50 protein-coding genes and 2 pseudogenes (1 of these 52 only partly in view) are annotated in these 56,196 nt (G+C 63.7%); 26 read left to right on the top strand and 26 right to left on the bottom strand.

Annotated elements, in window-relative coordinates:
• Positions 1 to 819, bottom strand: the 5' portion of a protein-coding gene (locus ACNFCI_RS16460; RefSeq protein ID WP_368829587.1) for a GlxA family transcriptional regulator. Its footprint begins 171 nt before the window's first position; the window shows 819 of its 990 coding nt (coding positions 1–819); its start codon is at positions 817 to 819; its stop codon lies beyond the left edge, outside the window.
• A gap of 103 nt (positions 820 to 922) precedes the next feature.
• Between ACNFCI_RS16460 and ACNFCI_RS16455 the strand changes: the two genes are divergently transcribed.
• Positions 923 to 1,534 (top strand): LysE family translocator, encoded by a 612-nt coding sequence (locus ACNFCI_RS16455; RefSeq protein WP_368829586.1) that lies wholly within the window; start codon positions 923 to 925, stop codon positions 1,532 to 1,534.
• A gap of 170 nt (positions 1,535 to 1,704) precedes the next feature.
• The gene (locus ACNFCI_RS16450; protein WP_416768061.1) at positions 1,705 to 3,051 is read left to right on the top strand and encodes a hypothetical protein; all 1,347 of its coding nucleotides are present in this window, start codon (positions 1,705 to 1,707) and stop codon (positions 3,049 to 3,051) included.
• Here ACNFCI_RS16450 and ACNFCI_RS16445 read toward each other — a convergent pair.
• Complete coding sequence (locus tag ACNFCI_RS16445) at positions 3,016 to 4,401, bottom strand: MATE family efflux transporter (RefSeq protein WP_368829584.1); 1,386 nt, start codon at positions 4,399 to 4,401, stop codon at positions 3,016 to 3,018. The genes ACNFCI_RS16450 and ACNFCI_RS16445 overlap by 36 nt on opposite strands.
• Before the next feature lie 102 nt (positions 4,402 to 4,503).
• On the opposite strand from ACNFCI_RS16445, the gene ACNFCI_RS16440 reads away from it, so the two are divergent.
• The 4 genes from ACNFCI_RS16440 (at position 4,504) to ACNFCI_RS16425 (ending at position 10,674) form a co-directional block, all read left to right on the top strand.
• Positions 4,504 to 5,097: a TetR/AcrR family transcriptional regulator gene (locus ACNFCI_RS16440; protein WP_084856927.1), complete on the top strand. Its 594-nt coding sequence runs from the start codon at positions 4,504 to 4,506 to the stop codon at positions 5,095 to 5,097.
• A gap of 201 nt (positions 5,098 to 5,298) precedes the next feature.
• The gene (locus tag ACNFCI_RS16435) at positions 5,299 to 7,716 is read left to right on the top strand and encodes a glucose/quinate/shikimate family membrane-bound PQQ-dependent dehydrogenase (RefSeq protein WP_368829583.1); all 2,418 of its coding nucleotides are present in this window, start codon (positions 5,299 to 5,301) and stop codon (positions 7,714 to 7,716) included.
• A gap of 122 nt (positions 7,717 to 7,838) precedes the next feature.
• A complete protein-coding gene (locus tag ACNFCI_RS16430; protein WP_368829582.1) occupies positions 7,839 to 9,110 on the top strand; it encodes a carbohydrate porin in 1,272 nt (423 codons plus the stop codon).
• 190 nt (positions 9,111 to 9,300) lie between these two features.
• The gene (locus ACNFCI_RS16425; protein WP_143515205.1) at positions 9,301 to 10,674 is read left to right on the top strand and encodes an APC family permease; all 1,374 of its coding nucleotides are present in this window, start codon (positions 9,301 to 9,303) and stop codon (positions 10,672 to 10,674) included.
• 70 nt (positions 10,675 to 10,744) lie between these two features.
• Here the strand turns inward: ACNFCI_RS16425 and argE are convergent, their stop codons facing one another.
• Positions 10,745 to 11,905: an acetylornithine deacetylase gene (argE, locus tag ACNFCI_RS16420; protein WP_368829581.1), complete on the bottom strand. Its 1,161-nt coding sequence runs from the start codon at positions 11,903 to 11,905 to the stop codon at positions 10,745 to 10,747.
• Positions 11,898 to 12,572: a DUF1028 domain-containing protein gene (locus ACNFCI_RS16415; protein WP_084856919.1), complete on the bottom strand. Its 675-nt coding sequence runs from the start codon at positions 12,570 to 12,572 to the stop codon at positions 11,898 to 11,900. Before ACNFCI_RS16415 ends, argE begins: the two co-directional genes overlap by 8 nt.
• Positions 12,573 to 12,871: 299 nt before the next feature.
• Between ACNFCI_RS16415 and ACNFCI_RS16410 the strand changes: the two are divergent.
• Both ACNFCI_RS16410 and ACNFCI_RS16405 read left to right on the top strand, forming a co-directional pair.
• Positions 12,872 to 14,228 (top strand): annotated as a pseudogene (locus tag ACNFCI_RS16410) (flavin-containing monooxygenase).
• On the top strand, positions 14,228 to 14,644 hold the full coding sequence (locus ACNFCI_RS16405; RefSeq protein ID WP_368829579.1) for a RidA family protein: 417 nt from the start codon (positions 14,228 to 14,230) through the stop codon (positions 14,642 to 14,644). The pseudogene ACNFCI_RS16410 and the gene ACNFCI_RS16405 overlap by 1 nt, the downstream one beginning before the upstream one ends.
• An 81-nt stretch (positions 14,645 to 14,725) precedes the next feature.
• On the opposite strand, the gene ACNFCI_RS16400 is transcribed toward ACNFCI_RS16405, so the two are convergent.
• Positions 14,726 to 15,631 carry a LysR family transcriptional regulator gene (locus tag ACNFCI_RS16400; RefSeq protein ID WP_084856998.1) on the bottom strand — a complete coding sequence of 302 codons (906 nt, stop codon included), beginning with the start codon at positions 15,629 to 15,631 and terminating at the stop codon, positions 14,726 to 14,728.
• A gap of 235 nt (positions 15,632 to 15,866) precedes the next feature.
• Positions 15,867 to 16,382, bottom strand: coding sequence for a superoxide dismutase [Cu-Zn] SodC (gene sodC, locus ACNFCI_RS16395; RefSeq protein WP_368829578.1), 516 nt, complete (start codon positions 16,380 to 16,382; stop codon positions 15,867 to 15,869).
• A 178-nt stretch (positions 16,383 to 16,560) separates the two neighbouring features.
• On the opposite strand from sodC, the pseudogene ACNFCI_RS16390 reads away from it, so the two are divergent.
• A pseudogene (locus ACNFCI_RS16390) lies at positions 16,561 to 16,824 on the top strand (short chain dehydrogenase); the annotation flags it as partial.
• A gap of 65 nt (positions 16,825 to 16,889) precedes the next feature.
• On the opposite strand, the gene ureG reads toward ACNFCI_RS16390, so the two are convergent.
• Genes ureG through ACNFCI_RS16350 form a run of 8 tightly spaced genes read right to left on the bottom strand, consistent with a single transcriptional unit; the run spans position 16,890 to position 22,419 of the window.
• The gene (ureG, locus tag ACNFCI_RS16385) at positions 16,890 to 17,513 is read right to left on the bottom strand and encodes an urease accessory protein UreG (RefSeq protein WP_368829577.1); all 624 of its coding nucleotides are present in this window, start codon (positions 17,511 to 17,513) and stop codon (positions 16,890 to 16,892) included.
• A gap of 11 nt (positions 17,514 to 17,524) precedes the next feature.
• Positions 17,525 to 18,199, bottom strand: a complete 675-nt coding sequence (locus tag ACNFCI_RS16380; RefSeq protein ID WP_368829576.1) for an urease accessory protein UreF — start codon at positions 18,197 to 18,199, stop codon at positions 17,525 to 17,527.
• Positions 18,199 to 18,744, bottom strand: coding sequence for a HupE/UreJ family protein (locus ACNFCI_RS16375; protein WP_368829575.1), 546 nt, complete (start codon positions 18,742 to 18,744; stop codon positions 18,199 to 18,201). Before ACNFCI_RS16375 ends, ACNFCI_RS16380 begins: the two co-directional genes overlap by 1 nt.
• A 16-nt stretch (positions 18,745 to 18,760) precedes the next feature.
• Positions 18,761 to 19,234 (bottom strand): urease accessory protein UreE, encoded by a 474-nt coding sequence (gene ureE, locus ACNFCI_RS16370; protein WP_368829574.1) that lies wholly within the window; start codon positions 19,232 to 19,234, stop codon positions 18,761 to 18,763.
• Between the two features lie 10 nt (positions 19,235 to 19,244).
• Complete coding sequence (ureC, locus tag ACNFCI_RS16365; RefSeq protein ID WP_368829573.1) at positions 19,245 to 20,948, bottom strand: urease subunit alpha; 1,704 nt, start codon at positions 20,946 to 20,948, stop codon at positions 19,245 to 19,247.
• Positions 20,945 to 21,262 carry an urease subunit beta gene (locus ACNFCI_RS16360; protein ID WP_368829572.1) on the bottom strand — a complete coding sequence of 106 codons (318 nt, stop codon included), beginning with the start codon at positions 21,260 to 21,262 and terminating at the stop codon, positions 20,945 to 20,947. Before ACNFCI_RS16360 ends, ureC begins: the two co-directional genes overlap by 4 nt.
• 10 nt (positions 21,263 to 21,272) lie before the next feature.
• Positions 21,273 to 21,575 carry an urease subunit gamma gene (locus tag ACNFCI_RS16355; RefSeq protein WP_084856901.1) on the bottom strand — a complete coding sequence of 101 codons (303 nt, stop codon included), beginning with the start codon at positions 21,573 to 21,575 and terminating at the stop codon, positions 21,273 to 21,275.
• Positions 21,576 to 21,585: 10 nt separating this feature from the next.
• Positions 21,586 to 22,419: an urease accessory protein UreD gene (locus ACNFCI_RS16350; protein WP_368829571.1), complete on the bottom strand. Its 834-nt coding sequence runs from the start codon at positions 22,417 to 22,419 to the stop codon at positions 21,586 to 21,588.
• Positions 22,420 to 22,731: 312 nt separating this feature from the next.
• Between ACNFCI_RS16350 and ACNFCI_RS16345 the strand changes: the two genes are divergently transcribed.
• From ACNFCI_RS16345 to ACNFCI_RS16335, 3 genes are all read left to right on the top strand, one after another.
• Positions 22,732 to 23,751 carry a branched-chain amino acid aminotransferase gene (locus ACNFCI_RS16345; protein ID WP_084856899.1) on the top strand — a complete coding sequence of 340 codons (1,020 nt, stop codon included), beginning with the start codon at positions 22,732 to 22,734 and terminating at the stop codon, positions 23,749 to 23,751.
• Positions 23,752 to 23,907: 156 nt separating this feature from the next.
• On the top strand, positions 23,908 to 24,588 hold the full coding sequence (locus tag ACNFCI_RS16340; protein ID WP_084856898.1) for a response regulator transcription factor: 681 nt from the start codon (positions 23,908 to 23,910) through the stop codon (positions 24,586 to 24,588).
• Positions 24,566 to 25,957 (top strand): sensor histidine kinase, encoded by a 1,392-nt coding sequence (locus ACNFCI_RS16335; RefSeq protein ID WP_084856896.1) that lies wholly within the window; start codon positions 24,566 to 24,568, stop codon positions 25,955 to 25,957. The genes ACNFCI_RS16340 and ACNFCI_RS16335 overlap by 23 nt, the downstream gene beginning before the upstream one ends.
• A gap of 137 nt (positions 25,958 to 26,094) precedes the next feature.
• Here ACNFCI_RS16335 and cysS read toward each other — a convergent pair whose 3' ends face one another.
• Both cysS and ACNFCI_RS16325 read right to left on the bottom strand, forming a co-directional pair.
• Positions 26,095 to 27,477 (bottom strand): cysteine--tRNA ligase, encoded by a 1,383-nt coding sequence (cysS, locus tag ACNFCI_RS16330; RefSeq protein WP_084856894.1) that lies wholly within the window; start codon positions 27,475 to 27,477, stop codon positions 26,095 to 26,097.
• Positions 27,478 to 27,486: 9 nt separating this feature from the next.
• Positions 27,487 to 29,190 (bottom strand): glutamine--tRNA ligase/YqeY domain fusion protein, encoded by a 1,704-nt coding sequence (locus ACNFCI_RS16325; protein WP_084856893.1) that lies wholly within the window; start codon positions 29,188 to 29,190, stop codon positions 27,487 to 27,489.
• A gap of 249 nt (positions 29,191 to 29,439) precedes the next feature.
• Between ACNFCI_RS16325 and ACNFCI_RS16320 the strand changes: the two genes are divergently transcribed.
• Positions 29,440 to 29,940 (top strand): peptidylprolyl isomerase, encoded by a 501-nt coding sequence (locus tag ACNFCI_RS16320; protein WP_084856891.1) that lies wholly within the window; start codon positions 29,440 to 29,442, stop codon positions 29,938 to 29,940.
• Positions 29,937 to 30,659, top strand: coding sequence for a UDP-2,3-diacylglucosamine diphosphatase (locus ACNFCI_RS16315; protein ID WP_084856889.1), 723 nt, complete (start codon positions 29,937 to 29,939; stop codon positions 30,657 to 30,659). Before ACNFCI_RS16320 ends, ACNFCI_RS16315 begins: the two co-directional genes overlap by 4 nt.
• 135 nt (positions 30,660 to 30,794) lie before the next feature.
• Here the strand turns inward: ACNFCI_RS16315 and ACNFCI_RS16310 are convergent, their stop codons facing one another.
• The gene (locus ACNFCI_RS16310) at positions 30,795 to 33,089 is read right to left on the bottom strand and encodes an acylase (protein ID WP_416768063.1); all 2,295 of its coding nucleotides are present in this window, start codon (positions 33,087 to 33,089) and stop codon (positions 30,795 to 30,797) included.
• 218 nt (positions 33,090 to 33,307) lie between these two features.
• Between ACNFCI_RS16310 and ACNFCI_RS16305 the strand changes: the two genes are divergently transcribed.
• Entirely contained in the window at positions 33,308 to 33,682 is a 375-nt protein-coding gene (locus ACNFCI_RS16305; protein ID WP_084856886.1) for a fe2+ zn2+ uptake regulation protein, read from the top strand.
• A gap of 36 nt (positions 33,683 to 33,718) precedes the next feature.
• Here ACNFCI_RS16305 and ACNFCI_RS16300 read toward each other — a convergent pair whose 3' ends face one another.
• Positions 33,719 to 33,913 carry a hypothetical protein gene (locus ACNFCI_RS16300; RefSeq protein ID WP_084856884.1) on the bottom strand — a complete coding sequence of 65 codons (195 nt, stop codon included), beginning with the start codon at positions 33,911 to 33,913 and terminating at the stop codon, positions 33,719 to 33,721.
• Between the two features lie 146 nt (positions 33,914 to 34,059).
• Between ACNFCI_RS16300 and ACNFCI_RS16295 the strand changes: the two genes are divergently transcribed.
• The 4 genes from ACNFCI_RS16295 to ACNFCI_RS16280 all read left to right on the top strand — a co-directional run bounded on the left by ACNFCI_RS16295 (position 34,060) and on the right by ACNFCI_RS16280 (position 36,492).
• Entirely contained in the window at positions 34,060 to 34,521 is a 462-nt protein-coding gene (locus tag ACNFCI_RS16295) for a hypothetical protein (RefSeq protein WP_084856882.1), read from the top strand.
• 284 nt (positions 34,522 to 34,805) lie between these two features.
• On the top strand, positions 34,806 to 35,186 hold the full coding sequence (locus ACNFCI_RS16290; RefSeq protein ID WP_084856880.1) for a Mor transcription activator family protein: 381 nt from the start codon (positions 34,806 to 34,808) through the stop codon (positions 35,184 to 35,186).
• A 38-nt stretch (positions 35,187 to 35,224) separates the two neighbouring features.
• Positions 35,225 to 35,851, top strand: coding sequence for a DUF2589 domain-containing protein (locus tag ACNFCI_RS16285; RefSeq protein ID WP_084856878.1), 627 nt, complete (start codon positions 35,225 to 35,227; stop codon positions 35,849 to 35,851).
• 104 nt (positions 35,852 to 35,955) lie between these two features.
• Positions 35,956 to 36,492, top strand: a complete 537-nt coding sequence (locus ACNFCI_RS16280; RefSeq protein ID WP_084856995.1) for a DUF2589 domain-containing protein — start codon at positions 35,956 to 35,958, stop codon at positions 36,490 to 36,492.
• A 3-nt stretch (positions 36,493 to 36,495) separates the two neighbouring features.
• On the opposite strand, the gene ACNFCI_RS16275 is transcribed toward ACNFCI_RS16280, so the two are convergent.
• The 3 genes from ACNFCI_RS16275 to ACNFCI_RS16265 are packed head-to-tail and all read right to left on the bottom strand — an operon-like array spanning position 36,496 to position 42,612.
• Positions 36,496 to 40,170, bottom strand: coding sequence for a translocation/assembly module TamB domain-containing protein (locus tag ACNFCI_RS16275; RefSeq protein ID WP_368829569.1), 3,675 nt, complete (start codon positions 40,168 to 40,170; stop codon positions 36,496 to 36,498).
• The gene (locus ACNFCI_RS16270) at positions 40,167 to 41,909 is read right to left on the bottom strand and encodes an autotransporter assembly complex protein TamA (protein WP_084856994.1); all 1,743 of its coding nucleotides are present in this window, start codon (positions 41,907 to 41,909) and stop codon (positions 40,167 to 40,169) included. Before ACNFCI_RS16270 ends, ACNFCI_RS16275 begins: the two co-directional genes overlap by 4 nt.
• A gap of 52 nt (positions 41,910 to 41,961) precedes the next feature.
• Entirely contained in the window at positions 41,962 to 42,612 is a 651-nt protein-coding gene (locus tag ACNFCI_RS16265; RefSeq protein ID WP_084856874.1) for a GNAT family N-acetyltransferase, read from the bottom strand.
• Positions 42,613 to 42,768: 156 nt separating this feature from the next.
• On the opposite strand from ACNFCI_RS16265, the gene xthA reads away from it, so the two are divergent.
• A complete protein-coding gene (gene xthA / locus ACNFCI_RS16260) occupies positions 42,769 to 43,581 on the top strand; it encodes an exodeoxyribonuclease III (protein WP_416768060.1) in 813 nt (270 codons plus the stop codon).
• A 47-nt stretch (positions 43,582 to 43,628) separates the two neighbouring features.
• Here the strand turns inward: xthA and ACNFCI_RS16255 are convergent, their stop codons facing one another.
• From ACNFCI_RS16255 to ACNFCI_RS16235, 5 genes are read right to left on the bottom strand one after another with little or no spacing between them, the layout of a single operon-like run.
• Entirely contained in the window at positions 43,629 to 44,006 is a 378-nt protein-coding gene (locus ACNFCI_RS16255; protein WP_084856871.1) for a response regulator, read from the bottom strand.
• Positions 44,007 to 44,050: 44 nt separating this feature from the next.
• Entirely contained in the window at positions 44,051 to 45,277 is a 1,227-nt protein-coding gene (locus ACNFCI_RS16250) for a hybrid sensor histidine kinase/response regulator (RefSeq protein WP_084856869.1), read from the bottom strand.
• On the bottom strand, positions 45,271 to 45,846 hold the full coding sequence (locus ACNFCI_RS16245; RefSeq protein ID WP_084856867.1) for a chemotaxis protein CheB: 576 nt from the start codon (positions 45,844 to 45,846) through the stop codon (positions 45,271 to 45,273). Before ACNFCI_RS16245 ends, ACNFCI_RS16250 begins: the two co-directional genes overlap by 7 nt.
• Positions 45,843 to 46,664: a CheR family methyltransferase gene (locus ACNFCI_RS16240; protein ID WP_084856865.1), complete on the bottom strand. Its 822-nt coding sequence runs from the start codon at positions 46,662 to 46,664 to the stop codon at positions 45,843 to 45,845. Before ACNFCI_RS16240 ends, ACNFCI_RS16245 begins: the two co-directional genes overlap by 4 nt.
• Complete coding sequence (locus ACNFCI_RS16235; protein WP_324812142.1) at positions 46,661 to 50,110, bottom strand: response regulator; 3,450 nt, start codon at positions 50,108 to 50,110, stop codon at positions 46,661 to 46,663. The genes ACNFCI_RS16240 and ACNFCI_RS16235 overlap by 4 nt, the downstream gene beginning before the upstream one ends.
• 224 nt (positions 50,111 to 50,334) lie before the next feature.
• On the opposite strand from ACNFCI_RS16235, the gene ACNFCI_RS16230 reads away from it, so the two are divergent.
• The 6 genes from ACNFCI_RS16230 to ACNFCI_RS16205 all read left to right on the top strand — a co-directional run bounded on the left by ACNFCI_RS16230 (position 50,335) and on the right by ACNFCI_RS16205 (position 56,057).
• Positions 50,335 to 50,685: a response regulator gene (locus tag ACNFCI_RS16230; protein WP_084856862.1), complete on the top strand. Its 351-nt coding sequence runs from the start codon at positions 50,335 to 50,337 to the stop codon at positions 50,683 to 50,685.
• 186 nt (positions 50,686 to 50,871) lie between these two features.
• Entirely contained in the window at positions 50,872 to 52,038 is a 1,167-nt protein-coding gene (locus ACNFCI_RS16225; RefSeq protein ID WP_084856860.1) for a DUF1624 domain-containing protein, read from the top strand.
• 20 nt (positions 52,039 to 52,058) lie between these two features.
• Positions 52,059 to 53,429, top strand: a complete 1,371-nt coding sequence (locus tag ACNFCI_RS16220; RefSeq protein ID WP_416768059.1) for an OprD family porin — start codon at positions 52,059 to 52,061, stop codon at positions 53,427 to 53,429.
• A 44-nt stretch (positions 53,430 to 53,473) separates the two neighbouring features.
• A complete protein-coding gene (locus ACNFCI_RS16215; protein ID WP_084856857.1) occupies positions 53,474 to 53,953 on the top strand; it encodes a hypothetical protein in 480 nt (159 codons plus the stop codon).
• An 89-nt stretch (positions 53,954 to 54,042) separates the two neighbouring features.
• Complete coding sequence (locus ACNFCI_RS16210; protein WP_084856855.1) at positions 54,043 to 55,623, top strand: sensor domain-containing diguanylate cyclase; 1,581 nt, start codon at positions 54,043 to 54,045, stop codon at positions 55,621 to 55,623.
• 89 nt (positions 55,624 to 55,712) lie between these two features.
• Positions 55,713 to 56,057 (top strand): hypothetical protein, encoded by a 345-nt coding sequence (locus tag ACNFCI_RS16205; RefSeq protein ID WP_084856854.1) that lies wholly within the window; start codon positions 55,713 to 55,715, stop codon positions 56,055 to 56,057.
• Positions 56,058 to 56,196: the final 139 nt, after the last annotated feature.

The raw sequence follows: 56,196 nt of genomic DNA, 5'->3' as shown, positions 1-56,196 counted from the left end.
GCGCAGCTCCTGCCACCAGGCCTTGGCGCTCATCCCGTGGCTGGCCTGGAACTGGCGGTCCAACTGGCGGCGGCTGATGCCAAGCTCGGCCGCCAATTGCTCGATCGACAGCGAGGTGCCCAAGTGATGGCGCATCAGCGCAGTGGCACGCTGGACCTGACGCCCCTGCTGCCCTGCCCCGGCGTCCAGCGAACGCAAGGCATGACGGCTGTCTCGGGTCTCGTCCACCAGCATGTCAGCCAGGCCCTTGAGTGCACGGGCTCGCCCGCAGGCCCGTGACAGCAGCTCCACGGCCAGGTCGATGGCTGCGGTCCCGCCGGCACAGCTGATACGTGCACCATCGAAACAGTACAGCTGTTCGCGTTGCACCTGCAGGTGGGGGAACGCTGCGCGAAATTCAGCTTCGTGCCGCCAATGCACCACGACTTTGTGGCCATCGAGCAGGCCGCAGGCGGCCAGGAGAAACGCTGCGTTATCGACGCAAACCAGCTTCACTCCAGCTCGCACAGCACGTTTGAGCAGTGCCCGGTAAGACGGCGCCAGGGCAGCCGTTGCAGCGGCACTGCGCCCGCCGAACAGCACCAGGTAATCGTAGCCCTTGAACGCCACCTGCTGCGCGATCACGTCCACCTGTACCACTGCACCGCTGCTTGAGGACACGGGCTGCGCGTCCAGGCCCAACAATGCCCAACTGCAATAACGCTGGCGGCTGTAATCCTCATCGTCGGCGCTGAAACGCAACTTGTCGAGGAAGGCGCCGAACGGCAGCAAGGCGAATTCCGGCAGGGGAAGGATCAACAGTCGGATATCGGGTGTCATTGAAAAACACGTCCAGAAAACACCATGGAATGTCCTAATATTACCCTTCAAACGACGCTTCGTGCTCTAGACTGGCGCCCGTCCCTACCCTAAGGCGCTGCTCATGGCATTGGATACCTGGCTTCTCTATCTGCTGGCCAGCATAGGCCTGTCGTTGACCCCCGGTCCGAACAGCCTGCTGGCCCTGACCCATGGCGCGCTCTATGGCGCCCGCCGCACGTTGTTCACCATCGTAGGTGGCGTGTTCGGCTTCGGCGCCCTGATCGCCCTGGCCATGTTCGGCCTGAGCGCCTTGCTGCACACCTCGGCCTCGTTGCTGCAGGTGCTCAAGTGGGTTGGCGGGGCCTATCTGCTATGGCTGGGCATCCAACTCTGGCGCAGCCCGGCCATGCGTCTGGAACTTGCCGTCGGCAGCCCACGCGTGGGCAATGGTGGCTTGTTCCGCCAGGGTTTCCTCTGCGCCGTGGCCAACCCCAAGGTACTGCTGTTCTACGGCGCCTTCCTGCCGCAATTCATCGACCCGCAACGCGGGCTGGCGATTCAGTTCTTGATCATGGCCGCAACGTTCGTCAGCGTGGAGTTTCTCGTCGAGTACCTGCTGGCGCGCCTGGCCCTGGGCGTACGCCCCTGGCTGACCAAGGGCGGGCGCGGCTTCAACCGCTGCTGCGGGACATTGTTCGCATTGATCGGCGTGGCCTTGCCGTTGGGGCGCTGACGCCGAACGGCACGCGGGGCAGCCCATTATCGGTTTTGAGCTACAGGGCTTTCAGCCAAGTAGCCCAAGAATGTCAGCTAATGGCTGTATCGTTGGTAGGGCATGCGGCCGACACTCGTCTTCTACGCGGTTGACCTCCAACCGGCTCCAGAAACCGACGAGACCTCACGATGCGCCCTCTGGCCTATATCCTCGGCGCGCTGGCCTTGAGTAGCCAGGTACACGCCACCAGCACCCCACCCCTTTCCGACACCCAGCCAGCATTTGCCGAAGCGCCTGTGGGCGACTTGAGCCAACGGGGCGCCAAGGCCGCCCGCGAACTGAACGCCTGGTTCGCTGCAACACCCGACGATTGCGGCGGCCCCGACAAACCCGCGCACCTGTGCAGCGGCCTGATGCTCCGTGCGACCGACACCAACCCGAACTTCCTGCCTTGGGATCCAAGCCCCGGAGCCATCGCGCTGGGTGGCGTGTCCTTCTCCTGGCTAAGGCGCGACCATACGTTCGCCAGGACCTGGGAAAACTGGAACGGTTTCATTTTCTATCCCGGCCATGCCACGCCACCCGATAGGCTCGACAGCATCAAGGTGCTCTGCTCGTTCCCGATCAATGCCGATACGTGGCAACGCCCTGACCTGCAAGGCTGCGGCCCGATGCCGGACGCCCCCGAACTGACCGACACCTGCCAGAACCTCAACATCCACAGCGCGTCGGGCTGGTTGACCAAATATTCAAAGACTGCGACCACCAACAAGGTTTGCGGCTGGGACATTCGCGAAGGGCGAGAGGCGACCGCCGCCTGGTTCAAGGCGTCGATCGACGCGCATCAGGGCCTTACGGGCCTTTCCTGGGAAACCTTCGACGAATTGATGCTTTCCAGCTGGCGAACCGGCGACGGCGCCCAACTGCCGCTGCATTCATTTTTCTATCCAGCGCGAAGCCTGGAATCCAGAGCCAAGGCACGCATCGACCAGACGCGCTATTTCGAACAATACGGGCAGACACTGCCGCTCATACGCCTGGCCTTTCCACAGGACCGACACGCAACCACCGTAATCAGCTTCCTCGAGGCGGACCAGGCGGTGGGCCTGTCGGCACCTCGCCTGGAAGTGGATTTCGAAGACATCCCCCCTGGATCACCTGCGGACCTGGTTTCAGGCGGTATGGGTTTCGCCGCCACCGCCTCCGAGCTGATCGAGATCCAGGATTCGAACCTTGGCAACCCGCTGATTACGGGTAACTACCTGGTCGTAGACAATCTGCTGGATTTCCCCGTGGACCCGAACGGTAATCATACCGGTACGCGAACGGTCGAATTTTCCTGGGGTTGCAACAGCTATTGCAGCGTCACCGAGCTCACCAGCGGTCGTGAGACGGTGCTGGTGGAGGCTGAAGCGGTGGGGCCTATGCGCTTCGGGCGCCACACCGTGTCGGTGACGGCCCCTGAAGTGATTCGCCTGACGAGCAGCATGGAGGACGGTTCACGCATTGTGCTGGACAACCTGACCATCGACTGACCGTGAGGCAGCCTGTGACTGTAGGCGGTAGAAGCGCCACGGCAGCAAAACCGCAGCCACCGCCAGGCCACAGGCAAAGCCGACCCACACACCGACAGCGCCCAACGGCGAATGAAACGCCAGGCCAAAGCTCAACGGCAACGCCAGCAGCCAGTAGCTGACCAGCGTTACCCCCACCGGCCAGCGGTAATCCTGCAAGCCGCGCAAGGCGCCCAAGGCGGTGGATTGCAGACCATCGGCCACCTGCATGGCGGCCACGACCACGAACATCGGCACGGCGATAGCGATGACCTGCGGGTCATCGCTCATGGCCTCGGCGATACGCCGGCCGAACAACGCCAGCAGCAGGGTGCTGGCAACCATCCAGGCTGTCACGCTGGTGAACGTGGCGCTGCCGATGGCGTTGATCCGCGCATTTTCACCGCGCCCCTGAGCCTGGCTGATACGGATGCTCACCGCAGCGGCCATGCCCAGAGGCAGCATGTACAACAACGAGCCGATCGACTGCACGATCTGGTTGGCAGCCAACGCCGCGGAGCCCAACCATCCCAGCATCCAGGCGGCGATCACCACCGCACCGGCTTCGGCCAGGTAACCCAGGCCCAGTGGCCAGCCCTCGTTCAACAATGTGCGCCAGGCCAACTGCTTTCCGCGTGCCGGGCACCGATAGACCGCCAACGACGGCGCCAGCCACCAGTAGGTGAATGCCAGCAGCACTGCCAGGGATTCGGCCAATACGCTGGCAATGCCGGCGCCCAGCAACCCCAGCGCCGGCAAGCCGAAATGGCCATGGATCAAGGCATAGCTCAGGGGAACGTTGAACACCACGGCGCTCATCACGATCACCACTGCCACCCAGGGCCGACCAATGGCTTCCAGTACGTCCTTGAACACCACCGCCAGGCAGAACGGGATCAGGAACACAGCCATTGCCTGCCAATAAGGCGTGAGCAACTGCTCATCCGGCAACGGTACGCCCGCCCATTGCAACACCGGCAGGAGGGCGAGCATGGCCAGGCAGCCCAGGATACCTGCCAGTAACCCGTAGCCCAGGCCGGCGCGCAACGTTCGCGCCACGGCAGCGGTGTCACCGGCACCGAAGGCATGCCCCACGCGCACGCTGAGGGTGGCGAGCATCCCGTACAAGCCAGCATGGAAGATCAAGCCGGTACTGGCGGCGAGCGATACACAGGCCAGCACCACCGTCCCGAGCGAAGCGAGCATCAGCGTATCGGTCAGGCTGATCAGCTCACTGGCAGAAAGGCCAAGCACCAAAGGAAGGGCCAGACGCAACAGGGCGGGGAGCTCATCCAGCCAAGTGGTGTTTCGGCGCTGAAGCGTTGCAGACATGACACGAACCTCTATTTACATACGCTACGTATGCTAATAGTTGTTAATTACATACGCAACGTATGTTAATTTCAGCGCATCGTATTCAGCCGGACGCTATCCATGCCCGTTACCCGCCGCAGCCGCGCTGCCATGAGCGCAGAGACCACAGAACGATTGATCGCCGTCGCGCGCCGCCAGTTCGCGGAGAAAGGCTTTGCAGCAGTGGTCATGGACGACTTGTGTGCCGAAGCCGACCTGACCCGTGGCGCCCTGCACCACCACTTCGGCGGCAAGGCCGGCCTGTTCACGGCGGTGGTGACCGCATTGCTCGATGAGATCAACCTGGCCCTGGATGAACGCTTCGCCACCCACAGCGATCCCTGGGACGGTTACCTCGACACCTGTCTGTATTACTACGACCTGCTCCACGACCCCGCCCTGCGCCGCATCCTCCTGCAAGATGCCCCGGCAGTGCTCGGCCCACGGTTGCGCGAACTGGAAGAGCAAAGCTATATAGGGCCAATGGTCGAAGGGCTGGCGCAGCTGCAACGAGCCGGCGTGCTGCGGGACTTCGACCCGGTCGCCATGGCGCACCTGATCAATGGTGCCATGGGTGAGAGTGGCATGTGGGTGGTCGCCCAGGACGACCCCCAAGCGGCGGCAGAACAGGTCAAAGGGGCTTTGAAGTGCCTGATGGAGGGGTTGCGCCGCTGATTTCCAGCCAATGCGACCATTGTTCAAAACCATGAATTAGCGCCAGCTTTCCAGCGAAAATCTATTTTTTCATCGCCTGTTCGTGACAAAACCGGGTCATATCCCCTGCGACAATTCGCCTCGAAAAATTATGTACTAACTTGTTAATTATCTTTTGAAAGGCCTAAACTGCGCACCGTCCCACCTGCGAGAACACTGGCAATGTCACAATCACCTCGCGCCCCTGGCGCTTCAACTTTCCTCCTGGTCGGCCTGGGCGTGGTCATCGCCCTGCTCGGCCTCCTCCTGGCCGCTGGCGGCGTCAAACTGGCGGGGCTGGGAGGCTCTTGGTACTTCCTGGTCGGCGGCTTGGCCATGGCTATTTCCGGCGTGCTCATCGCACGGCGCAAGCCGGCAGGCGCCTGGCTGTTCGCTGCATTCTTGATCGGTACGGCTATCTGGGCCGTGCTCGATGCGGGCCTGGTGTTCTGGCCGCTGTTCTCGCGGCTGTTCATGTTCGCAGCCATCGGCCTGGTGGTTGCGCTGGTGTACCCGGTACTGATGCGCGCCAATGGTGGCAAGGCCGGTCCAGGCGCATACCGCGTGGCGGCGGTACTGGCCGTTGCGTTGGCGGTTGCTGCCGGCAACATGTTCGTCGCCCACCCAAGCGTTGCCCCGACCGGCAAGGGCCCGGGCCTGACTCCCGTCGAGCCGGCCAAGGCGCAGAAAGACTGGGCCCACTATGGCAACACCGAAGGCGGCAGCCGTTTCGCCGCGCTGGACCAGATCAACCGCGACAATGTCGACAAGCTGCAGGTCGCCTGGACCTACCGCACAGGCGATGTGGCGCTGAGCGACGGCAACGGCGCCGAAGACCAACTGACACCGCTGCAGGTGGGTGACAAGGTGTTCGTCTGCACCCCGCACAACAACCTCATCGCATTGGATGCCGACACCGGCAAGGAAATCTGGAAGCACGCGATCAATGCCCAGTCCAAAGTCTGGCAGCGTTGCCGCGGCATGGCCTACTTCGACGCCACCGCACCGATCGCCCAGCCCACCCAACCCGACAGCTCGCCAATTGCCACCGCTCATGTACCGGCCGGCGCGAACTGCCAGCGCCGGCTGCTGACCAATACCATCGATGGCCGGTTGATCGCGGTCGACGCCGACAGCGGCGAATTCTGCGAAGGTTTCGGCGACAATGGTCAGGTCGACCTGAAGGCGGGCCTGGGCGATGTCCCGGACTCGTACTACCAGCTCTCCTCCGCCCCGCTGATGGCGGGCACCACCGTGGTGGTCGGCGGTCGTGTGGCCGACAACGTCCAGACCGATATGCCAGGCGGTGTCATCCGTGGTTTCGATGTGATCACCGGGCAAATGCGCTGGGCCTTCGACCCCGGCAACCCGCAGCAGCGTAACGCGCCGCAAGGCGACGCCACCTACGTGCGCAGCACGCCCAACAGCTGGGCGCCGATGTCCTACGACCCCTCGATGAATACCGTCTTCCTGCCGATGGGCAGTTCTTCCACCGACATCTATGGTGTCGAGCGCAGCCGGTTGGACCACACCTACGGCGCTTCGGTACTGGCCCTGGACGCCAGCACAGGCGATCAGAAATGGGTGTTCCAGACCGTGCACAACGACCTGTGGGACTTCGACCTGCCGATGCAGCCGAGCCTGATCGACTTCACCCGGGACGATGGCAAGACCGTCCCGGCCGTGGTAATCGGCACCAAGGCCGGCCAGATCTACGTACTGGACCGCGCCACCGGTGCGCCGCTGACCCAGGTCGACGAAGTACCGGTCAAGCCAGGCAACATCCCCAACGAGCCGTATTCGCCGACCCAACCGAAGTCTGTCGGCATGCCACAGATCGGCGCACAGACCCTCACCGAGTCGGATATGTGGGGTGCCACCCCCTATGACCAGCTGCTGTGCCGCATCGACTTCAAGCAGATGCGCTATGACGGCTTGTACACTGCGCCGGGCACCGATCTGTCGCTGAGCTTCCCCGGCTCGCTGGGCGGCATGAACTGGGGCAGCATTTCCACCGATCCGGTGCATGGCTTCATCTTCGTCAACGACATGCGCCTGGGTCTGTGGATCCAGATGATCCCGTCGCAGAACAAAGGCCAGGCCGCCTCCGGGGGTGAAGCGCTGAACACCGGCATGGGCGCCGTGCCGCTCAAGGGTACCCCTTACGCGGTGAACAAGAACCGCTTCCTGTCGGTGGCCGGTATCCCTTGCCAGGCGCCGCCGTTCGGCACCCTTACTGCCATCGACATGAAGACCCGTCAGGTGGCCTGGCAGGTACCGGTGGGCACCGTCGAAGACACCGGCCCCCTCGGTATCCGCATGCACCTGCCGATCAAGATCGGCCTGCCGACCCTCGGCGGCACCCTGTCCACCCAAGGCGGCCTGGTGTTCATCGCCGGCACCCAGGACTTCTACCTGCGCGCCTACGACAGCAGCAACGGCAACGAGATCTGGAAGGCTCGCCTGCCCGTGGGCAGCCAGGGCGGCCCGATGACCTACGTCTCGCCCAAGACCGGCAAGCAATACGTGGTGGTTACGGCAGGCGGTGCGCGGCAGTCCACCGACCGTGGCGACTATGTGATGGCCTACGCCTTGCCATAGATCACCGCCCCAATCGCCGGCAAGCCGGCTCCCACAACGTCTGTGCGCCACCTGTAACAGTGGAATCTGTGGGAGCCGGTTTGCCGGCGATTGGCCTCATACTGACAACCCGAGATTTTGCAATGCCACCCGTTTTTCGCGTCACCCCCACTGCCCTGTTCTTGACCCTGGCCAGTACCACCGCCCTGGCCAGCAGCGACCTGACGACCCGCAACACCTTGACCGGTGACTGGGGCGGCCTGCGCCACCAGCTCGAAGAAGACGGCATCAGGTTCACCGGCGACTACAGCGGCGAAACCGCCTACAACGCCCATGGCGGCCTGCACCGTTCCGCGCGCTACTCACAGAACCTCAAGCTCGGCGTGCAGTTCGATCTCTCCAGGCTCTACGGCCTGGACAACGGCGGCAAGGTCCAGCTGACCCTCAACGATCGCCGCGGCAACAGCGCCTCCGAAGACCTCGTGGGCAACCGCCTGCCGATCCAGGAAAACTACGGCGGCCTGTATACCCGCCTGACCGAACTGAGCTACGAGCGCACGCTGTTCACCCCGGCCCTGAACGTCAAGCTCGGCTACATGGCCATGGGCAACGACCTGGGCGGGTTGGACAGCGGCATCCTGTGCAACTTCATGAACGCAGGCTTCTGTGGCCACCCGCTGAACATGTCCGGTGGCAGCGGTTGGACCAACTACCCCAACGCCCATCTGGGCGTGCGGGTGAAGTACGACCTGTCGCCCGCCTGGCAATTGCGCGTGGCGGCGTTCAATGTCGACCCCGAAAGCAACGGTGATTCCAGCCGCGCCTGGCACCTGGGGCCGCGGCACACCACCGGGACCGTGGTGCCAGTGGAGCTGGTGTACAAGCTGCAGGGCGAATTGCCCGGCGAGTACAAGCTCGGCTACTACTACGACAGCTCCGACGTGAAGCGCATCGGCAGCGACAAGGAAGTATCCGGTCGCGGCGGCCACTACCTGCTGGTCGACCAGGCCGTGTGGAACGACCCCACATCGCCTGGGCGCACCCTGCATGCCTTTGGCCAGTACTCAGCCTCGAGCAAGGCCGCGTCGCCGTTCACCAAGTGGTATGGCGCGGGCGTGGTGCTGTACAAGCCGTTCGAGGGTCGCCCGCGCGACACCCTGGCCCTGGGTTATGGTCGCGCGGTGCCCAACCCGCGTAGCCGCGATGTGCTACAGGATGCGGCGCTCGCCACCGGGCAGGGCTTCCCCGACCTCGACAGTGCCGAGCAACTGATCGAGCTGAGCTATGGCTATCAGGCCACGCCGTGGCTGAACCTGCGGCCGGATGTGCAGTACATCATCGAGCCGGGGGCCTTCTCCGGGCAAGATATCGACAATGCGCTGGTCGTGGGGCTGCAGGTCAAGGCGACGTTCTGAACCGTGCCTTGTGCCGCTTTGCGACCATCGCGGCACAAGGCTGCGCCTAGAGGGGCATCGCCAGGCCTACCCAACTTTTTCCTACCTACCGAACATATTTTTAATAATTTTCCGTTCCCGTCCCCTGCTCCAGTATTCGCCGCAACTACAACAACAAAGAGCGGTGAACACGATGAGTACGAGTGCGTCCATGCCTGCCACCGCGCAGGCGAATCAAGCCGGCTTTCGCCGGGTATTGGGGTTAGGTTCGTTGTTGGCCGTGGCCATCGGCCTGGTGGTGTCACAGGGTGTGATGGTGATGATGTTGCAAGGGGTCGGTGCCGCAGGCCTTGGCTTCATCGTGCCGCTGGGCCTGGCCTATTTGCTGGCGCTGAGCTATGCCTGCTCGTTCTCCGAGCTGGCCTTGCTCATACCCCGCGCCGGCAGCCTCTCCAGCTACACCGAAGTCGCCCTGGGCCACTTCCCGGCCATCCTGGCGACCTTTTCCGGCTATGTGGTGGTGGCCATGTTCGCCCTGTCGGCCGAACTGCTGCTGCTCGACCTGATCGTCGGCAAGGTCTACCCGGGCGTCTTCCCGCAATTCTCGGTGGCCTTCGCCGTGCTTGGCCTGTTCACCGTGCTCAACCTCATGGGCATCGACATCTTCGCCAAGCTGCAGAACGCCATGGCGGTGGTGATGGTCATCGTGCTGCTGATCCTTGGCATCGCGGCCATCCATGAAGGCCATGACGCCGGCGCTACCCATGCGCTGCAGCAAGGCGATTGGAACCCCATGGGCGCTGGCGTGCTGGCATTGACGGCCATGGCCGTGTGGGGCTTCGTCGGCGCCGAGTTCGTCTGTTCGCTGGTAGAGGAAACCCGCAAGCCGGAGCGCAATATCCCGCGTTCGATGATGATCGGCCTGACCGTGATTTTCGCCACCATCGCCCTGTATGGCCTGGGTGCGCTGTTCCTGGTGCCACGCCAGGCACTGTCTGCCGATGCCCTGCCGCATTACCTGTTCGCCACCACCGTGTTCGGCAAGACCGGCGAAGTGTTCCTGGTGATCGCGGCGGTCACTGCCACCTGCAGTACCCTCAACACCTCGCTGGCAGCCATTCCGCGGATGCTCTACGGCATGGCTTGCAACGGCCAGGCGTTCCCGCAGTTCAAGCGGCTCAGCGTCCGCGCCAATACGCCCTGGGTAGCGGTGCTGTTCGTCGCGGCCATCACCGGCCTGCCGATCCTGGTGATGGGTCAGAATGCCGCCGCCATCAACCTGCTGCTGCTTTCCGCTGCTCTGGCCTGGTTGCTGGCGTACATCATCGTGCACCTGGATGTCATTGCCCTGCGCCAGCGCTACCCGCATTTGGCGCGTCCGTTCCGCACGCCGTTCTATCCACTGCCGCAAGTGTTCGGCATCGGCGGGATGCTGTATGCGATCTGGTATGCCTCGCCGAGCCCCGAGATGAGCGGCAGGATCTTTGGCGTTGCCGGGGTGGTGCTGGCGGTCGTTTCGCTGATCGCGGTGGTGTGGATCAAGGGGGTGATGAAGAAGCCGCTGTTCAAGCCTGAGGCGATGTAAACCTGGCCGGCTTTTGTTGGCTGAACTGACGCTATCGCGGGGCAAGCCCGCGATAGCGTCAGTACAAGCCTCAGCCAACGCTCAAGAGCTCCACCAACCGCAACAACATTGCATCGCACCCACGCAACTGCTCGAGACTGATGAACTCATCTGGCTTGTGCCCTTGGTCCATGCTGCCCGGCCCACATACCACGGTCGGGATACCCGCCTGATCGAACAGCCCGCCTTCGGTGCCGAACGCCACGGTGCCGAACGCATCCGAACCACTGAGCAGCGCCACCAGTTGCGCCGCCTCGCTGTCGGCCGGCGTTGCCAATCCTGGGTAGGCACTGAGCGGTTGCCAGCGGATGTCGCTGTCGGCGCTCACCGCACGCATACGCGGCAACAACTCGGCATGGGCATAGGCCTGCAGCTGGTCGACCACGGTCTGGGCCTCGAAACCGGGCAAGGCGCGCACCTCGAAGTCGAACGCGCAGTCGGCCGGGACGATGTTCAACGCCCTGCCCCCCTTGATCACACCGGTCTGTACCGTAGAGAACGGCGGATCGAAGCGTTCATCGTGGTGCTCGGGTCGAGCCAGGCTGTCAGCGATCTGGCCCAGCTTACCGATCAACTGCGCAGCGTATTCGATGGCATTTACACCATAGGGTGCATAGGCCGAATGACAGGCTGCGCCCTGTACCTGGCAGCGCATGGCCAACTTGCCCTTGTGCCCGAGCACCGGCCTGAGTTCGGTGGGCTCACCGATCAGGCACAGCCGTGGCTTGTGTGCACGTTGCTCGAGGGCGGCGAGCATGGAGCGCACGCCCAGGCAGCCGACCTCTTCGTCGTAGGAAAACGCCAGGTGCACCGGCAGTTTCAATGGCTGGGCGAGGAATGCAGGTACCGCCGCGAGCACCGATGCGATAAAGCCTTTCATGTCGGCGGTGCCACGCCCGTAGAGACGTCCATCGCGCTCGGTCAAGGTGAACGGTTCGACCGTCCAGGCCTGCCCATCCACCGGTACCACGTCGGTATGCCCGGACAGCACCACACCGCCGCGGTCCTGAGGGCCGATGGTGGCGAACAGGTTGGCCTTGCTGCCTTCGTCGTTGAGAAACAGCTCGCACGCCACCCCCAACCCGGCCAGGTAATCGCCAATGAAGTCGATCAGCTCCAGGTTGGAGTCGCGGCTGACGGTGGCAAAACCCACCAGCCGCGCCAGCAGGTCGCGGCTGCTTGACTCACTCATCGCCCGGCACCCCATAGCTGGGCGCAGCGGTGGGGTCCAGCGCACGGGTCACGTAATCCTGCATCTGTGGACGATAGGCTTGCCACAGTTTGCCCAAGGCGCCGATGGGATCGTCGTCGGCCCAGTCGACCCGCAGGTCGACCAGCGGCCAGGTCAGGTCACCGGCAATCTTCATCGCGGCCGAATGCACCGGCCCCGCTTCGCCACCGGCAGCCATTGCGGCGTGCATGGCCACCAGCAAACGATCGCCCAGGTGCCCCGCAGCGTGCTCGAAAGCCTCGACCATCGCCGCGATCACATGGATAGAGGACAACAAGTTACCCGCTGCCGCACATTGTTGGCCGGCCACCGCGTTGTGCACACCCAGCGCCTCCCTGCCGGTGAACAGGGCCACCTGGCCCTGGCTGTCGATCACCGTCACCTGGCGGTACTCGCTCCAGCCATTGGCCCTGAGCACCTGTTCCAGGGCTGTGCTCGGCGCCTGCCCGTGCTCCAGAGCGTCCAGGACTTGAGGGCCCAAGGCCGGCAACGTGATGTTTTGCGTGGCCACCGCGCCAACGCCAGCGCGCACCCAGGGGCAACGAGCCCCCACGGCGATGCTCGACGAGCTGATGGCGATACCGAGCTGTCCGGTTTCCGGGCAGCGGCCGATGATGGAAAAGGTCATGTTCCAAGGCTCCTGAGGGTCTGTTCGATGCCCGCCAAACAACAACTTTTCGCGCGGGTAAATGCATTTTGGGCAAAAGCCAACGGCCCACGAAACCAACTTTTTCCTAGGACTTGGCAAGCAAAAAACTACGTCAACAAAACAGAGGAAATGCGCTCCCCCAAAGTCTCTGAACACACCTTGAAGCCCCGCAGGTCAAGGCCTTCGTTAATTTATGGGCAAGCATTAGCTAAATAATATTTTCGCGTTCCAAGCGGCGTCCCTAGTCTGGCCCCAGGCAAAGGCGGTACCCCACCGACCTGAATAAAACCGCCTTCGAAGAAGGGCTTTGACATGACATTGAACACTCTTGAAATCGACACCCTCGTGGTCGGCGCCGGCCAGGCCGGCGTGGCCATGAGCGAACACCTGAGCAAACTCGGCGTGCCGCACCTGGTGCTCGAACGCAAGCGCATCGCCGAAGCCTGGCGCACCGGGCGCTGGGACTCGCTGGTGGCCAACGGCCCGGTCTGGCACGACCGCTTCCCAGGCCTGGAATTCGACCTGGACCCGGACGCCTTCGCCGGCAAGGACCAGGTCGCCGATTATTTCGAGACCTATGTCCGCACGTACAACCTGCCCGTGCGCACCGGCGTCGACGTGAAGCGCGTGGTACGCAACACCGATCGCCCGGGCTTCACCATCGAAACCAGTGAAGGGGTGGTCCGCGCCAACCGCGTGGTAGCTGCCACCGGGCCGTTCCAACGCCCGGTGATCCCAGCCATCGCGCCGAAGGACGAACGCCTGCACCAGATCCACTCCGCCGCCTACTACAACCCCGCGCAACTGCCCGAGGGCGCCGTGCTGGTGGTTGGCGCGGGCTCTTCCGGGGTGCAGATCGCCGAAGAGCTGATGCGCGCTGGGCGCCAGGTGTATTTGTCGGTGGGTGCCCATGACCGGCCACCGCGCAGCTACCGCAACCGCGATTTCTGCTGGTGGCTGGGTGTGCTCGGCGAATGGGACGCCGAGATCGCCAAGCCCGGCCGTGAACATGTGACCATCGCCGTCAGCGGTGCCCGCGGCGGCCATACCGTGGACTTCCGCGCCCTGGCCCACCAGGGCATGACTCTGGTCGGCCTGACCCAGTCGTTCGACAACGGCGTGGTGCGCTTCCAGGCGGATCTGGCCGACAACATCCGTCGCGGCGACGAAAACTACCTGGCCTTGTTGGACGCGGCCGATGCCTACGTCGAGCGCAACGGCCTGGACCTGCCGGCGGAGCCCGAGGCCCGCAAGCGCCTGCCAGACCCCGACTGCATCACCAACCCGCTGCGTGACCTGGACCTGGCCAAGGCAGGCGTGCGCACCGTCATCTGGGCCACCGGCTATGGCGTGGACTTCAGCTGGCTGCAGGTCGACACCTTCGATGCCAACGGCAAGCCACAGCACCAACGCGGGGTGTCCCGTGAACCTGGCGTGTACTTCCTCGGCCTGCCCTGGCTGTCACGTCGCGGCTCGTCGTTCATCTGGGGTGTGTGGCACGACGCCAAGCATGTGGCCGGCCACATCGCCACCCAACGTACCTACCAGGCCTACCGCGATCGCCGGCAGCGCGAAGCGGATGCCGTACAGACGCCTTCCTCGATCAAGAAAGTCAGCACCTTCGGAGCACTCTGATGCCTACCCATACCCGTATCCGCATGTTCAACACCAAGGCGACCTACCCCAACCAGACGCTGGACAACGACCTCTGCCAGGCGGTACGCGCCGGCAACACCGTCTATGTACGGGGGCAGGTCGGCACCGACTTCGAAGGCCGCCTGGTGGGCCTGGGCGACCCCCGTGCCCAGGCCCACCAGGCGATGAAGAACGTCAAGCAGTTGCTCGAGGAAGCGGGTTCGGACTTGTCGCACATCGTCAAGACCACCACCTACATCACCGACCCACGCTTTCGTGAGCCGGTGTACCAGGAAGTCGGCAAGTGGCTCAAGGGCGTGTTCCCGATCTCCACCGGGTTGGTGGTGGCGGGGTTGGCACAGGCTGAATGGTTGATGGAAATCGATGTGATCGCCGTGATACCTGATCAGGTGTGATGCGACAAGGGCCGCCCTGCGGCCCAATCGCGGGGCAAGCCCGGTACAAGGATGTAGGCCCGGGCTTGTCCCGCGATGTTTTTATAGCTGCTCCAACTGCTCCCGGCAGAACTCCACGAACAACTGCGCCGGCTTGGTCAGTTGCACGCGCTTCAGCCGCGCCGCCGCGAGCCCCGACAATGCCACCGGCTCGGCGATATCCACGGTCACCAAGCGCTGGCCGTCGTAGGTGTAGGGCGAATGCGGCCGGGTCACCAACAGCGAAAAACCGAACCCCTGCCCCACCATCCCCCGCACCATCTCGATCGACGGCGAGCTGAAGACGATGTTCGGCGTCAGGCCCATCTCGTTGAACAGGCTGACGAAATAGGTTCGGCTCGGCGCCACGTCGAGCAGGATCATCGGCTCCGGACACAAGTCACGCAGGGACACCTGGGCCTGGCCGGCGAAGCGGTGTTTCTCCGGCAGCAATACGTAGGGCTTCTGCGGCGCCATCAGTGGCTCGGCCTCGATGGTGCCATCGAGGTCGTGGTCGTAGAGCAATGCCAGGTCGAAGGTACCGGCAGTCAGCCCTTGGATCAGGTCCTGCTGCTCACCATCGCGCAAACGGATATCCACGCCTGGGTAGCGCTCGCGAAAGCCGGCGATCAACCTGGGTAGGTACAACGGCGCCACGGTCTCGAAACACCCGATGTCGATCTGCCCGGCCACGGTGTCGTTGTCGGCCAAGGCGTTCTGCTCGAATTCATGGGTCATCTGCAGCAGGGCCTTGGTCTTGGCATAGAAGCGCTTGCCGCTGGGTGTCAACGACACGCCCTGGGCATGGTGACGGATGAACAATTGCACACCGAAGCTTTCCTCCAGGCTCTTGATGGCCGTGGAGATGGACGGCTGGGCGATGTACAGCTGGCGTGACGCCTCGGCGACACTGCCCGCTTCCACGGTGGTGACGAAGTACTTGAGTTGACGCAAGGTGTAGGAAGCCACAGGCACCTCTCTGGCGCCGTGGGCGGCGCGCGGGATTTTTCCTGCCACCATACCTTAGCGCCGGGCTGTCCGGCGCTAAGGTGGCCAAGGATTTGCCTATGGCTTGAGCATATTTTCCATGGAGCCTGTAGGAGCGGGCTTGCCCCGCGATTGGCCGGCCCGGTTACCGTGCTTGCATGGCAAGGACGTCGCCCTTGATCGCGGGACAAGCCCGCTCCTACAGACCCTCCAGCCCCTACTGAACGACCCCGCAGGCAACCCGGGCGCCACCGCCGCCCAGCTTCTCGGGGTGATCGCTGTGGTTGTCGCCACCGGCATGCACCATCAGGGCATGGCCCTTGAAATCCTCGGCTTTGAGTCGGGGCGCCAATACCGGCGTCATGGCCTTGCCGTCGGCGCCGACATACAGCGCCGGCAGGTCGCCGCGGTGGCCGCTGTCGTCATAGGGGCCTTTGTGCGCATTGGTCGCATCCGGGTCCCAATGCCCGCCTGCGGCACCGGCCGGCACCGGCTTGCCGTTTTCCTCGGCAGGGTCGCACGAGGGGCGCTGGTGCAAATGGAAACCGTGCACACCGGGTGGCAAGTCCTTGAGGTCCGGAGTGAGCAAGGTGCCGTACTTGCCCTGTTCGAGGGTGACCGTGCCGATCGGCTTGCCCGGGCCATCCGGGCCAGCCAGTTTCAATTCCACCGTCTGGGCGGCCTGGGCGAGGCCGGCGCTGGCCAGCAATGCGGCCATTACCACTGCTTTCATGACATTTCTCCATGGCGAGGGAAATCGGGCTTCATACATGCCCACCTATCAGGTGGGACTGCGCAGGCTGCCAGCGATTCCATCGCGCCACAGTCAGAAACACTTCCGTCCTTTGTAAGGAACCTCTGTGCAGGAGGTGTTTTCTACCCAATACCTACCACCCTCGGAGGTTCATCGAATGCTCGATCCCAAAACCGGCATGCAACCCGGCGAACGCTATACAGTGGATAACGAAGAGCGCACCTGGCAGTTCACCGGCTTCTTCCTCGACGGCAAGTACTACCTCGGCCCCGACCTGCAGACCGCCCTCGGTTGGCTTGAGGGCACGCGGTTCTATTACGACGATGTCGACCCCGACGGTCAGCCCATCTTCCCGGATCGCCTGGCCGGGACCATCGAGGATCTGGTACTGACCCTGGCCGACGGGACGACCCTCAAGCTCGAAGGCTCGCTACAAGGCCACCCGACGGATGCACGCAAAGGGCTTTGACGTACACCCGAGGGCACTCAGTGCCTGACGCCCAGCATCCCACGTTCGACGATGAAATCGATCACCGTCTGCACCCCTTCGCCCTGCTTGAGGTTGCTGAAGGTCCAGGGCCGCTCCGGCCGCATACGTCGGGTGTCACTGGCCATGACCTCGAGCGAAGCGCCGACATAGGGGGCCAGGTCCGTTTTGTTGATCACCAGGAAATCCGATTTGGTGATGCCAGGCCCACCCTTGCGCGGGATCTTCTCGCCCTCGGCCACATCGATCACATAGATGGTCAGGTCTGCCAGCTCCGGGCTGAACGTCGCACTCAGGTTGTCGCCGCCGCTCTCCACGAAGATCACCTCGAGGTTGCCGAATTTGCGCGCCAGCGCTTCCACGGCAGCGAGGTTCATCGAGGCATCTTCGCGAATGGCGGTATGCGGGCAGCCGCCGGTCTCCACACCGACGATGCGCTCGGGCTCCAGGGCGCCGGCCTCGGTGAGGATGCGCTGGTCCTCCTTGGTGTAGATGTCGTTGGTCACCACGGCGATCTGGTAGCGATCGCGCATGGCCTTGCACAGGGCTTCGAGCAGTGCAGTCTTGCCGGAGCCGACGGGGCCGCCGACACCGACACGCAGGGGTTGTTGGTAATGTTGCATCAAGGCAGTCCTCAGGATCGGAACAAACGGGTGTATTGGGTTTCGTGGCGTGACGAGGCGATCGCCAGCAGCGGCAGGCCGCCGCCGAGCTGCTCGTCATCAAGGGCCAGGGCGTCTTCGAGTACGGCAGGTAGCGCCTCGCCCAGGTCTCGCAGGAGCGTCTGGGCGGCTTGCTGGCCGAACGGCACCAGCTTGACGCCCGCCATCACCGCCCCTTCCAGCCAGGCATAGCCATGGCCCAGGGCCAACTGGCGCAGTGGGATCGACCAATGCGCGCCAAGCCAGGCCATGCCGCCCAACTGACAGCGCTCAAGGCCTGCACGCCAGGCCGGTGCCTGGCCCAGTTGCCAACCGTCGAGCATGCGCGCCAACGCGCTGCCACGCTGCTGCTCTTCCAGCCGCAGCTCGGCGGTTTCCCGATTGGCCAGCAGGAAGCGGCTCCAGTGGTCGAAGCATTCGGCATCATCGTCCAGGCAAGCCTGGTAGAGCCGCGCCAGCACCGGCCAATCGAGAAAACCGAGGGTGTCGTGCAACTGCTCGCGTTGCCAAGCGGCGAAGCTCGCGACATCGTGCACCCAGCCGGCCTCCACAGCCCATTCCAGGCCTTGGGAATAGGTGAAGCCGCCCACCGGCAGGCCGGGGCTCGCCAGTTGCAGCAGGCGCAACAGCGCCATATCGTTCTTCATCAGCCGGCCAGCACCAAGGCCGCACCAGCCAGCAGGCCGCCACCGAACGCTTTCTGCAGCCGTTGATGGCGGCGCAACAGGCACCCCACCGCGAAACCTGCCAGCAACAGCAAGCCGCTGACCGTGACGAAGCCGGCACTGAACAGCCAGAAAGCGCTTGGCGTCGCTTCCACGCCATGGGCCCAGCCATGGAACAGGGCGAACAACGGCATGGCGAGCGCCAACATCAACTGGCGGCTGGGCAGCAACACGGCGCCGGCGGCCACCAACAGGGACACGGCGATCATCGTCTCCATGCCCACCACATCACCGAAGAAATGCCCGCACACAGCGCCCGTGAACATCGCCGCCAGGGTGGCCAGCGGCAAGCTCAGGCTGCGCCGGGTCAAGGCCGCCAGTACGCCGGTGCCCAGTAGCATGAGCAGGTGATCGAGACCGGTCAGCGGATGCAGCAGGCCATCTTGCAGGGGATTGCCGTCATGGCCTGGGTGGGCGACCGCCGGTAGCGCCACCAGCAGAAGAACCAGGGTGAAAATCTTTTTCATTGAAAACGCCTTGAGGTCAGGAATGGGCAGGCAAGCGCACGAAACGATGCCCGTGGGTATGGGGAGTACTTTGGTAGGCGCCCGCTTCAGGTTCGAACGGCGCCTCTTCAGTGATCACGGCCAGGCCCAGGCCGTACAGCATGTCGTCCAGCACCGGGTCGTGCTGGTAGCGCAACAGGCCCGGCTCGATCTGCAGCGGCACGTGGCGATTGCCCAGGTGATACGCAGCACGGGCCAGCAGCAACGGGTCGACGCAACGCACCGTGGATACCTGCTCGGGGGCCGCCACGACCCTCACCACCTGCGAACCTTGAGCATCGGCGAGCAGTTCGCCGCCACGCACCAGGTGGCCGCGCTCGAGCATCAGCCCGGCTTCGCGCCCATCGTCCAGGGTTACGCGCAAACGGCTCTTGATGCGCCGGTCCACATCCAGGGTTACGGTGCCGGTCACCGTGTCGGCTTCGGCGATCCGGCGGGTCAGGACAATCATGGGCACTCCTTCAGAACAGGAAATAACGTTGGGCCAGTGGCAGCTCGCGGGCCGGCTCACATACCAGCAGTTCACCATCGGCCCGTACCTGATAGGTCTGGGCATCGACTTCGATGTGCGGTTGCAGGCTGTTGTGGACCATGTCGGCCTTGCGCACCCGCCGGCAGCCGTGGGCCACGCCGATCAGGCTGCACAGGCCCAGCTCGTCGGCCAGCCCACGGTCCATCGCCAGCTGTGGCAGGAAGGTCATGCGCGTGGCATGCCGCGCTGCGCCCAGGGCACCGAACATGGGCCGGTAATGCACCGGCTGCGGGGTCGGGATCGAACCGTTGATGTCCCCCATCGGCGCCGTGGCGATCATCCCGCCCTTGATGACCAGGGCCGGCTTGACCGCGAAGAACGCTGGCGACCACAGCACAAGGTCCGCCAGCTTGCCCACTTCCACCGAGCCCACTTCATGGGCGATGCCGTGGGTCCGAGCCGGGTTGATGGTGTACTTGGCGATGTAGCGCTTGACCCTGAAGTTGTCGCTGTAGCCGCTGTCCGGTGCCAGGGGCCCGCGGCGTAGCTTCATCTGGTGGGCCACCTGCCAGGTGCGCAGCACCACCTCGCCGACCCGGCCCATGGCCTGGGAGTCGGACGAGGTCATGGCGAAGGCGCCCAGGTCGTGGAGGATGTCCTCTGCGGCGATGGTTTCGCGGCGAATGCGCGATTCGGCGAAGGCCACGTCTTCGGCGATGCTCGGGTCCAGGTGATGGCAGACCATCAGCATGTCCAGGTGCTCGTCCACGGTGTTGACCGTATAGGGCAAGGTCGGGTTGGTGGACGACGGCAGCACGTTGGCCTGCCCCGCCGCGCGGATGATGTCCGGCGCATGGCCACCGCCGGCGCCTTCGGTGTGGAAGGTATGGATGGTGCGATCGCCGATGGCCGCCAGGGTGTCTTCGATGCAGCCGGACTCGTTGAGGGTGTCGGTATGGATCGCCACCTGGATATCCAGCTCCTCGGCCACGCCCAGGCAGCAATCGATAGCGGCGGGCGTGGAGCCCCAGTCCTCATGCAGCTTCAGGCCCACCGCGCCGGCGGCGATCTGTTCGCGCAGCGCTTCGGGGCGTGAAGCGTTGCCCTTGCCCAGCAGGCCGATGTTGATCGGCAGGCTGTCGGCGGCCTGGAGCATGCGCGCCAGGTACCAGGGCCCGGGGGTGCAGGTGGTGGCATTGGTGCCCGTGGCCGGCCCGGTACCGCCGCCGATGAAGGTGGTGACGCCGCTGGTCAATGCTTCCTCCACCTGCTGCGGGCAGATGAAATGGATATGCGAGTCGATGCCGCCTGCGGTGACGATCTTGCTCTCGGCGGCGATCACTTCCGTGCCCGGGCCAATCGGCACGGTGACACCGGGCTGCACGTCGGGGTTGCCCGCTTTGCCGATGGCGGCAATACGCCCGCTCCGGACGCCGATGTCGGCCTTGACGATGCCCCAGTGGTCGATAATCAGGGCATTGGTGAGCACCAGGTCCATGGCTTCGGCGGCGAGCATCTGACCTTGCCCCATGCCGTCGCGGATGACCTTGCCGCCGCCGAACTTGACCTCCTCGCCGTAGATCGTGAAGTCCTTTTCCACTTCGACCCACAAGGCGGTATCGGCCAGGCGCACGCGATCGCCCACGGTAGGGCCGAACATGTCGGCATAGGCTTGCCGGGAAATACGGCTCATGCCCTGCCCTCCAATGCGCCCATCACCTTGCTTTGGAAGCCGAAGACCTCGCGCTTGCCGGCATAGGCCACCAGTTGCACGGTCCGCGCCTGCCCTGGCTCGAAGCGCACCGCGGTGCCAGCGGGGATGTCGAGGCGAAACCCGAGTGCCGCCGCACGCTCGAAGACCAGGCACGGGTTGACTTCATGAAAGTGGTAATGCGAGCCGACCTGCACCGGCCGGTCGCCATGGTTGGCCACGCTGAGGCTGAGGGTTTCGCGGCCGACATTGAGCTCGATGTCGCCCTCTACGACCTGGACTTCTCCGGGAATCATGCTCGGCTCCTTAGACGATGGGGTCATGCACGGTCACCAGCTTGGTGCCGTCGGGAAAGGTCGCCTCGACCTGCACGTCATGCAGCATCTCAGGCACGCCCTCCATGACCTGTTCTCGCTGCAGCACCTCACGGCCCAGGCTCATCAGCTCGGCCACACTGCGCCCATCGCGCGCACCCTCCAGCACTGCGGCGCTGATCAGCGCTACCGCCTCGGGGTAGTTGAGCCGCAAACCACGTGCCAGGCGCCGCTCGGCCAACAGCGCGGCGGTGAACAGCAGCAGTTTGTCTTTCTCTCTCGGGGTCAGCTCCATGGCGTCTCTCTCAGGTGGCCCAGATGCGCGGCGGGCACGGCGCCAGGCCAAGGACGGCCGGACGCAGCATGTGCCAGAGGCGCTGCAGGGTGTGTTGCAGGTGTTGGTTGTCGTGGTCGAGCACGCGAATCACCAGTAGCTGCCCAAGCAAGGTCGCGCCGGCCGGATTGCCCAGGCCTTCGAGCACTTGCCTGGCCTTCTCCAGCACAGCGCCAGTTGCAGGCGCGGCGCAGAAAGTGGCGACCAAGGGATGACCGCCCAGCTTCTCCAGCCGACCGTCTTCGATACGCAGCCGCTCGTGCAGGCCGATGTCGTCTGGCATTTCGATATGCAGGCGACTGTCCAGGGCTCCCTGCGCGAAACGCTCGCCCATCACCGGTCGGCCCAGGCACAGGGTCTCCCAGGCCAGCAACCGGGCGCCGGGTTCGAGGGTGAAGCGACTATCGAGGCGGGCCCTGGCCCCGTCGAAGAAGATGCTGTCCTGAGGCAGCCATTCCAGGGTGCTGCCGGCGGCCAGGTGGAAACGCTGCACGAGCTGCGCGGTCGGGCCGATGCTGCGGTAGAACTTGCTCGCCCCCGGCATGGTCAACAGCGCGTGGCTGCCCGGTTCGAGGTGAACATCCAGTGCTAGCCGGTCACCGGCGACGATGCCGCCAGGCGGATGCAACACATAGACATGGCACGGCGCGCCTTCGGGGTGAAACGGGCGCTGCACCAAAAGAGGACCGACGTGCCGCCGCGCACCAAGGCAGGTCATGCCCTGACGCTGGATGAAGCGCAATTGCAACTGCGCACGCCAGCCTGTCTCCTGCCCGTTCTGTTCGACCTGCTCTGCCAACGACATCCTGTAGCCCTTGCTGTACCGGGCCTCACGGCCATCGGAAAGGTCGCGCACAACGCCATGCAGCGACGTTGGCCTGACCATTCGATCAATATTCGCTGGCTGGGATATAGCAGGGAGTGGGCCAACTTTGCAGGTGAACCTTGATGAAACCTTTCATGCCCTTTGCGTAACGCGTTGCAGATCCAAGCCGATACAACCTGGCGTCAATTCATGACTGGACGTTTCCGATCCGCGGCGGATGTATTATCGTGGCGAGGTGCGCATATAAAAGCAGCCTGAGCGATCAGGCCCTAGGCAATACAAGAGGGTGTCATGAGTAACGAGAGCATTAACTGGGACAAGCTGGGCTTCGACTATATCAAGACCGACAAGCGCTACCTGTCCGTATGGCGCAACGGCGAGTGGGACAAAGGCACCCTGACCGAAGACAATGTGCTGCACATCAGTGAAGGCTCCACCGCCCTGCACTATGGCCAGCAATGCTTCGAAGGCCTGAAGGCCTATCGTTGCAAGGACGGTTCGATCAACCTGTTCCGCCCCGACCAGAACGCCGCCCGCATGCAGCGCAGCTGCGCCCGCCTGCTGATGCCGCAGGTGCCGACCGACGTGTTCATCGAGGCCTGCAAGCAAGTGGTCAAGGCCAACGAGCGCTTCGTGCCGCCGCACGGCAAGGGTGCCCTGTACCTGCGCCCGTTCGTGATCGGCACCGGCGACAACATCGGCGTGCGCACCGCCCCCGAGTTCATCTTCTCGATCTTCGCCATCCCGGTCGGCTCGTACTTCAAAGGTGGCATGAAGCCGCACAACTTCGTGATCTCCAGCTACGACCGCGCGGCCCCGCAAGGCACCGGCGCAGCCAAGGTCGGTGGCAACTACGCAGCCAGCCTGATGCCAGGCGCCGAGGCCAAGAAGAACAACTTCGCCGACGCCATCTACCTGGACCCGCTGACCCACAGCAAGATCGAGGAAGTCGGCTCGGCCAACTTCTTCGGCATCACCAAAGACAACGAGTTCGTCACGCCGAAGTCGGCCTCCGTGCTGCCAGGTATCACCCGCCTGTCGCTGATGGAACTGGCTGCCTCGCGCCTGGGCTTGAAAGTGGTCGAGGGCGACGTCGAGATCAACAAGCTCGACCGCTTCATCGAAGCCGGTGCCTGCGGTACTGCCGCGGTGATCACGCCGATCGGTGGTATCGAGTACAACGGCAAGCTGCACGTGTTCCATGACCTGGAAAAAGTCGGCCCGGTTACCCAGAAGCTCTACAACGAGCTGACCGGTATCCAGAGCGGTGACGTCGAAGCGCCAGCAGGCTGGATCGTCAAGGTCGCCTGAGGCTTCGGCCTGCTCTGAAACGCGGGGCATGCCAGCCATGGCATGCCCCGTTTTCGTTTGGCGATCGAGTTCTGGGCACCAGATGAATTTTTCTTAAATCCGCCGTTGTCTATTCTTTGGCACAATCGAGTCTCCAATCGCTGCCCAGGTACTAGCATGCCCCGCGTACTGACCATCGAAGACGACGCCGTTACCGCCCAGGAGATCGTCGCCGAACTGTCCAGCCATGGCCTGGAGGTGGACTGGGCCGACAATGGCCGCGAGGGCCTGTCCAAGGCCATCGGCGGTGGCTATGACCTGATCACCCTGGACCGTATGCTGCCGGAGGTCGATGGCCTGACCATCGTCACCACCTTGCGCAACCTGAAGATCGCCACCCCGATCCTGATGATCAGCGCGCTGTCCGATGTCGACGAGCGGGTGCGGGGCCTGCGTGCCGGGGGTGACGACTACCTGACCAAGCCCTTCGCCTCCGACGAGATGGCCGCCCGGGTCGAGGTGCTGCTGCGTCGCAACAGCGTGCCCATGACCCAGACCCGGCTGCAGGTAGCCGACCTGGAGCTGGACCTGATCAGCCACGAGGCCCGCCGTGGCGAGCAGACCCTCAACCTGCTGCCCACCGAGTACAAGTTGCTGGAGTACCTGATGCGCCATGCCGGCCAGGTGATCACCCGGATGATGATCTTCGAGGAAGTCTGGGGCTATCACTTCGACCCGGGCACCAACCTGATCGATGTGCACATCGGCCGCCTGCGCAAGAAGATCGACCCGCCCGGCCAGAGCCCGCTCATCCGTACCGTGCGGGGCTCCGGCTATGCCATTGCCGAACCCGTCTAAGGGCTGGAGTTCTTCGACCAGCCGCCTGCTGGCACTGTACAGCTTTCTGTTCGTGGCCTGGAGCAGCATCCTCATGGGGGTGCTGTACTTCGAAGTGTCCAGCTACCTGAACAAGCTCACCCGCCATTCCATGCTGCAGCGCCAGCATCTATTCGCCCATATGACCGGTAAGCAGCTGGACGATGCCTTGATCGCAAGCCAGGCCTTCGAGGAGCGCAGCTTCGATGCCTACGGCCTGTTCGATGCCCAGCTCAACCCGATCAGCGGCCGGATCCGCGCCATTCCGCCAGAGCTCGGCCTGGACGGCCAAGTCCATGAGCTCAAGCGCTGCCTGGACGCCGACGACCCACACGTACCCCGCGACAGCTGCGATGCGGTGGCGATCCAGGTCAAGGACGGACGCTGGCTGGTGCTGGTGCGTGACAACGGCTCCTTGTTCGTGGTCACCCGGATCATCCTCCATGCCCTGCTCTGGGGCATTTCCCTGACCCTGATCCCCGGCTTCGCCGGCTGGTACCTGCTACGCCGCAGGCCACTCAAGCGCATCCGCGCGATCCAGGCCCAGGCCGAGCTGATCGTCGCCGGCGATCTCACCCATCGCCTACCCCTGTCGGCCCGGCGTGACGAGCTGGACATGCTGGCAGCCATCGTCAATGCCATGCTCGATCGCATCGAACGGTTGATGCACGAGGTCAAGGGCGTCTGCGACAACATCGCCCACGATCTGCGCACACCGCTGACCCGCCTACGGGCCCAGTTGTATCGGATCCGCCAGCAAAGCGGCGACCACGCTCCCGAGGCGCAGGCCCTGGACCAGGCAATCGGCGAAACCGATACACTGATGGCGCGCTTCCGTGGCCTGCTGCGCATCAGCGAGCTGGAAGATCGCCAGCGACGCGCGGGCTTCGTCGAACTGGACCCACACGCCTTGCTGGTGGAGCTGCACGACTTCTACCTACCCCTGGCCGAGGATGGCGGCATTCGTCTGGCGCTCGTGCAACCGGAGCAGCTACCGCCCCTGCATGGCGACCGGGAACTGTTGTTCGAGGCACTGGCGAACCTGGTAGGCAATGGCATCAAATTCACCCCCGACGGCGGGCAGGTACGCATCCACGCCAGCCATGATGCCACCGGCGTGCATATCGCCATCGAGGACAGCGGGCCGGGCATTCCCGAGGATGAGCGCGCAGCGGTTTTGAAGCGCTTCTATCGCAGCGAGGAAGGTCATCGTCACCCAGGGTTCGGGTTGGGCTTGTCGATCGTCGCGGCGATCGTCGACCTGCATGGGTTCCGGCTGGAGGTGGGGGCCAGCGAGCTGGGTGGGGCGAAGCTGGTGCTGCATTGCCCTACAGGTGGTCTACCCAAGTAACGAATGGGGCCGCATTGCGGCCCAATCGCGGGACAAGCCCGCTCCCACAGATTCTCCATCACCCTTGGGATCGGTAAACAACCTGTAGGAGCGGGCTTGCCCCGCGATTGGGCTGCAAAGCAGCCCTACTCGATGGATCAGTCAGCCAAGCGCCAGGTGGTCCCGCCCTTGCCGTCTTCGAGCACCACGCCCATGGCGGTCAGCTGGTCGCGGATACGATCGGACTCGGCCCAGTTCTTGTCCGCACGCGCCTGCAGGCGCGCCTGGATCAGTGCTTCTACTTCGGCCGCATCGACCTTACCTTCGGCACCGGCACGCAGGAAGTCATCGGCCTCCAGCTGCAGCACACCCAGCACATCGCCCAGTTCGCGCAGGCGGCCTGCCAGGCCTGCGGCGGCCTGTGGGTCGACATCGCGCAGGCGGTTGATCTCGCGCACCAGGTCGAACAGCACCGCACAGGCTTCGGGCGTACCGAAGTCATCGTTCATGGCAACGCTGAAGCGCTCGACGAATTCCTCGCCACCCTTGGCGGCCACCCGCGGCAGCCCACGCAGCGCATGGTAGAAGCGCTCCAGGGCCCCCTTGGACTCGCGCAGGCTGTCTTCGGAATAGTTGATGGCGCTACGGTAGTGGCTGGCCACCAGCAGGTAGCGCACCACCTCCGGGTGGTACTTATCGAGTACGTCGCGGATGGTGAAGAAGTTGTTCAACGATTTGGACATCTTCTCGCCGTTGATCCGGATCATGCCGCAGTGCATCCAGGCATTGGCGTACGGTTTGCCGGTAGCCGCCTCGCTCTGGGCGATCTCGTTCTCATGGTGCGGAAACTCCAGGTCGCTGCCGCCGCCATGGATGTCGAAGCTCTCGCCCAGGCAGCAAGTGGACATCACCGAGCACTCGATGTGCCAGCCCGGACGGCCTGGCCCCCATGGCGACTCCCAGCTCGGCTCGCCCGGCTTGGCGGCCTTCCACAGGACGAAGTCCAGCGGGTCCTGCTTGGCCTCACCGACTTCGATCCGCGCACCGATGCGCAGGTCTTCGATCTTGCGCCGCGACAGCTTGCCGTAGCCGACGAACTTACCGACCCGGTAGTACACGTCGCCATTACCCGGCGCGTAGGCGTAGCCCTTGTCGATCAGGGTCTGGATCATCGCGTGCATGCCGGGGATGTGGTCGGTGGCACGCGGCTCCTGGTCTGGCGGCAGGATGTTCAGGCGGCGCTCGTCCTCGTGCATGGCATCGATCATGCGCGCGGTCAGCTCATCGAAACGCTCGCCGTTTTCATTGGCGCGGTTGATGATCTTGTCGTCGATGTCGGTGATGTTGCGCACATAGGTCAGCTCGTAGCCGCTCTTGCGCAGCCAACGGGTGATCAGGTCGAAGGCCACCATGCTGCGGCCATGGCCCAGGTGGCAGTAGTCGTATACGGTCATGCCGCACACGTACATACGCACCTTGTTGCCATCCAGGGGCTTGAAGGCTTCCTTGGTCTTGCTCAGGGTGTTGTAGATGGTAAGCACGGCGATTCCTTAGCTGCCCCAGGAGTCACGCAGGGTGACGGTGCGGTTGAACACCGGACGGCCCGGTTGGCTGTCCTTGAGGTCGGCGCAGAAGTAGCCTTCGCGCTCGAACTGGAAGCGGTCCTCAGGCGCGGCCTGGGCCAGCGACGGCTCGGCGCGGCAGCCGGTCAGCACTTGCAGAGAATTCGGGTTGATGTTGTCCAGGAAGCTGCCGCCCTCCTCGGTCTTCTCCGGGTTCGGCGAGCGGAACAGGCGGTCGTACAGGCGCACTTCGCATTCGACGCTGCCTTCGGCCGGCACCCAGTGGATCACGCCCTTGACCTTGCGGCCCTCGGGATTCTTGCCCAGGGTGTCGGGGTCGTACGAGCAGCGCAGCTCGACGATGTTGCCTTCGGCGTCCTTGATGGCTTCGTCGGCACGGATCACGTAGCTGCCACGCAGGCGCACCTCACCGGCCGGCTCCAGGCGCTTGTAGCCCTTCGGCGGCTCTTCCATGAAGTCGTCGCGGTCGATGTACAGCTCGCGGGAAAACGGCAGCACGCGCACGCCCATGTCTTCCTTGGGATGACGCGGCAGCTCGAGCTGCTCCACCTGGCCCTCTGGGTAGTTGGTGATGACCACCTTCAGCGGGCGCAGCACGCACATGGCACGCGGCGCGGTGCGGTCGAGGTCGTCACGGATGCTGAACTCGAGCATCGACATGTCGACCACGCCGTCGGAACGGTTGGTGCCGATCATTTCGCAGAAGTTGCGGATCGAGGCCGGCGTGTAGCCGCGGCGACGGAAGCCCGACAGGGTCGACATGCGCGGGTCGTCCCAGGCATCGACGTGCTTCTCGTCCACCAGTTGCTTGAGCTTGCGCTTGGAGGTGATGGTGTAGTTCAGGTTCAGGCGGCTGAACTCGTACTGGCGCGGGCGCGCCGGCACCGGCAGCCTGTCGAGGAACCAGTCGTACAACGGACGATGGCTTTCGAACTCCAGGGTGCAGATCGAGTGGGTGATGCCCTCGATGGCGTCCGACTGGCCATGGGTGAAGTCGTAGTTCGGGTAGATGCACCACTTGTCACCGGTCTGGTGGTGGTGGGCATGGCGGATGCGGTACAGGATCGGGTCGCGCAGGTTCATGTTCGGCGAGGCCATGTCGATCTTGGCGCGCAGCACGCGCTCGCCATCCTTGAACTCGCCGCCCTTCATACGTGCGAACAGGTCCAGGTTCTCCTCGACACTGCGCTCGCGGAACGGGCTGTTCTTGCCTGGCTCGGTCAGGCTGCCGCGGTATTCCTTGGCCTGCTCGGGAGTCAGGTCGCAGACGTAGGCGTTGCCCGACTTGATCAGCTCGACAGCCCAGTCGTGGAGCTGGTCGAAGTAGTCCGAGGCGAAGCGCACCGGGCCGGCCCACTCGAAGCCCAGCCACTTGACGTCACGCTGGATGGCATCGATGTACTCCTGGTCTTCCTTGGCCGGGTTGGTGTCATCGAAACGCAGGTGGCAGACACCACCGAACTCCTTGGCCAGACCGAAGTTCACGCAGATCGACTTGGCATGGCCGATGTGCAGGTAGCCGTTGGGCTCCGGCGGAAAGCGGGTGACGATGCTGCTGTGCTTGCCCGAGTCCAGGTCGGCCTGGACGATCGGCCGCAGGAAGTTCGCAGGGACGGCGGGAGCGCCTTTGGCAGCGGCGTTGGGCGCGTTGTCGGCAGTGGGCTTGCTCATAGGATCCTTGAATGCTGGTGTTCGGCCTGGGTAGGCCGATTGAATCAAAGGGCCTATCATAGCCGAAGCAGTCAAGCTGCTGACAGCCGGGCTCGGACAAACAGGCGCGATTTATCGCAGCTATTTGTCGCAAGCTGGCAAAATGGCCGCCGCGTGCCTTGTGTCGTGGTCGCCCGATCCTGCGTCAGGTGACAAGTACGCGCCCTGCGCACCCTAATTCCCGAATGCCTTGAAAGAGCGAATTCCAGCATGTCCAAAGTCAAACTGAGCACCAACCACGGCGACATCGTCCTGCAACTGGACGCCGAAAAGGCACCGAAAACCACCGAGAACTTCATTCAATACGTCAAGGACGGCCACTACGACGGCACCGTCTTCCACCGCGTGATCAACAACTTCATGATCCAGGGCGGTGGCTTCGAAGCCGGCATGAAGCAGAAACCGACCCGCGCGCCGATCCAGAACGAAGCCGACAACGGCCTGAAGAATGCCAAATACAGCATCGCCATGGCCCGCACCATGGAGCCGCACTCCGCTTCGGCGCAGTTCTTCATCAACGTAGCCGACAACGACTTCCTCAACCACAGCGGCAAGAACGTCCAGGGCTGGGGCTACGCGGTGTTCGGCGAAGTGATCGAAGGCCGTGAAGTGGTCGATGCCATCAAAGGCGTGTCCACCGGTTCCAAGGCCGGCCACCAGGACGTGCCGAAGGACGACGTGATCATCGAGAAAGCCGAGATCATTGAGTGATCCTGCTGATCTCCGATCTGCACCTGCAAGAAGAACGCCCGGACATCACCCGGGCGTTTCTTGATCTGCTCGATGGCCGCGCCCGCCATGCCAAGGCGCTGTACATCCTCGGCGACTTCTTCGAGGCCTGGATCGGCGACGACGCCATGACGCCCTTCCAGCAGTCGATCTGCCAGGCCCTGCGACGGCTGAGCGACAGCGGTACGGCGGTCTACTTGATGCACGGCAACCGCGACTTCCTGATCGGCCAGGCCTTCTGTGAAGCCGCGGGCTGCACGTTGCTGGACGACCCCTGCGTGGTACAGCTCGGTGGCGAGGCGGTGTTGCTGATGCATGGCGATACCCTGTGCACCCGCGACCTGGCCTACATGAAACTACGCCGCTACCTGCGCAACCCGCTGAGCCTGTGGATCCTGCGGCACCTGCCGCTGTCCACCCGGCAGAAGCTGGCGCGCAAGCTGCGTAGCGAAAGCCGCTCGCAAACACGCATGAAATCGACAGAGATCGTGGATGTCACGCCTGAAGAAGTGCCCAAGGTGATGGCGGCCCACGGTGTTCGCACTCTGATCCATGGCCATACCCACCGGCCAGCGATCCACAAGCTGACGGTCGATGGCCAGCCTGCCCGGCGCATCGTGTTGGGGGACTGGGATCGCCAAGGCTGGGCGTTGCAGGTCGACGAGCAAGGCTTCCAGCTGGCGCCGTTCGGCTTGCGCTGATTCGGCGCCCTGGCAAGGCTGCTGCACCTTTCATCCCGAGCAAGCCCGCCCCACAGGTGCCAAGCCGATCACAAGGTCCAGGCTTTGCAGGATCGTGTGGGAGCGGGCTTGTCCCGCGATGGGGCGTAGCCTATATCAGCGGGTGGTGCCCACTGCCATGCCCTTGTCAGCCTCACTGATCACATACCGACGGTACTGTGGGTCAGCCTTGATCTGCGCCTCGGTGAAGGGAATCGGAGCCAATTGCTTGGCCGCGAACGCCCGGGTCTGATCGTTTGCATGGGCCGATTCCGCCTCGCTGGACTGGGAGAACGCTAGCAATCCGAACGCTTGCGGCCCCTGCTCGTTAAAACTGACCAACTGTAAGTAGCTGGTACCGCTGACCACCAGACGCTTGCCTGCCCCATCGGGCACGCTGTACATGGCGTTGTACACGCCCAATTCCTGGGGGCCACCTGGCACCGGAGTGCCATCGGCCGACTGCTGCACCTGCCCCCAGCGGCTGTCGCTCGCAATCCCGGCCTTGCCTACCCGCTCCAGGGAAGCCAATGCGGCCTCGTGTACGCGTTGGCGCACCGCCGCCTGCTCCACCGCAAGCCCGCGCGGGGTGTGCTGGGGATCGACTGGGTCGAAGGCCACCCGCCATATGTTTGATTGGGCCACCAGCGCGTCGAAGATATTGGCGAAATGCAACAGGCCGATGCCACTGGCCAGGTCAGCCTTGCCGTCCCAGGCTGCCAGGCTTGCACACACCGCCTGGACATCGGCGGGCGCGGTCTTGCACCAGGCCAGCAGGTCCGGCAGCACCAGGCTGGCTGCGTACACCTCATCGTCCAGCACCATGCGCTGCAGGTCTTCCAGCGTCAGCTTGCCATTGCCCTGAAGCCGCTGCAGCGCAAAACGGCTGCGCAGGCCCAGCGGTTGGCCCTCGAGGCTGACCAACGGGGAAAAGCCGGTCAGCGGTTGCGCAGGGTTGGCCATCCAGGCCGGGTCGTTGGAGTTCTGCACGAAGTCTTCGCGCACAAGGCTCGGCAGTAGCCGCGCCGGGAAAATACCCGGCTGGGCTGCCTGGGCGTCGGTCTTCCATTGACATGCGCTGCGCGAGCCATCAAGTACCACCAGCGGGCCGGCGGCCGACGGGTCGCTACAGCGAGCGAGCAGCTCCTGGTCCACATGCGGCACTACGGACTGGTTCAGGTAGGCCGCCTGGCCACCTGCATCGACCGCCAGGGTATTGACCCAAGGGATGCCCTGCAACTGCGCCACCGTACGCTTCAGGCCATCCAGGCTGTCGGCATGGTTGATGGCGTACCACTGCTGCAGCACCCGGATATTGTCCAGGTTGGCATCGCGCAGGCTGTAGGCGAACCGGTTGTCCCAATCCAGCCGGCCCGGCCAGCGCACCACAGGGCCGAACGTCGAGGCGTAGACCTGTCGCTCGACCTGCTGCAATTGGCCGTCCTCACCTTTGACCGCGACGCTCAAGGTCTGGCGACTCAGTGGCAAGGATTTTCCATCGAGCAAGTAGCGTGTCGGGTCCTTCGGGTCGAGCTGCAACCTGTACAACGTGAAATGCTTCGAGGTATCGACCGTATGGGTCCAGGCCAGGTGGCGGTTGAAGCCGATATTGACCACCGGCAAGCCTGGCAAGGCGGCGCCCATGACATCCAGCTGGCCTGGGATGGTCAGTTGCATCTGGTAGAACCGCAGGCCGCCCACCCAGGGGAAATGCGGATTGGCCAGCAACAAGCCACCACCGTTGGCCGACCGTCGCGCCCCTACCGCCACCGCGTTGCTGCCACGGGCCATGGCGAACTGCGCCTGACGGCCCAGGGCCAGGCTGAAATCTTCCTTGCCCAGGCGCGCAGCCCGCTCAGGCGGAGCAGCCGCCACCAGCGCCTCGGCGAATTGGCCAACTCCGCCTTCAACCAGGAGCCGACGGGTCAGCTTGACCAGATCGAGGCTGCTGATCGGCCGCAACCAGTCCCCCTGGCCGCACTCAGCAGGCAAGCCCTGTGCCCGACGCTCGACCAGCGCGCGGTTGTAGCCCTGGACATAGCCCTCCAGCAAGTCGCGCACCGGCGCTGGCTGGGCTTCAAGGAAACCCTTGACCGCAGAGTCTGCATTGAGCCAGGCGAAGAAGAAGTCACTGTCCAGGTTCGCACGCTGCTCCACAGTTCTGCCCTGGGCGCCGAAGTAACGGGAACGCTCGCCGTTGACGGTCACGACCTCATTGGCCAACAGGCACAGGTTGTCCTGGGCGTAGGCATAGCCGATGCCATAGCCCAGACCTCGTTCGTTTTCGGCCAGGATGTGCGGAACACCGAAACTGGTACGGCGGATCTGTGCCGAGGCCTCGCCAGCGGCTTCCCGCGCCTGGGCTGCCAAGCCAGATGCAATCAATACGGCTGCCAGGCCAAGACGGGTCATAGGACGCGAAAATGTACGCACGGACACTCCTGGAGTTGGGGATATCCCGTACAGACGAGCAGCACACTGGAAATTTTACGCAGGCCAAGGCCCTGCATCGTCATGAACAGGACCTGAACATTATTTTTTCATCGTGGGCTGCAGTTTTGTCCGTCTCATTCGTCATACCCAATGAGGCACCCTTGTTTTCGGGACAGTCCACGAAAAGGAGCATTCACATGTACAACCCACAACCTGCATTGCAGAGCGCCCGCAACCCGGGCCCCAGCAGTGCCGGGCCAATCCCCGGCACCCCCGCACGCGCCGGCAACGAACAGATTCGCGAATTGCTGCGGGCCTTTGGGCTGCGCACCAGCCTGATCCGCCTGAAGGTCATCGATGCCTTGCATGCGGCTGACCGGGACGGCCGCAGCATTGGCGTGCGCGGCGTTCATGCGCAACTCGAGCAGTTGGATATTCCGTTGTCGTTCCTCAGCGTGCGCGAGGTGCTCAAGCGATTGTGCGCCGAGGGCGTGATCCGCCTGGGCAGCGACAAATGCTACAGCCTCAACCCCGAAGCACGAGCTGTATTGGAGCAGCCCATGTCGAGCTGAAGGCATGGCCGGCCAGGGTTGGCCGGCCTGGCAGGTTCAGGGCTTCGGCCCGACCTTGCGGCGCAGGATACCGTTGATCACCACCACGACCACCGCGATGGCAATGGCGATGTATTGGAAGGTCTGCTCGCTGATGGTCCCCTGTTTCTGCAGGTAGGACAGGCCCAGCATGAGGCCCAGCACCACCAGTATGATCAGGATGGAATATTTCAGGCGTTGCACATGTGTCATCGAAGGTTCCTTGCAGCATCAGGGACAGAGAGCTCGCGTCGAGCCGGGGCCATGATACAACGTCACCGGTCGCGTTTCCTGCTGCCTGCCCCTTTCCCCACCTGAAAGCATCCAGTCTCCCCCACACCCTGATCGGAGACCACCCGATGCGTACTGTCCACGTGATCTACTGCCTGCTCCTGCTGACGTCCCCTGCCGCCATGGCATTGGACGCCACGACGCTTTCCAACGACCAACTGCACCGGCTCGCCCGTGAGCTGGAACCTCGCGCCGGCTCCAGCCAATGGCAGCAACTCTGGCAGAACATGCGCCGAGCCGGCTATTTCAATTCTCGCCCCGGCCAGCTGCACCTGGCCATACCGCAAGCCCAGCTGCCCGCCCTGGCCCGACAGACACTGACCGAGGCCGACCAGGCAGCCCCTTTGGACACGGCTCGGGTTCGTTATCGCAAGGACTTCAGCCCCCGGGTCATCGGGCGGCGCGATGCCGAGCGTTTCAGTGCCCTATGCCTGGAAGTCGACTGGCGTGCGGTTCCGCAGTCCCTGGCCCATGCACCGAAGGCCTATTTGGGCATGGTCGGCTTGCTACAGGGGTACCCCTGCCTATGAGGGTACTACCACCCTTTGAAGTTCGCGACGCAGCAAGAAACGGGCATTCAAGGCCTGCGGGTCGGGACTGAAGGCATCTCCTACATGCGCAACCACCGCTGCCTGCAAATACTCGGGGCCTGAGGCTACATCCTGCGATCCGCTTGGCGCCTAGCAGGTCGACTAGGTGCTGCCTGAGAATCGACGCAGGTGATCGGACAGGTCGCCCTGACGGCACACCGCCGACAGCCTGCGCCACCAGAGACATCACACCTGGCGCCTGCTCATTTTCGAGGGAACCCCATATGGAATTGCCAGACCTCAATCGCATCGACATTTCCCAATTGCCCCACTCTTTGCAATCACTGATCGAATGCATCGGCATCGAAAACGCCTACCGCCTGACCTGCGCCTATGGCGGGCGGCCGAAATACATTCCCAAGCATCTCGAACGCACCAAACTCGCCGACGTGCTCCCCGCCGAAGCGCTGCAAGCATTGATCAAGCGCTTTGCCGGGGTTGCGCTGGAAATTCCCAAGCCGGATCACTTCCTGCGCCAGTTGCGCAACCTGCAGATTCAGCAGGAAAGCGCCGACGGCCTGTCTCGTAGTCTCCTGGCGGACAAATACGGTTTGAGCCTGCGCCAGATAGGCAACATTCGCCGCCAGGACAACCATGTCCGTTGAAACTCAACAGCCCACTGCCCCTATAAGGAACAAACCCAATGTCCATCGATAACAACCTGATCGGCTCGGTCATCAATGCACTGCCCATGGATCGCATGATTGCAGCGCCTTTACAGGCGATGATCGACGCTCAAGTCACGGCCAGCCAATCCTATGCCGACTTTCTCATGCAGGTCTGTATCAAGGATGGCAAGGCCGTTGCCATCGAATTCAACTACGACGAAACCCTCGTAGACGAGCAAGGCCTGCACCAGGGGACGGTCAGCCGAGCCATGCAGATCCCGTTGATGGCGGCGATCACGCACCCCAACATCTGTATCGAAGAGGGCCGTGTCGAATTCGAGCTGACCATCAGCCAGATGGCCGAAACCCGCTCGAACTCCGAATTCAATGGCGAAGCGGAAGCCTCGCTGGGTTGGGGTCCGTTCAAGCTGAACGTGAAGGCCAGTGCCAGCCATAAATCGGAACAAACCCGCAAAAGCGATACCCGTGCACGCTATGCCTTCAATACCACGGTGCGCCGTCAGGACCCACCCGAAGCACTGCAACGGGTCATGGACTACCTGACCGATGCTGCCACCAAACCGACCGTGATCAAGGACATCACACCCGAGAAACCGGACCTGCCACAGGAAACCCCGGAGCTACCGAACTCGGGTAACTGATTCCGACGCCTTGCCCGACCACCCAGCCCCCGCCGCCGAGCGGGGGTCCGTGCACCTATCGAGGAATACTTTGCGTGGATACCCGCCCCACCAGCCAAGCCCCCATGACATCGAGCGATCTGTCCGACATCACGCGCGGCTTGCAGGAAGCTGCAGCCGCCACCAATACGTTGATCGCCCAGCAATACATCAAGCTGTTCGACCAATTCTTCGACTACGACCCCGAGCAACTGGGGGCCCCTATGAAAGCCAAGATGGTGGAGATCGCCATGGACGGCCAGCATACCTTGCAGATTCCATTGATCGCCCTGGTGTCGCCGCGAGGCCTGGCCCTGGAGCGCATGCAGGTCGACCTCTCGGTCAGGGTCAACGGGATAGATGCGGGCGACCCGCACAAGGATACCCATGACAATGGCACGGCCCGCTTCCAGGTCACCGTCGGGGCCAATGGCCGTCGCGGGGACCAGCGCGACCCGGACGAAGTACAGATCCGCATGCAGTTCCAGGCGTGCGAACCGCCCGAGGCGATCAACCGCTTGATCGAGGAATACACCAACCTCATCGTGCCCCAGCGCCAGAACGCCCCATCCACGAGGGATGAGGCGTCCAATGAGTTCATTGAGGCAGCGACCGTTCGCTGAGCGCTAGAAGTCCCGCCTGTAGAAGATATCCAGCGAACTGGCCAAGCCGCTGGCTGCCTCCAGGTAGACCTTCTTGCTCAGTTTGTAACGCAAGGCGATGGTGTTGGCGGGCTCGAACACGCCGACACCATAGCGCAAGCTCAGCCGCTCGGTGATGTTGCCGCTGGCGACCACACTGGTGCTGTTGCCCGTCCCTTCGGAACCCAACTGGAAGTCCTCGATGCCAAGGCTCGAGGCCAGCCCACCGGTCAGCTCCTCGCCGCCCAGCAACCCCAGCCCCAGGGCTGCCTGGGCCAACATATTGTTGTCCTCGCCGCTGGTCGCCAAAGGCCTGCCCAACACCAGGTAGGACAACGCCTGCTCCTGGCCCATGGCAGGTTCGGAAAACACCTTGGTGGTCGGCTGCTCGGCGCTGCCGCTCAGGCGAATACCCGCGATCACGTCATCGACCCGACGGATCGCTTCGATATCCAGGTACGGCTGGTCGATGGGCCCGGCAAACAACAAGCGCGCCCGCCGGATGATCAGGTTCTGGCCATATTTGCGATAACGTCCTTCGGCAAGGCTGAGCTCACCGCGGGTGTCCATGTTGTTGCCGATATGCACATGGCCGAGCAGGTTGGCAGTCAAGCCAAAGCCTTTGAACGACAGCTTGTCACGCCCTACCTCGACATCGATGTCCATGTCCATGGCCAGCGGCGGCTTGCCTTCTTCGGTCTGCTCGCCGACGATCACCGTGTCATCGGAGACCTTGACGGTCGAGGGCGGCAGTTCGCGCACGGTGATCTTGCCCTTGGGCACCTGCATCTTGCCGGCGATCGACAGTCGCTCATCGGCCAGGCGGATGTTCAGGTCAGGGGCAACCTCCAGGTCTGCGTAAGGTTCGACATGCACCGGCAATTGCTGGCCACGCAAGCGTAGGTCCATTGCCAGTGCCTGCCCCCAGGTCAGGTTGCCCTCGAGCCGACCACGGCCGGCCGGCCCACTCTGCCAGTTCCCCTGCAACTGTACCTGCTCGCCGGCGATCAGCGCCTGCAACGAGAGGTCTTCGAGACTGACCGGCAGCTCGGCCCCACTCACTTCGCCGCCGCTCAACGCCAGGTTGCCTGTGACCTGAGGACTCAGCAGCGTGCCAGACAACCGTCCGCTGCCATTGAGCTGGCCGGCCAGGCGCTCGACCATCGGCACGAATGGCCGGGCGATCGACAGGTCCAGGCCGGCCAGGCGGAAGTCACCGCTCAGCGGTTTGTCCTTGCCCAACGGGTCGAGCCGGGTAACCAGGGACAGCTCGCCCAGGCGCTGGCCACGAAAATCCAAGCGGGTGTCGACACGGCGCGGGGCAAGGGTGCTGTCCAGGCGCAGGACCTGGTACGGGAAATCGACCCAACGGCCATTGTCGCGAATACGCAACGTCCCATCGCCCGCGTCCACCCGCAAGGTGCCCTTGGGCCCGCCGGCGGGGATATCCAGGTTGATGTCGGCATTGAGCAGGCCCTGCCAGGCAAAGTCCTTGGGCAACCATTGCGCCAGGCTGTCCAGCGGGAACTGCTTGAGGTGATAGCGCAGGCGTGGCTCCGGCGCCAGACGTTGGTCTTCGCCGCACAGGCTCGCCTGACCGGAGCGCCAGCAATGGGCGCCGAAGTCCAGTTGCCCGCTGGCCAAGCGCTGCAGCTTGGCCGGGGCCTGCAAGCGCCAGTCCTGGCCGCCTGCCTGGATACGCCCGGAGGCCAGGCGCCCCCGCCAATCGCCCTTGGCCAGCTGGCCGTCCACGGCCAGGTCGAGCTTGAGCTGCGGCCCATCGAGGGCCAGGGTGGCGGCTTGCTGGCGGATATCGCCCTTGCCGTCGATGTCCAGGTTGCCCAATGCGGTTTCGCCTAGGCGGATATTGCCGGCCTTGAGCGTGACCCGCCCGCGTTGAGCACTGTCCAGGCGCGCGTCCAGGCCCAGGCGCTGGATACGGTTTTCGGCCTGGCCCAGCTGTTGGCCTTGCAGCGTCAGCGTGCCTTGCGGAGCAGCCAGGGTACCGGCCAGGTCCAGGCGCCCCTTGGCCTGCCCTTGTAACCTGGGCCAGAGCTGCCCCAAACGCGGCAGGTCGAGGTCGATTCGCCCGGCCAGGCGCTGCTGCAGGCTGGCGCTGCCGTTGATACGGTTGTCACCCAGCTGCACCGCCAGGCTGCCGAGGGTCCAGTTCTCCCCTGCCCCTTCGGTCTCGACCTTGAGCACAGCCGGTTGACCGCGCAGGCGCCCCTTGAGGTCGAGCTGCGCCTGCAGCTGCAGACGCTCGTTCTTCAGCTCGCCCTTGCTGCGCAACGGCCCGGCCAGGGTACCTGGCAATTCCGCCAGCCAATAGGCCGGGTCGAGCGCCGACAATTGAAGGTCGACATCCCAGGCCAGGGTATCGGCGAAGCGGATCGCCACACTGCCGGCAGCCCTGCCCTGCCCGGCGCTCACCGCCAGCGCAGGCAAACGTACCTGGGTCAGGTCACCGTCGAACGGGCTGGCTACGCTGAAGGCACCTGCCGGTCCATCGAGGTCACCCTTGAAGGCGCCCGTGTAGCTGTCATCGCGGTAGTGCACCTGGGCGTTGAAACGCTTGAGGGTGACCTGCGGTGCCGGCTCCATGGGGTACAGGCGCAACCAGGGGAAGTCCAGCCAGTCGACCTGGGCATCGGCCGTCAGCCCCTGCTGCCAGTCAGCGCTGGCTTGCAGCTTGACCCGCTGGGTGTCGCTGGCATTGAGGTCCAGGGCATCGAGGCGAGCGCCCTTGGCATCAACCCTGCCGCCCAGCGCCAGGCCGATGGGACCTTGCTCGGCTGGCAGGCTGGCCGAACCCGCCAGTTGATAGCCGCTGAGCAGGTCGCCCTTAGCCTCCAGCCGCAGCTGGTTCAGTTGCACGGTATCCGGCAACGATGCCGCAGGCTTGAAGGCGTCCGCGCGAATGCTCAGGGTGGCCGGCAAATGTTCGGCCAAGGCCTGCAGACGGCCCTCCAGGCGGGCGTCGAGGTAACCGCTGCTGGTGGCATCGATGACGAGCGACTTCTGCAGCTCACCCTCGATGGCCAACGCCAGTTGCCAGGGCTTGCCTTGCATCTCGGGCAGCTGCAGCGTGCCGGTCACCTGCAGGGGCCAATCGGCTTCGGGCTTGAGATCACCTTGCAGGTCCAGGCGCAGGTCGTCGCGCTGCAGCCGCAGGGTGTCGATGCGCAGGCCGTTGGCCGCCCAATGAGCCGCCAATTGCATATCGCCCAACAGGTCGTTGCCATCCAGGCGCAACCGCCCGAGCTTGACCTCACCCAGTTCGATGGCGATGGGCAGCCTCAAGCTGGGCAGTTGCAGCGGCCCGCCGTCCGCCTGTGCCTCGTCCTGGGCGAACACCATGTCGACCTGCTCGGCCTGCACCCGCTCCAGGCACAAGGTGGCGCGCAGCAGACACAGCGGCGACCACGCCAGCTGCACAGCCTGTACCTGGACTTGGCTTGCGCCGTCGGCCCATACCAGTCGCTCGGCCTGCCAGCTACCACCCAGGCGACCCTGGAAGTGGGTGACCTCAAGCCCGGGGACGCGCCCCAGGGCCCAACGGCCGCCTGCCTCGCTCCCCAGGAGCAGGCCCAGCACCAGGGCCGCCAGCAACAACAGACCCAGCAACGCCAGGAGAATGGGTTTGAACACACGCGTCACAGCTCAGGCCCCATGGAGAAGTGCAAGCGGATACCACCGTCGTCGTCCAACGCATGGGCCAGGTCCAGGCGCAGTGGCCCGACTGGTGAAACCCAACGCACGCCGATGCCGACACCGGTCTTGAGGCTGGGCAGTTCCAGCGAGTTGAACGAGTTGCCCTGGTCGACGAATGTCGCCACCCGCCACTTGTCCGCCACCGAATATTGGTATTCGACACTCCCGGCCACCAGGTAGCGGCCGCCGATGCGGTCGCCATCGCTGTTCTTCGGTGACAGGCTCTGGTAGTCGTAGCCGCGCACGCTCTGGTCGCCGCCGGCAAAGAAGCGCAACGATGGCGGAACATTCTGCTTGTAGCCGTTGGTGGCACTGCCGCCGAACTGTACGCGCCCGAGCACACGATGGTTCTGCCCCAGGGTGGTCAGGCCCTTGAGCAGCACATTGCCATGCAACAGGTTGGTGTCCGACACCAACCCGTCCTTGGCCCCCTGCAAGTCGAACTGCAAGCGATAGCCATTGTGCGGGTCGATGCGATTATCGCTGCGCAGGTAGGAGAAACTTACGCCCGGCATCAACAGATTGCTCAGCCCCGAATCGTCGCCCAGCCGGTACTCCTCGCGCTGGTATTTGAGCGAAATCACCCGCTGCCAGCCACTGGGCAACTTGCTGTGCCACTCCGGGCCGACCGTCAGCAGCTTGCTCAAGGTATCGGTGCCGGCGATCTCTTCGTTCTGGTAGCCGCCTGCAAAGCGCAGCTTGTCGGTCAGCGGCGGGTCCAGGGGAATGTCGTACCACAGGCCGACGTTCTGCCGAGGAGCCGACAGTTCGGTCTCCCAGCCATAGCTGTGCCCCTGGGGGTTGACCCAGTGGCGGGTCCAGTTGGCCTTGCCGCGCGGGCCGACGTCCGTCGAAAAACCCAGGCCAAGGCCCATGGTGCGTGGCTTGCGGGTTTGCAGGTGGACATCCACCGGGATCTCTTCGTTGACAGCGGCGGTCGGCGCCGCATCGACCCGCACGCCTTCGAAGTAGCCGCTCGATTGCAGGTCGTTGTTGAGCTCGGCGATCAGCTCGGAATCGTAGGGGGTGCCGGGTTTGAAAGAGACCATGCGCTGCAACAGGTCGTTGTCCAGCGGCGTATCGCCACCGAAGGTCACTGCGCCCATGCGATAACGCGGGCCGCTCTGGTAGATGAGTTCGATGTCGGCGATACCGGCCTGGGGGTCGATTGCCAGACGCTGGCGGGTGAAGTGGCCACTGAAGAACCCATAGCGCGAGGCCTGGTTCTGGATCAGCCGCTTGGCATCCTCGTAGCTGCCATGGTTGAGCTGCTCGCCTGGGCGCAAGGCCTTGCTGTCGGGTACGCGAAACGCCGCGAGCTCGCTGGCCGGCCCCTCGATGCGCACGGTCACATTGCGCAGGTGCACAGGCTCGCCCGGCTCGATGTGGATGATCAGTTGCGGTGGCTTGCCCTGCGCACTCGGCGGCTTGACCTCGGTATCGATCTGCGCCTGGTAGAAGCCCAGGGCCTGGGCGGCCTTGCGCGCCTGTTCCTGGGCCCCACGGCTGAACCGCAACAAGGCCTCCTCGTCACGGTTCCCGAGGCTGCCGATATAGCCTTCGACATTGCTCTTGAGCGCCTTGTTGGCCGGTTTCACCCGCACCAGCAATTCGCTCTGCGCCCATACGGTGGTACTGGCGACCCAAAGAATCAGGCCCCAGCTTAATCTTCCTGAATACGTCATGCGGCGCATGCTACCAGAGGCCGGCCCTCCAGGGTGCCGCTCGGCGAGCGGATCATGCAATGTCCGGCCCTGGCGAGACCGGCTGCGGGCGGAAAAACACCCGTTCGCGAATAGGGCCGACGGCGATTTCTCCCGCTTGCTGATAGCCCTGGCGCTGGTAGAACGCCAGGGAATGCGCATTTCCGGTGTTGAGTACCACGCCTGCGCAACCAGGTGCTTCGGCGCACCATTGATGCACAGCTTGTAACAATTGTTCGCCGTAGCGCTGCCCCTGGAATTGCGGCTGCACCCCGAGCAACGACAGTACATGCACCTTGCCCTGGGGCAGGCAGGTCGCCAAGGCAGCCTGAAAATCCAGATAACGGCGGGTACAGCCTACGCCCGTACCCAGGACCATACGCAGACGCCATGCCCAACTGTCGACCACACCCAGGCGCCGGGTCGGCGGCACGATCAGCGCCACCCCGACCAAGCGGTCATCGATCAGCAAGCCAATGGCAGGCAGCTGCAAGTGGAAATGCTGGCCTACCCAGGCCCGCAACATTGCCCGCAGGCGTCGCTCGTAGCCCGGCCGCTGGGCTTCGAGCACATAGGCGAAAGTAGGGTCATGGCGGTAGGCATGGTAGAGCACTGAGCGGACCTCGCCACGATAACCGTCATCCAGCTGGCAGATGCGAACTGGCTCGGCGTTGACGTCGGGCATTGCGAGATCCTTTTGAAATTACCGTGATGTAGCGGAGCAAGCGCCGTGCCATACATCGTGTCTTCGGTACATTAGCAGCGCAGGCCGGAAGGTGCCATGCTGGCAGCGGGGGCGGATGTCGGATAGCATCCCAATTTTTGTCAGGATTGTCTTTTCATGAAGATCGTCTCGTTCAACATCAACGGCCTGCGCGCGCGCCCGCACCAACTGGCGGCGCTGATCGAAAAGCACCAGCCGGACGTGATTGGCCTGCAGGAAACCAAGGTCAGCGACGATCAGTTCCCGTTGGCTGATGTCCAGGCCCTGGGTTATCACGTGCACTACCATGGCCAGAAGGGCCACTACGGCGTGGCCCTGTTGTCGCGGCGCGAACCGCTGGACCTGTTCAAGGGCTTCGCCAACGACGAAGAAGATGCCCAGAGGCGTTTCATCTGGGGCACCTTCGCCGACGCGCACGGCACGCCCATCACCGTCATGAATGGCTACTTCCCGCAGGGCGAAAGCCGCGACCATCCCACCAAGTTCCCGGCCAAGCAGCGCTTCTACAGCGACTTGCAAGGTCTGCTGGAAGCCCAGTTCCGCAGCGATCAGCCGCTGCTGGTGATGGGCGACATGAACATCTCGCCCCAGGACTGCGACATCGGCATCGGCGCGGACAACGCCAAACGTTGGCTGCGTACCGGCAAATGCAGCTTCCTGCCGGAGGAGCGCGAATGGCTGGAGCGGCTCAAGGGTTGGGGGTTGGTCGACAGCTTCCGATACCTGCATCCTGAAGTGGCCGACCGCTTCAGCTGGTTCGACTATCGCAGCCGTGGGTTCGAGGATGAGCCCAAGCGGGGGCTGCGGATCGACCTGATCATGGCTTCCCAAGGGCTGGTACCACGGCTCAAGGCGGCGGGTGTCGATTATGAACTGCGCGCGATGGAGAAGCCTTCCGATCACGCGCCGATCTGGCTGGAGCTCGCTTGAGCCTGTAGACGATGTCCGCCGCAGCGGCTTAAGCGAACAAGCAGGCTTTACTGTAAAAGCCTCTGGATCTGTTCGCGCAGGCTGTCCAGGTCGAACGGCTTGGCCAAAATGGGTGCCGTGCGCGCAATCGGGCTTTGGCTTTCAAGGATCTCAGCTGGATACCCGCTGATGAAGATCACCTTCAGGTCAGGCCGCAACTTGACGGCCGGCTCGGCGATGTCCACCCCCGAGATCCCGCCTGGCAGGCGAAAGTCCGTGACCATCAAGTCCAGGTGCGGCTTGCTCGCCAGGATGGCGAACGCCTGCTCGCCGTCCTCGGCCACCAGTACGTGGTAGCCCTCCCCGGCGAGGTAATCGCGCAGGATCATGCGAATCGCCGGTTCATCCTCGACGACCAGTACCACATCTTGTGCATCTTCACTCATGACTTCGCCTTGGAATTCAATAGGTTGGCCATCAGACCCCAGGCTCAGGCAGAGGTTGCCTGCGCCTGGTCGCTTTGCAGTCGTGCAGCCGCCAACGGCAGGCACAGGCTGAAGGTTGCACCCTTGCCTTCCTCACTGTCGACCCGGATATGCCCACCATGGGCCTGGACGATCTGCTCGGAAATATACAGCCCCAACCCCAGCCCCCCACTGGCCTGCTGCGCCGCGACCCGTTCGAACTGTTGGAAGATCCGCTGCTGATTGGCGGCACTGATGCCGATCCCCTGGTCCTGGACCTGTACCCAAGCCCTACCACCCTGCTCGAACACACGAACTCGCACCGGTCGCCGTTCACCATAGCGCAGCGCATTAGACAGCAGATTCGCCACCACCTGCTCGATACGAAATTCATCCCACTCTCCCGGTAACGCCTCACAGCGCTCCAGTTCGATATGGGTGTCGAAGGCTGCGGCCTGAGCGGTGAAGTTCTCCACCAGCCCCCGCACCAACTGACCGAGGTCGAAAGCCTTGGGCCGTATCGACAACTTGCCGGTGCGGATGCGCGAAACATCGAGCATGTCCTCGATCAGGCGGATCAGGCTGTTGATCTGGCGCTCGTCACGCTCGACCATGGCCTGCAGGCGATCCGGGGTAAAGGCGTCGAGGTTGCCCTTGGCCAGGTGCATCTTGCGCAGCTGGGTCTCGAGGATCAGGCCATTGAGTGGCGTGCGCACCTCGTGTGAGACGATCGACATGAAGTCGTCACGCATGCGTACCGCGCGCTCGAGCTCACCCCGCGCCACCTCGAGCTCGGCCAGCAATTGCGCCTGCTCCTGGCGGCTGTGCTCAAGGGCCTCCAATTGACGTCCCAAGGCCTTGCGCTGGCGGAACAAGTCGACGAACACCGAGACCTTGCTCTTGACCGCCAGGGTATCGAGCGGCTTGTGCAGAAAATCCACCGCACCGCTCTCATACCCTTTGAAGGCATAGTTCATTTCACGGGCTGCGGCGCTGACGAACACAATCGGGATGTTCTTGGTCTTCTCGGTGCCACGCATCAGTTCGGCCAGCTCGAAACCGTTCATGCCCGGCATCTGCACATCGAGGATGGCCAGGGCGAATTCATGCTCGAGCAACAGCGACAGCGCCTGTTCGGCAGACTGGGCCTGGTGCACTTCACGGTCCTCACCCTGGATCAGGGCACGGAGGGCCAGCAGGTTTTCCGGCAGGTCGTCGACGATCAGCAGTTTGGCGATGATATTGCTTAGCATGCGCTGGGTTCCAGGGTCGCGAGCAGTTGCCCGATACCACTCAGGGAAAGGATATGGTCGGGCCGGTGCAGGGCCAGTGCGGCCTCCGGCATCAGTGCGACCTGTGCGTCGCGGGGGTCCTGGACCACGGTCCGGCCTCCGCTGTTCTTGATATGAAGCAGCCCCTGGGCGCCATCTTCGTTGGCCCCGGTGAGCAGCACGCCGAGCAGGCCAGGGCCGTAGGCATCGGCCGCCGACTGGAACAGGAAATCGATCGCCGGACGAGAGAAATGCACTGCCTCCTCCTGGCTCAACGACAGGCTGCGGTCGCGCTCCACCGACAGGTGGTAGCCCGGCCCGGCCACATAGATCCACCCAGGCTCGATACGCGCTTTGTCGCAGGCCTCGCATACCGGCCGACGCAGCCGCCGCTGCAGCACCTCGGCCAGTTGGCTGTGGCGGTCGTCAGGCAGGTGCAGGACACATAACACCGGGATGGCAAAGCGCTCCGGCAGTGCGCCAAGCACCGCGAACAACGCCGCGACGCCACCCGCCGAGGCGCCGATGACCACCGCCTGTACACCGTTCATGACTTACGGTAGATCCGTTCGGGCCGCATCAGTGCCTCGAATCGGTCGCTGTAGACGGAAAAATCCACCGATTCCTTGCTGCCCAGGACCAGAAAGCCACGGTGACACAACGATTCATGGAACAGACCCAGGGCGCGATCCTGCAACTGCTTGTTGAAATAGATCAGCACGTTGCGGCAGGACACCAGTTGCGTCTCGGAGAACACGCTGTCGGTGGCCAGGCTATGGTCGGCGAAGGTCACGTTGTCGCGCAGGCTGCTGTCCATGATGGCGTTGCCGTAGGCTGCGGTGTAGTACTCGGCGAAATCCCGGCGGCCACCGGCCTGGCGGTAGTTTTCCGCATAGGCTTGCATGTCGTGCATCGCATAGATGCCTTGCTTGGCCTTTTCCAGCGAGTACGGGTTGATGTCGGTGGCATAGAGGATGGTGCGCTCGAGCAACCCTTCCTCGCGTAGCAGGATGGCCATGGAATACACCTCCTCGCCCGTACTGCAGCCCGCGATCCACACCTTGAGCGACGGCCAGGTGCGCAGCAGCGGCACCACTTCATTACGCAAGGCGAGGAAGTGCCCAGGGTCGCGGAACATCTCGCTGACCGGGATCGTCAGGTACTGCAGCAGTTGCATGAACATGCTCGGGTCGTGCAACACCCGCTCCTGCAACGCCGAGATCGTGGGGCAGTCGAATTGCCGCACGGCATGCAGGATCCGGCGCTTGATCGAAGCGCCGGAATAGTCGCGGAAATCGTAGCTGTACTTGAGGTAGATCGCCTCGATCAACAGCCGGATCTCGATGTCGGTACTACGTTCGCTAGTCAAATTCGCTCCAGTTGTGGCAGCCAGACACGGATCAGTGAGAACAGCCGTTCCAGCTCGATCGGCTTGGCCAGGTAATCGTTGGCACCGGCCTGCAGGCAGCGCTGCTGGTCGTCCTTCATGGCCTTGGCGGTCACGGCGATGATCGGCAGTTTGCGCCAGCGGGGTTGCTGGCGAATCAGCCGTGTCGCCTCGTAGCCATCCATCTCTGGCATCATCACGTCCATCAACACCAGGTCGATATCCTCGTGCTGTTCCAGCCGTTCGATGGCTTCGCGCCCGTTACGGCCGATCTCGACAATGGCACCTTTGTGCTCGAGGGCACTGGTCAAGGCGAAGATGTTGCGCACATCGTCATCGACCAGGAGGATCTTGCGCCCTTCGAACACCTTGTCGCGGCTGCGTGCGGTCTTGAGCATGCGCTGGCGTTCATGGGACAGCTGCGCTTCGACTTTGTGCAGGAACAGCGTGACTTCGTCGAGCAGTCGCTCCGGCGAGCGAGCCCCCTTGATGATGATCGAGTGGGAGTACTTGCGAAGCTCGGCCTCTTCCTCGCGTGTGAGGTTACGCCCGGTGTAGACGATCACCGGCGGGAAGGCCCGGATCTGTTCGCAGGTCATGCGCTTGAGCAGCTCGTCGCCAAGCATGTCCGGCAGCTTCAGGTCGATGATCATGCAGTCGTAGATGTTCTCGCGCAACAGCGTCAGGGCGTCCTGGGCCAAGGCCACGGCAGTGATCTCGATGTCGTCGTCGCCGATCAGCCGGGCGATGCTTTCTCGCTGCAGGTCATCGTCCTCCACCAACAGGATGTGCTTGAGCTTCTGGGTCAGCTTGGCCTCCAGCCGGCTGAACACCGCCTTGAGCTCCTCACGGCTGGTGGGCTTGACTGCATACCCCACGGCCCCCAGGTGCATGGCGGCCTCTACACGATCCTCCACCGAGATGACATGCACCGGGATGTGCCGGGTAGCGGCCTGTTCCTTGAGCCGCTGCAGCACCGTCAGACCCGAATGGTCCGGCAGGCGCATGTCCAGCAGGATGGCATCCGGCGTGTACTGGGCGGCCAATTCGTAGCCCTCGTCCGCACTTTGCGCCACCAGGCAGCTGTAGCCCAGCTCGTGGGCCAGATCGAAGAGGATGCGGGCGAAGTTCGGCTCGTCCTCCACCACCAGGATGCAGCGGCTGGCAAAGGGCGCGTGCTCGCGGTCGTCGGCGAAGGCTGGCCCCCGGGATGCCGGCGGCACCGGCGCAGCAACCTGGGCCACCGGTTTGGCAACTTGCGGCACCTGGGCCTCGGCCGGTGCGCCTTCGTACTGTTCAGGCAGGGTCAGGTTGAATGTACTGCCCTGCCCTGGCGTGCTCTGCACCGTGATCTGCCCGCCCAGCAGGCGCGCCAGGTCTCGGGAAATCGACAAGCCCAGACCGGTACCACCGTAGCGTCGATTGCTGGTGCCATCGACCTGGTGGAACGCCTCGAAGATCGCCTGTTGCTGGTCGGCCGCAATGCCGATGCCGCTGTCGCGCACGCTGAAGCACACGCCCCGGCCGGCCTCGTGGCCGATGGTCAGGCTGACCTGGCCATGCTCGGTGAACTTGATCGCATTGGACAACAGGTTCTTGAGGATCTGCTCCAGGCGTTGGCGGTCGGTGAACAGGGTCGCCGGCACCTGCGGCTCGACCTGCACCGCAAAGTCCAGGCCCTTGTCCCGGGCCAAGGGCTCGAACATGGCTCGCACCCCCTCCACCAGCCCCTCGACCTGGGTGACCTGGGCGCGCACATCGAGCTTGCCGGCCTCTACCTTGGCGATATCGAGGATGTCGTTGATCAGGTTGAGCAGGTCGTTGCCGGCCGAATAGATGGACTCGGCGAACTTCACCTGTTCATCGCTGAGGTTGCCCTCGCCGTTTTCCGCCAAAAGCTTGGCCAGGATCAGCGAGCTGTTGAGCGGCGTACGCAGTTCATGGGACATGTTGGCCAGGAACTCGGATTTGTAGCGGTTGGTGCGCTGCAGGTCTTCTGCGCGAGCCTGCAGTTCCAGCTGCGCCAAGTTCAGTTCGCCGTTCTTGCGGTCCAGGGCGTCGGTGCGCTCGGCCAACTGCTCGTTGGTCTGTTCCAGCTCCGCTTGTTGGGTCTCCAGATGCGCCTGGGACTCCTTGAGGATACGCGATTGCTCCTCAAGCTCCTCATTGGCGGTCTTGAGCTCCTCCTGCTGTACCTGCAGTTCTTCGTTGAGCTGCTGGGTCTCGGCCAGCACTTCCTGAAGGCGTTGGCGGTTGCGTGCGCTTTCGATGGAGATCCCCAGGTTACCGCCGACCTGCTGCAACAGCTCCGCATCACGCTCCTGCAGCGGTCTGAGAAAGCCCAGCTCGAGCACACCATTGACCTGCCCGTCATCACTGGTCGGCATCAGCAACGCGCTGCGCGGCAGGCCATCGCCCAGGCCCGAACTCAAGCGCAGGTAATCGGCGGGCAGGTCATCCAGGCGCAGCGGGCGGACCTGGCGGACCACTTCCGCCAGCAACCCGTCATGGCTGGCCACTCGCTCGCCGCGGGCTTGCTGCTCGGCGCCCAGGCCGTAGCTGGCCACACGCACCAGCTGCCCTTGTTCGTCGCGCACATAGAAGGCGCCGACCACACTGCCCAGGTACCCGGCGAAGAAGCGCAGGATGTTGTCGCCGAGCATGGGCAGGGTCAGTTGCCCAAGCACCTGCTCCGCCAGTTGGGTCTGGCCGTTGCGCAACCAGGCTTGGTGTTCCAGGCGTTCGGTGGCCTGTCGCTGGGCTTGCAGGTTCGCCACGTAGCTCTCCGACAGCGCGAGCAGGTCGCGGCGGCCGAGATAGGCCAACAGGGCTGTCAGGGCCACGATGAACAGCACGAACGCGCTGCTGAGCAGCACCGTCACGGTACTCACGGTTTCGTTGCGGGCCATGCGCAGCTGCTGTTCGGCGGCGATCAGGTCGTCGTATTCCTTGCGGATCCCGTCGCTCAGGCGTTTGCCGCGGCCATCGGCGATGGCGACCTGGTAATCGCCCTGGTTGCGGCGCAAGGCAATCATCTCGGCACCGAAGTCGTTCCAGGCCCGTTGCAAGGCGATCAAACGGTCGATGCGCTCAACCTGTTGCGGGTTGTCCATCACCATCGAGCGCAGCGCCTGGAGGCTGTTGAAGATCCGCGGCTTGGCCACCTCGTAGGGATCGAGGAAACGTTCCTCCCCGGAAATCAGGAAGCCGCGCATACCTGTTTCCATGTCGATCGCAAGCTTGGCTGTCTCGTTGGCATTGCCGATCACCCGATCGGTGTGCTCGACCCATTGCATGGCCGAGAGCAAATAGTTGATCACCGCGACAAACGCCACGGCCCCCAGCAGGCCTACGCCAAGGGGCAAGCCGACATTGCGGCGCAAGAGCTTGCGAAAGCTCTGCTGGTCCATAGAGGCTGCTTGAATCATTTGAAAACGCCCGCGCGAAAAGTATCCATTGGGTGGGTGGCCGCTGCGCCACCGGTTCATAGCGAGTCTAACCAGCTTTACCGGCTCTGGCAGGGCACTTAGCCAGTATTTGAAGGCTACTTGCACCAATCGTTCCATCGATGTGCAGGGCCCGTTATGCTGGGGAACTTCTGCTGCCCGCCGGGGCACCCAATAAAGACCACCCCATGAACAGGATCCACACAATGCAGCTACTGGTAGTCGAAGACGACGACATCGTACGCATGCTGATAGTCGAAGTGCTCGGCGACTTGGGCTATACCGCGATCGAGGCCGACAGTGCCGCTGCCGCCTTGGCAGTGCTCGAGGATCGGAGCCGGGACCTGGCATTGCTGATGACCGACGTGGGCCTGCCGGACATGCGCGGCGAGGACCTGGCTGCCAAGGCCCGTGAACTGCGTCCAACGCTGCCGGTGCTGTTTGCCAGCGGTTATGCCGAAACGCTGAATGTGCCAGAGGGGATGCACATGATCGGCAAGCCGTTCGGGATCGACCAGCTTCGGGACAAGGTCGTGGGAATACTCGGGGCGCCCTGAGGTTCGACGCGATACCTTCGGAGCCTGTGAGACGCCGCGCGGGCGGCGCTCGATCTCACAGGCTCCTCTACCTTCCTGCTTACACCCCTCTACACACGCAAGCCAAGAAAAAAGCACTGTGCTGCCGCGCCTAAAAAGTTATAAGATAACATTTCAATTCAACGACAGACCCGCCCGCCTCCAATCATGACAAGCGCCTGCCCCACCCCCACCCAACTCACCCAGCGCCTGCAGAGCATCGATGCCCTGCGCGGCCTGGTGATCCTGTTCATGCTCCTGGACCACGTCCGTGAAACCTTCTTCCTGCATCGCCAGGTCAGCGACCCGATGAGCATCGATGCCACCGAACCCACCCTGTTCATCAGCCGTACCCTGGCCCACCTGTGCGCACCGGTCTTCGTTCTGCTGACCGGCCTCTCGGCGTGGCTCTATGGCGAAAAGCACCAGGGCCGCGGCGATGTATCGGCCTTCCTGTTCAAGCGCGGCCTGTTCCTGGTGGCGCTGGAATTTACTCTTGTGAATTTCGCCTGGACCTTCCAACTGCCGCCGACCGTGATCTACCTACAGGTGATCTGGGCCATCGGTGTCAGCATGATCGCCCTGTCGCTGCTGGTCTGGCTCCCCCGCCCGGCGCTGCTGGCTGTCGGTATCACCCTTGTCGCCGGGCACAACCTGCTCGATGGGTTGCACTTCGAACCCGGTTCGGCCCTGCATGTTCCTTGGGCGATCCTGCATGACCGAGGCTGGCTGGAGCTCAACGAACATCTGCGCCTGCGCACCTCCTATCCGGTATTGCCATGGATCGGCGTGATCGTGCTGGGCTATGCCCTGGGCCCCTGGTTCGCCCGGGGCAGCGATGCCGGGGCTCGCCAGCATCGCCTGCTGCTGCTCGGTATCGGCGTGCTGCTGGGGTTCTTCGCCCTGCGCCTGTTCAACGGCTATGGCGAGGCACCATGGAGCGGCTACCCGACCGCGACCCAGACCCTGATGAGCTTCTTCAACATCACCAAGTACCCACCGTCGCTGTTGTTCCTGGCCCTGACCCTGGGCCTGGGCCTGCTGTTGCTGCGAGCCTTCGAACGGGCCGGGCAGGCACGCTGGATCGGGGTGCTGGCAGTGTTCGGCGCAGCGCCCATGTTCTTCTACCTGTTGCACCTTTACGTGCTGAAGCTGTTGTACCTGGCCAGCGTCGCGCTGTGGGGCCTGAACCAGGGGGACTATTTCGGCTTCGAGGGCATCGGGGCGGTCTGGCTTGGCGCGCTTGTGCTCGCCATCGCATTGTTCCTGCCGGTGCGCGCATTCGCCCGGCTCAAGGCCCGCCGCCGCGACATCGCCTGGCTCAAGTACTTCTAAGGCGGCAGGAGCCCAGCCCCATGCATGCCTGCATCAATTCCGGGCCTCGGCAGTCGCTGCGCGTCGCCCTGCTGCTGCCGCTGCTCGGCGCCTCGCCCGTGGCCTTGTCGGAATCGGCCCAGGCGCAGTCCGACGGCTTTATCGAAGACAGCACCTGGAGCTTGCTCAACCGCACCGTGTTCGACCAGCGCGACTATCGCCATGGCGGCCGTAACGGTGCAGCCCGCAATGCCTACAAGCCACGCAGCGAGCGCAGCGGCAAAGCCGAGGAATGGGCCTATGGCCTGATGGGGACCTTCCAGTCCGGGTTCACCCAAGGGGTGCTGGGCGTCGGTGTCGATGCCCACGCCTACCTCGGCGTACAACTGGACAGCGGTGGCGGCCGTGCCGGCAAGGCGCGCCTGCTGGCCTTGGACAACGACGGCCACCCCAAGGGCAACTACAGCCGTGGCGGCGCGGCGCTCAAGCTGCGGCTGGCCGACACCGTGCTGTCCTACGGTGAGCAACGGGTGAAGACACCGGTGTTCAGTTCCTCCGATAGCCGCCTGCTGCCCGAGACTGCCACGGGCCTGTTCTTCACCAGCAGCGAGATCGACACGCTCAAGCTGGTGGCCGGCCATTTCAACGAAAACACCGACCGCAATGCCTCGAGCCATGACCAGGGTTTCGCGGTGAACTACTCGAACGCACGCCAGGGCGACAGCTTCGACCTGGCAGGCATGGTGTGGGCCCCGAACAGCGCCGTTAACGCCAGCCTCTATACCTCGCGTTACGCGGATACCTGGCGTCAACATTACCTGGGCAGTACCCTCAGCCATGCCCTGGATGAACACAGCAGCCTGAGCCTGGAACTGAACCTGTACCGTACCACCGATACCGGCAAGACCTTGTCCGGGCGTATCGACAACACCACCTGGAACCTGCTCTCACGCTATACCCACGGCCCGCACACGTTCAGCCTCGGCTGGCAGCAGGTCGATGGCGATACACCGTTCGACTATGTCACCCGCGGCGCGATCTACCTGGGCAATGCCGTGCAGCTGTCCGATTTCAACGCACCCAACGAGAAGTCGTGGCAAGCGCGCTATGACCTGAACATGGCAACCTTCGGCATCCCCGGCTTGAACCTGGCGGCCTTGTATGTGCGCGGGTTCGATATCGATGGCAGCCACACCGACCCGGCCGGCGGCTACGCCTACCTGGGCTACGGCAAGGGCGGCAGGCATTGGGAGCGAGACCTGGAAGCGCGGTACCTGGTGCAGGACGGCGCAGCCAAGGGCATGGCGTTCTCGGTACGGTACGACGTCCACCGTGGCAATACTGCCCAGGCGGAGCTGGATGCCGATCAGATACGCCTGGCCGTGGAATACCCGTTGGGTGGCGGGCGCTGAGATCTTCAGTAAACTGACCGCCAGACCAACCCAAGGCCCGATCGATGCCCCGCCCTCCCAGACGCCTGTTCCCGATGCTCCTGCTCGCAGCCCTTGCCGCTTGCGACCAGGCGCCCAGCCGCGAAGAAAAGATCCTGGCCAACCTGCCCCTGCAGGAGGCCTACGAGCACAACATCGACAAGATCGCCGCGCTGCTCGCACCCAAGCACCCCGGCCTGTCCGAGGAACAGATCCAGGCCGTGGTGCGCAAGCACCTGACCGTCGAAGATCAACGCCAGGACCTGTTCAAGCTCTACAGCGAGACGCACTTCAACGATGCCGAGTTCGACCTGATTGTCACCGCCACCCAGGATCCCGCCAAGGCCAGGGCGCTGGAGGAAACCGAACAGGGCAGGCAGTTGAGCGAAAAGCTCACCGCCCTGATGCGTGAAAGTGCCAACGATGAGAAAGCCCAGGCGCTGGCCGAACAGCGCATGCAGCAGGTCGAGCAGGACCTGCTCGAACTGGAACAGACCAAGCGGTGAACGCCCTGCGCTGCCGCTTCTGATGCCCCATGGCCACCACTGTGCAGAACAGGTAAGGTTGTCACTCTTTCCCGCTGTTGAGGTCAGGATTGCCACACGCCAAGAAAGGCCTGCGCCTGGATCTGCGCACGTTGATCCTCATCCTGTCGGCGCTCACCGCCACGGTGATGCTGTTGACCAGCTATTTCGCCAGCTATCGTGTGCAGCGCCAGTTGCTGATCGATCATGCGCTGGAGGCCAACAGAGTGTATGCCGCCAAGCTTGCGGCCATCACCGAGACGTTCGTTGGCAATGCCCTGCAGCAGCTGGCTTTCAGCGCTACGGTCCAGGCCCGGCAACTGGGCGATGCGCAACTGACGCAAGCCGAGACCGAACGTGTGCTACGCCAGAGCCATGCCTTCAACTCGGTGTACCTGGTCGACGCCCAAGGCGTGCTCCGGGCCATTTCCCCTGCGCCCCTGCGCAAGGTGCTGGGCACCCGCCTGCACACTCCGGGCGCGGTGCAGGCACTGCAAGCGCGCAAGACGCTGATCTCGACGCCCTTCCTTTCAACCGCCAACAATCTGGTGGTGATGCTGTCGCAGCCGATCTTCAGCGCCGACGGTCAGTACCTGGGCTATGTCGGCGGCAGCTTGTACCTGCGCGAGCACAACATCCTCAACAGCCTACTCGACAAGCACTTCTACACGAATGGCGCCTATCTCTACGTGGTCGACCGTAACCGCCGCCTGCTCTACCACCCTGACACCCAGCGGGTGGGCACAGTGGTCAGCGGCAACGCCCTGGTCGATCGGATCGCCACCCTGGGCAACGGCACGCAGCAAGTGACCAATAGCCATGGCGTGGAGATGCTTGCAGGCTTCGCCACGGTGCCCAGCACCGGCTGGGGCATCGTCGCCCAGCAGCCACTGGCCCAGACCGTGATACCACTGCGGCGGCTGATTCTCGATGTGGTCGGGATCTCCGTGCCCTTGGCCCTGGTGGGCTCGCTGGTGCTCTGGTTGCTGGCCCTGGCCATCACCCGCCCGCTGCGCCAGCTAGCAGCCGCCGCACGCACACTGGACAGGGCCGGTACGGCGGAACGCCTGCACCAGGTTCGAGCCTGGTACTTCGAGGCCGCCGAACTCAAGCGAGCGCTGCTGTTCGGCCTGAACCTGCTGCAGGAACGCATCGGCCGACTCAACCGCGACGCCCAGACCGACCCGCTCACGGGGCTGGGCAACCGCCGGCGCCTGGAGTTCAGCCTCGCGCTGATGGAGGCCGAGGCGCACGGCTTTTGCGTGGTTGCCCTGGATATCGACCACTTCAAACGGATCAACGACAGCCACGGCCATGATATCGGCGACCAGGTGCTCAAGCGCCTGGCCGAATTGATGCGCCGCTGCTGCCGTGAGGGCGATGTGCTGTGCCGAACCGGTGGCGAAGAGTTCCTCATCCTGTTGCCCAAGGCCAGCCTGGAAGTGGCGACAGCCGTGGCCGAACGCCTGCGCAAGGGCGTGCAGGACACGCCGATCGAGCCGGTGGGTGCCATTACCCTCTCGCTTGGGGTCGCCCGCTGGGACGCGCAAGGGGATGAAACCCCGGCCGATGCGCTCAACCGTGCCGACCAGGTGCTGTATACGGCCAAGCAGGCCGGGCGCAACCGAGTGGTTGCCCAGCTCGCCCGCTGAAGGGCGGCCTGTTCCGTCCGTCAGGGCGTCGGCACCGTGCAAACCCAGGCACACTCGAACGCAGAAGACACCTGGATGGGAGATTTCCGATGAAACACGCATGTGTCCTTTCCCTGGGCCTGGCCTTCAGCCTGGGCGTCGGCGCCTCCCTGGCGCTGGCAGCGAACGAGCCGAACACCCAGCGCACCCCGACCGAACAGGTACCCGGCACCGGCACCATCGACCGTGACGGGGGGCCAATGGGCTCCGGCACACCGGGCGATGGCCTGGGTATAGGTACCGGCACCGATGCCAACGACACCGACAACACCGGCGGCGACGGCACCGCCCAGGGCAAGCCCGGAGAGGCAGGGCCCGGCACCGGCAACAATGGCGACCTGGATGATTCCGGCAGCCCAGGTGGCGGGGCCCCGCGCAACGACGATTCGCTCTAGACCGCCCTGCATCGAAGGGCTTCGCCTTTGATCGCGGCACAAGCCCATCGCCGGCAAGCCGGCTCCCACAGGTTCCGCGGTGTCTACTACAGCAGCGCAGGACAGGTGGGAGCCGGCTTGCCGGCGATGGGGCCTTAAC

The sequence above is a fragment of the Pseudomonas sp. NY15356 genome (genome assembly GCF_048068175.1).
GTDB classification, from domain to species: Bacteria; Pseudomonadota; Gammaproteobacteria; order Pseudomonadales; family Pseudomonadaceae; genus Aquipseudomonas; species Aquipseudomonas putida_K.
Note: the sequence above shows the minus strand (reverse complement) of the source record. Positions and strands in the feature narration are given on the sequence as shown.

Coding starts and splice junctions, on each gene's coding strand:
- ACNFCI_RS16355 (WP_084856901.1), bottom strand. CDS start 21,575: ATGGAGCTGACCCCGAGAGAGAAAGACAAACTGCTGCTGTTCACCGCC.
- ACNFCI_RS16440 (WP_084856927.1), top strand. CDS start 4,504: ATGCCCGTTACCCGCCGCAGCCGCGCTGCCATGAGCGCAGAGACCACA.
- ACNFCI_RS16245 (WP_084856867.1), bottom strand. CDS start 45,846: ATGAACGGTGTACAGGCGGTGGTCATCGGCGCCTCGGCGGGTGGCGTC.
- ACNFCI_RS16350 (WP_368829571.1), bottom strand. CDS start 22,419: ATGTCGTTGGCAGAGCAGGTCGAACAGAACGGGCAGGAGACAGGCTGG.
- ACNFCI_RS16430 (WP_368829582.1), top strand. CDS start 7,839: ATGCCACCCGTTTTTCGCGTCACCCCCACTGCCCTGTTCTTGACCCTG.
- ACNFCI_RS16310 (WP_416768063.1), bottom strand. CDS start 33,089: ATGACCCGTCTTGGCCTGGCAGCCGTATTGATTGCATCTGGCTTGGCA.
- ACNFCI_RS16265 (WP_084856874.1), bottom strand. CDS start 42,612: ATGCCCGACGTCAACGCCGAGCCAGTTCGCATCTGCCAGCTGGATGAC.
- ACNFCI_RS16405 (WP_368829579.1), top strand. CDS start 14,228: ATGCCTACCCATACCCGTATCCGCATGTTCAACACCAAGGCGACCTAC.
- ACNFCI_RS16335 (WP_084856896.1), top strand. CDS start 24,566: ATGCCATTGCCGAACCCGTCTAAGGGCTGGAGTTCTTCGACCAGCCGC.
- ureC (WP_368829573.1), bottom strand. CDS start 20,948: ATGAGCCGTATTTCCCGGCAAGCCTATGCCGACATGTTCGGCCCTACC.
- sodC (WP_368829578.1), bottom strand. CDS start 16,382: ATGAAAGCAGTGGTAATGGCCGCATTGCTGGCCAGCGCCGGCCTCGCC.
- ACNFCI_RS16295 (WP_084856882.1), top strand. CDS start 34,060: ATGCGTACTGTCCACGTGATCTACTGCCTGCTCCTGCTGACGTCCCCT.
- ureG (WP_368829577.1), bottom strand. CDS start 17,513: ATGCAACATTACCAACAACCCCTGCGTGTCGGTGTCGGCGGCCCCGTC.
- ACNFCI_RS16320 (WP_084856891.1), top strand. CDS start 29,440: ATGTCCAAAGTCAAACTGAGCACCAACCACGGCGACATCGTCCTGCAA.
- ACNFCI_RS16290 (WP_084856880.1), top strand. CDS start 34,806: ATGGAATTGCCAGACCTCAATCGCATCGACATTTCCCAATTGCCCCAC.
- ACNFCI_RS16375 (WP_368829575.1), bottom strand. CDS start 18,744: ATGAAAAAGATTTTCACCCTGGTTCTTCTGCTGGTGGCGCTACCGGCG.
- ACNFCI_RS16340 (WP_084856898.1), top strand. CDS start 23,908: ATGCCCCGCGTACTGACCATCGAAGACGACGCCGTTACCGCCCAGGAG.
- ACNFCI_RS16220 (WP_416768059.1), top strand. CDS start 52,059: ATGCATGCCTGCATCAATTCCGGGCCTCGGCAGTCGCTGCGCGTCGCC.
- xthA (WP_416768060.1), top strand. CDS start 42,769: ATGAAGATCGTCTCGTTCAACATCAACGGCCTGCGCGCGCGCCCGCAC.
- ACNFCI_RS16235 (WP_324812142.1), bottom strand. CDS start 50,110: ATGATTCAAGCAGCCTCTATGGACCAGCAGAGCTTTCGCAAGCTCTTG.
- ACNFCI_RS16445 (WP_368829584.1), bottom strand. CDS start 4,401: ATGTCTGCAACGCTTCAGCGCCGAAACACCACTTGGCTGGATGAGCTC.
- ACNFCI_RS16250 (WP_084856869.1), bottom strand. CDS start 45,277: ATGCTAAGCAATATCATCGCCAAACTGCTGATCGTCGACGACCTGCCG.
- ureE (WP_368829574.1), bottom strand. CDS start 19,234: ATGATTGTCCTGACCCGCCGGATCGCCGAAGCCGACACGGTGACCGGC.
- ACNFCI_RS16345 (WP_084856899.1), top strand. CDS start 22,732: ATGAGTAACGAGAGCATTAACTGGGACAAGCTGGGCTTCGACTATATC.
- ACNFCI_RS16425 (WP_143515205.1), top strand. CDS start 9,301: ATGCCTGCCACCGCGCAGGCGAATCAAGCCGGCTTTCGCCGGGTATTG.
- ACNFCI_RS16305 (WP_084856886.1), top strand. CDS start 33,308: ATGTACAACCCACAACCTGCATTGCAGAGCGCCCGCAACCCGGGCCCC.
- ACNFCI_RS16270 (WP_084856994.1), bottom strand. CDS start 41,909: ATGACGTATTCAGGAAGATTAAGCTGGGGCCTGATTCTTTGGGTCGCC.
- ACNFCI_RS16230 (WP_084856862.1), top strand. CDS start 50,335: ATGCAGCTACTGGTAGTCGAAGACGACGACATCGTACGCATGCTGATA.
- ACNFCI_RS16205 (WP_084856854.1), top strand. CDS start 55,713: ATGAAACACGCATGTGTCCTTTCCCTGGGCCTGGCCTTCAGCCTGGGC.
- ACNFCI_RS16280 (WP_084856995.1), top strand. CDS start 35,956: ATGACATCGAGCGATCTGTCCGACATCACGCGCGGCTTGCAGGAAGCT.
- ACNFCI_RS16360 (WP_368829572.1), bottom strand. CDS start 21,262: ATGATTCCCGGAGAAGTCCAGGTCGTAGAGGGCGACATCGAGCTCAAT.
- ACNFCI_RS16215 (WP_084856857.1), top strand. CDS start 53,474: ATGCCCCGCCCTCCCAGACGCCTGTTCCCGATGCTCCTGCTCGCAGCC.
- ACNFCI_RS16450 (WP_416768061.1), top strand. CDS start 1,705: ATGCGCCCTCTGGCCTATATCCTCGGCGCGCTGGCCTTGAGTAGCCAG.
- ACNFCI_RS16380 (WP_368829576.1), bottom strand. CDS start 18,199: ATGAAGAACGATATGGCGCTGTTGCGCCTGCTGCAACTGGCGAGCCCC.
- ACNFCI_RS16325 (WP_084856893.1), bottom strand. CDS start 29,190: ATGAGCAAGCCCACTGCCGACAACGCGCCCAACGCCGCTGCCAAAGGC.
- ACNFCI_RS16225 (WP_084856860.1), top strand. CDS start 50,872: ATGACAAGCGCCTGCCCCACCCCCACCCAACTCACCCAGCGCCTGCAG.
- ACNFCI_RS16435 (WP_368829583.1), top strand. CDS start 5,299: ATGTCACAATCACCTCGCGCCCCTGGCGCTTCAACTTTCCTCCTGGTC.
- ACNFCI_RS16415 (WP_084856919.1), bottom strand. CDS start 12,572: ATGACCTTTTCCATCATCGGCCGCTGCCCGGAAACCGGACAGCTCGGT.
- ACNFCI_RS16255 (WP_084856871.1), bottom strand. CDS start 44,006: ATGAGTGAAGATGCACAAGATGTGGTACTGGTCGTCGAGGATGAACCG.
- ACNFCI_RS16285 (WP_084856878.1), top strand. CDS start 35,225: ATGTCCATCGATAACAACCTGATCGGCTCGGTCATCAATGCACTGCCC.
- argE (WP_368829581.1), bottom strand. CDS start 11,905: ATGAGTGAGTCAAGCAGCCGCGACCTGCTGGCGCGGCTGGTGGGTTTT.
- ACNFCI_RS16300 (WP_084856884.1), bottom strand. CDS start 33,913: ATGACACATGTGCAACGCCTGAAATATTCCATCCTGATCATACTGGTG.
- ACNFCI_RS16455 (WP_368829586.1), top strand. CDS start 923: ATGGCATTGGATACCTGGCTTCTCTATCTGCTGGCCAGCATAGGCCTG.